This window comes from Micromonospora sp. AB353 (assembly GCF_049538395.1).
GTDB classification, from domain to species: domain Bacteria; phylum Actinomycetota; class Actinomycetes; order Mycobacteriales; family Micromonosporaceae; genus Micromonospora; species Micromonospora aurantiaca.
Genome location: NZ_JBMVFV010000022.1, coordinates 1 through 54267, shown reverse-complemented (window position 1 = coordinate 54267; position 54267 = coordinate 1). Strand labels below are relative to the sequence as shown.

The 54267-nt window shown below is 72.5% G+C and carries 60 protein-coding genes (1 of these 60 only partly in view); 31 read left to right on the top strand and 29 right to left on the bottom strand.

Annotated features, from left to right (window positions below; all coding sequences use genetic code 11):
* From ACPCK6_RS12655 to ACPCK6_RS12645, 3 genes are all read left to right on the top strand, one after another.
* Positions 1 to 443: the end of a PPK2 family polyphosphate kinase gene (locus ACPCK6_RS12655; RefSeq protein WP_423481191.1), read on the top strand. 508 nt of this gene lie to the left of the window's left edge; 443 of the gene's 951 nt are visible here — the last part of the coding sequence; its start codon lies beyond the left edge, outside the window; the stop codon is at positions 441 to 443.
* Positions 444 to 592: 149 nt separating this feature from the next.
* The gene (locus ACPCK6_RS12650) at positions 593 to 1219 is read left to right on the top strand and encodes a DUF47 domain-containing protein (protein WP_013288834.1); all 627 of its coding nucleotides are present in this window, start codon (positions 593 to 595) and stop codon (positions 1217 to 1219) included.
* Between the two features lie 4 nt (positions 1220 to 1223).
* Entirely contained in the window at positions 1224 to 2228 is a 1005-nt protein-coding gene (locus tag ACPCK6_RS12645) for an inorganic phosphate transporter (RefSeq protein WP_194801845.1), read from the top strand.
* 60 nt (positions 2229 to 2288) lie between these two features.
* Here ACPCK6_RS12645 and ACPCK6_RS12640 read toward each other — a convergent pair whose 3' ends face one another.
* The 3 genes from ACPCK6_RS12640 to ACPCK6_RS12630 form a co-directional block, all read right to left on the bottom strand.
* A complete protein-coding gene (locus tag ACPCK6_RS12640; RefSeq protein ID WP_396880970.1) occupies positions 2289 to 3257 on the bottom strand; it encodes a Gfo/Idh/MocA family protein in 969 nt (322 codons plus the stop codon).
* A 59-nt stretch (positions 3258 to 3316) separates the two neighbouring features.
* The gene (locus tag ACPCK6_RS12635) at positions 3317 to 3907 is read right to left on the bottom strand and encodes a DinB family protein (RefSeq protein WP_423481190.1); all 591 of its coding nucleotides are present in this window, start codon (positions 3905 to 3907) and stop codon (positions 3317 to 3319) included.
* Between the two features lie 324 nt (positions 3908 to 4231).
* Positions 4232 to 4993 (bottom strand): class I SAM-dependent methyltransferase, encoded by a 762-nt coding sequence (locus ACPCK6_RS12630; protein ID WP_423481189.1) that lies wholly within the window; start codon positions 4991 to 4993, stop codon positions 4232 to 4234.
* An 81-nt stretch (positions 4994 to 5074) separates the two neighbouring features.
* Here ACPCK6_RS12630 and ACPCK6_RS12625 point away from each other — a divergent pair, with 81 nt between their 5' ends.
* A complete protein-coding gene (locus ACPCK6_RS12625; RefSeq protein WP_423481188.1) occupies positions 5075 to 5902 on the top strand; it encodes an NUDIX hydrolase in 828 nt (275 codons plus the stop codon).
* Positions 5903 to 5973: 71 nt separating this feature from the next.
* Here the strand turns inward: ACPCK6_RS12625 and pstB are convergent, their stop codons facing one another.
* The 7 genes from pstB to ACPCK6_RS12590 all read right to left on the bottom strand — a co-directional run bounded on the left by pstB (position 5974) and on the right by ACPCK6_RS12590 (position 13080).
* Positions 5974 to 6750, bottom strand: coding sequence for a phosphate ABC transporter ATP-binding protein PstB (pstB, locus tag ACPCK6_RS12620; RefSeq protein WP_423481187.1), 777 nt, complete (start codon positions 6748 to 6750; stop codon positions 5974 to 5976).
* Between the two features lie 20 nt (positions 6751 to 6770).
* On the bottom strand, positions 6771 to 7859 hold the full coding sequence (gene pstA / locus ACPCK6_RS12615) for a phosphate ABC transporter permease PstA (protein ID WP_396880973.1): 1089 nt from the start codon (positions 7857 to 7859) through the stop codon (positions 6771 to 6773).
* Complete coding sequence (pstC, locus tag ACPCK6_RS12610; protein ID WP_396880974.1) at positions 7856 to 8941, bottom strand: phosphate ABC transporter permease subunit PstC; 1086 nt, start codon at positions 8939 to 8941, stop codon at positions 7856 to 7858. The genes pstA and pstC overlap by 4 nt, the downstream gene beginning before the upstream one ends.
* 41 nt (positions 8942 to 8982) lie before the next feature.
* On the bottom strand, positions 8983 to 10086 hold the full coding sequence (gene pstS / locus ACPCK6_RS12605) for a phosphate ABC transporter substrate-binding protein PstS (protein ID WP_396880975.1): 1104 nt from the start codon (positions 10084 to 10086) through the stop codon (positions 8983 to 8985).
* 233 nt (positions 10087 to 10319) lie between these two features.
* A complete protein-coding gene (gene mshD / locus ACPCK6_RS12600; RefSeq protein WP_423481186.1) occupies positions 10320 to 11288 on the bottom strand; it encodes a mycothiol synthase in 969 nt (322 codons plus the stop codon).
* 67 nt (positions 11289 to 11355) lie between these two features.
* On the bottom strand, positions 11356 to 12210 hold the full coding sequence (locus ACPCK6_RS12595; RefSeq protein WP_423481202.1) for a polysaccharide deacetylase family protein: 855 nt from the start codon (positions 12208 to 12210) through the stop codon (positions 11356 to 11358).
* Between the two features lie 150 nt (positions 12211 to 12360).
* The gene (locus ACPCK6_RS12590) at positions 12361 to 13080 is read right to left on the bottom strand and encodes a winged helix-turn-helix transcriptional regulator (RefSeq protein ID WP_176739763.1); all 720 of its coding nucleotides are present in this window, start codon (positions 13078 to 13080) and stop codon (positions 12361 to 12363) included.
* Between the two features lie 245 nt (positions 13081 to 13325).
* On the opposite strand from ACPCK6_RS12590, the gene ACPCK6_RS12585 reads away from it, so the two are divergent.
* The 7 genes from ACPCK6_RS12585 (at position 13326) to ACPCK6_RS12555 (ending at position 18894) form a co-directional block, all read left to right on the top strand.
* Complete coding sequence (locus ACPCK6_RS12585; protein ID WP_396880977.1) at positions 13326 to 14378, top strand: hypothetical protein; 1053 nt, start codon at positions 13326 to 13328, stop codon at positions 14376 to 14378.
* 79 nt (positions 14379 to 14457) lie between these two features.
* Positions 14458 to 15240: an LmeA family phospholipid-binding protein gene (locus ACPCK6_RS12580; RefSeq protein WP_030272146.1), complete on the top strand. Its 783-nt coding sequence runs from the start codon at positions 14458 to 14460 to the stop codon at positions 15238 to 15240.
* 95 nt (positions 15241 to 15335) lie between these two features.
* Complete coding sequence (locus tag ACPCK6_RS12575) at positions 15336 to 15413, top strand: Ms5788A family Cys-rich leader peptide (protein WP_310503780.1); 78 nt, start codon at positions 15336 to 15338, stop codon at positions 15411 to 15413.
* Positions 15414 to 15614: 201 nt separating this feature from the next.
* Positions 15615 to 16463, top strand: coding sequence for a sulfurtransferase (locus ACPCK6_RS12570; RefSeq protein WP_318335865.1), 849 nt, complete (start codon positions 15615 to 15617; stop codon positions 16461 to 16463).
* Positions 16463 to 16801 carry a DUF1416 domain-containing protein gene (locus tag ACPCK6_RS12565; RefSeq protein ID WP_252448349.1) on the top strand — a complete coding sequence of 113 codons (339 nt, stop codon included), beginning with the start codon at positions 16463 to 16465 and terminating at the stop codon, positions 16799 to 16801. The genes ACPCK6_RS12570 and ACPCK6_RS12565 overlap by 1 nt, the downstream gene beginning before the upstream one ends.
* Positions 16802 to 16931: 130 nt before the next feature.
* On the top strand, positions 16932 to 17987 hold the full coding sequence (locus tag ACPCK6_RS12560) for a hypothetical protein (RefSeq protein ID WP_423481185.1): 1056 nt from the start codon (positions 16932 to 16934) through the stop codon (positions 17985 to 17987).
* Between the two features lie 55 nt (positions 17988 to 18042).
* Entirely contained in the window at positions 18043 to 18894 is an 852-nt protein-coding gene (locus ACPCK6_RS12555; RefSeq protein ID WP_423481184.1) for a hypothetical protein, read from the top strand.
* Between the two features lie 2 nt (positions 18895 to 18896).
* Here ACPCK6_RS12555 and ACPCK6_RS12550 read toward each other — a convergent pair whose 3' ends face one another.
* The 3 genes from ACPCK6_RS12550 to ACPCK6_RS12540 all read right to left on the bottom strand — a co-directional run bounded on the left by ACPCK6_RS12550 (position 18897) and on the right by ACPCK6_RS12540 (position 21797).
* On the bottom strand, positions 18897 to 20975 hold the full coding sequence (locus ACPCK6_RS12550; RefSeq protein WP_396880980.1) for an amylo-alpha-1,6-glucosidase: 2079 nt from the start codon (positions 20973 to 20975) through the stop codon (positions 18897 to 18899).
* A complete protein-coding gene (locus ACPCK6_RS12545) occupies positions 20972 to 21361 on the bottom strand; it encodes an SCP2 sterol-binding domain-containing protein (RefSeq protein ID WP_423481183.1) in 390 nt (129 codons plus the stop codon). The genes ACPCK6_RS12550 and ACPCK6_RS12545 overlap by 4 nt, the downstream gene beginning before the upstream one ends.
* 73 nt (positions 21362 to 21434) lie before the next feature.
* Positions 21435 to 21797 carry a DsrE family protein gene (locus tag ACPCK6_RS12540; protein WP_423481182.1) on the bottom strand — a complete coding sequence of 121 codons (363 nt, stop codon included), beginning with the start codon at positions 21795 to 21797 and terminating at the stop codon, positions 21435 to 21437.
* A gap of 23 nt (positions 21798 to 21820) precedes the next feature.
* Here ACPCK6_RS12540 and mtfM point away from each other — a divergent pair, with 23 nt between their 5' ends.
* Both mtfM and ACPCK6_RS12530 read left to right on the top strand, forming a co-directional pair.
* A complete protein-coding gene (mtfM, locus tag ACPCK6_RS12535; protein WP_013288813.1) occupies positions 21821 to 21925 on the top strand; it encodes a small membrane protein MtfM in 105 nt (34 codons plus the stop codon).
* Positions 21891 to 22517, top strand: coding sequence for a heme-binding beta-barrel domain-containing protein (locus ACPCK6_RS12530; RefSeq protein WP_423481181.1), 627 nt, complete (start codon positions 21891 to 21893; stop codon positions 22515 to 22517). The genes mtfM and ACPCK6_RS12530 overlap by 35 nt, the downstream gene beginning before the upstream one ends.
* A gap of 85 nt (positions 22518 to 22602) precedes the next feature.
* Here ACPCK6_RS12530 and ACPCK6_RS12525 read toward each other — a convergent pair whose 3' ends face one another.
* Positions 22603 to 23466 carry an aminotransferase class IV gene (locus ACPCK6_RS12525; RefSeq protein WP_396880984.1) on the bottom strand — a complete coding sequence of 288 codons (864 nt, stop codon included), beginning with the start codon at positions 23464 to 23466 and terminating at the stop codon, positions 22603 to 22605.
* A 92-nt stretch (positions 23467 to 23558) separates the two neighbouring features.
* Here ACPCK6_RS12525 and ACPCK6_RS12520 point away from each other — a divergent pair, with 92 nt between their 5' ends.
* From ACPCK6_RS12520 to ACPCK6_RS12505, 4 genes are all read left to right on the top strand, one after another.
* Positions 23559 to 23966 (top strand): Fur family transcriptional regulator, encoded by a 408-nt coding sequence (locus ACPCK6_RS12520; protein ID WP_194801998.1) that lies wholly within the window; start codon positions 23559 to 23561, stop codon positions 23964 to 23966.
* Positions 23963 to 25072: a CAF17-like 4Fe-4S cluster assembly/insertion protein YgfZ gene (gene ygfZ, locus ACPCK6_RS12515; protein WP_423481180.1), complete on the top strand. Its 1110-nt coding sequence runs from the start codon at positions 23963 to 23965 to the stop codon at positions 25070 to 25072. The genes ACPCK6_RS12520 and ygfZ overlap by 4 nt, the downstream gene beginning before the upstream one ends.
* A gap of 112 nt (positions 25073 to 25184) precedes the next feature.
* Positions 25185 to 26027, top strand: coding sequence for a beta-keto acid cleavage family enzyme (locus tag ACPCK6_RS12510; protein ID WP_423481179.1), 843 nt, complete (start codon positions 25185 to 25187; stop codon positions 26025 to 26027).
* Positions 26028 to 26121: 94 nt separating this feature from the next.
* Positions 26122 to 27081 (top strand): asparaginase, encoded by a 960-nt coding sequence (locus ACPCK6_RS12505; protein WP_396880987.1) that lies wholly within the window; start codon positions 26122 to 26124, stop codon positions 27079 to 27081.
* Here ACPCK6_RS12505 and ACPCK6_RS12500 read toward each other — a convergent pair.
* A complete protein-coding gene (locus tag ACPCK6_RS12500; RefSeq protein ID WP_423481178.1) occupies positions 27028 to 27990 on the bottom strand; it encodes an alpha/beta fold hydrolase in 963 nt (320 codons plus the stop codon). The genes ACPCK6_RS12505 and ACPCK6_RS12500 overlap by 54 nt on opposite strands.
* Before the next feature lie 113 nt (positions 27991 to 28103).
* On the opposite strand from ACPCK6_RS12500, the gene ACPCK6_RS12495 reads away from it, so the two are divergent.
* The 5 genes from ACPCK6_RS12495 to ACPCK6_RS12475 all read left to right on the top strand — a co-directional run bounded on the left by ACPCK6_RS12495 (position 28104) and on the right by ACPCK6_RS12475 (position 31528).
* Positions 28104 to 28748 (top strand): helix-turn-helix domain-containing protein, encoded by a 645-nt coding sequence (locus ACPCK6_RS12495; protein ID WP_396880989.1) that lies wholly within the window; start codon positions 28104 to 28106, stop codon positions 28746 to 28748.
* A complete protein-coding gene (locus ACPCK6_RS12490) occupies positions 28745 to 29509 on the top strand; it encodes a hypothetical protein (RefSeq protein WP_423481177.1) in 765 nt (254 codons plus the stop codon). The genes ACPCK6_RS12495 and ACPCK6_RS12490 overlap by 4 nt, the downstream gene beginning before the upstream one ends.
* Positions 29510 to 29580: 71 nt before the next feature.
* Positions 29581 to 29895, top strand: coding sequence for a DUF2516 family protein (locus ACPCK6_RS12485; RefSeq protein WP_013288803.1), 315 nt, complete (start codon positions 29581 to 29583; stop codon positions 29893 to 29895).
* Complete coding sequence (locus ACPCK6_RS12480) at positions 29892 to 30779, top strand: alpha/beta fold hydrolase (RefSeq protein WP_423481176.1); 888 nt, start codon at positions 29892 to 29894, stop codon at positions 30777 to 30779. Before ACPCK6_RS12485 ends, ACPCK6_RS12480 begins: the two co-directional genes overlap by 4 nt.
* Positions 30780 to 30790: 11 nt before the next feature.
* Entirely contained in the window at positions 30791 to 31528 is a 738-nt protein-coding gene (locus ACPCK6_RS12475; RefSeq protein WP_423481175.1) for an alanyl-tRNA editing protein, read from the top strand.
* Between the two features lies 1 nt (position 31529).
* On the opposite strand, the gene ACPCK6_RS12470 is transcribed toward ACPCK6_RS12475, so the two are convergent.
* Positions 31530 to 32129, bottom strand: a complete 600-nt coding sequence (locus ACPCK6_RS12470; protein ID WP_423481174.1) for a CGNR zinc finger domain-containing protein — start codon at positions 32127 to 32129, stop codon at positions 31530 to 31532.
* A 43-nt stretch (positions 32130 to 32172) separates the two neighbouring features.
* Here ACPCK6_RS12470 and ACPCK6_RS12465 point away from each other — a divergent pair, with 43 nt between their 5' ends.
* Entirely contained in the window at positions 32173 to 32622 is a 450-nt protein-coding gene (locus ACPCK6_RS12465) for a VOC family protein (RefSeq protein ID WP_396880993.1), read from the top strand.
* Between the two features lie 4 nt (positions 32623 to 32626).
* On the opposite strand, the gene ACPCK6_RS12460 is transcribed toward ACPCK6_RS12465, so the two are convergent.
* Entirely contained in the window at positions 32627 to 33298 is a 672-nt protein-coding gene (locus ACPCK6_RS12460; protein ID WP_423481173.1) for a nucleotidyltransferase domain-containing protein, read from the bottom strand.
* A 76-nt stretch (positions 33299 to 33374) separates the two neighbouring features.
* Here ACPCK6_RS12460 and ACPCK6_RS12455 point away from each other — a divergent pair, with 76 nt between their 5' ends.
* Positions 33375 to 34289, top strand: a complete 915-nt coding sequence (locus tag ACPCK6_RS12455) for an SDR family oxidoreductase (protein WP_423481172.1) — start codon at positions 33375 to 33377, stop codon at positions 34287 to 34289.
* Here the strand turns inward: ACPCK6_RS12455 and ACPCK6_RS12450 are convergent.
* Positions 34280 to 35272, bottom strand: a complete 993-nt coding sequence (locus tag ACPCK6_RS12450; RefSeq protein ID WP_423481171.1) for a helix-turn-helix transcriptional regulator — start codon at positions 35270 to 35272, stop codon at positions 34280 to 34282. The genes ACPCK6_RS12455 and ACPCK6_RS12450 overlap by 10 nt on opposite strands.
* Positions 35273 to 35312: 40 nt before the next feature.
* Here ACPCK6_RS12450 and ACPCK6_RS12445 point away from each other — a divergent pair, with 40 nt between their 5' ends.
* Positions 35313 to 36104, top strand: a complete 792-nt coding sequence (locus ACPCK6_RS12445; RefSeq protein WP_396880997.1) for an EI24 domain-containing protein — start codon at positions 35313 to 35315, stop codon at positions 36102 to 36104.
* A gap of 1 nt (position 36105) precedes the next feature.
* Positions 36106 to 36624 carry an O-acetyl-ADP-ribose deacetylase gene (locus ACPCK6_RS12440; RefSeq protein WP_396880998.1) on the top strand — a complete coding sequence of 173 codons (519 nt, stop codon included), beginning with the start codon at positions 36106 to 36108 and terminating at the stop codon, positions 36622 to 36624.
* Here the strand turns inward: ACPCK6_RS12440 and ACPCK6_RS12435 are convergent.
* From ACPCK6_RS12435 to ACPCK6_RS12405, 7 genes are all read right to left on the bottom strand, one after another.
* Positions 36617 to 37522: a GNAT family N-acetyltransferase gene (locus tag ACPCK6_RS12435; protein ID WP_423481170.1), complete on the bottom strand. Its 906-nt coding sequence runs from the start codon at positions 37520 to 37522 to the stop codon at positions 36617 to 36619. The genes ACPCK6_RS12440 and ACPCK6_RS12435 overlap by 8 nt on opposite strands.
* A gap of 123 nt (positions 37523 to 37645) precedes the next feature.
* Positions 37646 to 38653: a LacI family DNA-binding transcriptional regulator gene (locus ACPCK6_RS12430; RefSeq protein WP_396881000.1), complete on the bottom strand. Its 1008-nt coding sequence runs from the start codon at positions 38651 to 38653 to the stop codon at positions 37646 to 37648.
* 19 nt (positions 38654 to 38672) lie between these two features.
* Positions 38673 to 40040, bottom strand: a complete 1368-nt coding sequence (locus tag ACPCK6_RS12425) for a GH1 family beta-glucosidase (RefSeq protein ID WP_423481169.1) — start codon at positions 40038 to 40040, stop codon at positions 38673 to 38675.
* Positions 40037 to 40870: a carbohydrate ABC transporter permease gene (locus ACPCK6_RS12420; RefSeq protein WP_030504579.1), complete on the bottom strand. Its 834-nt coding sequence runs from the start codon at positions 40868 to 40870 to the stop codon at positions 40037 to 40039. The genes ACPCK6_RS12425 and ACPCK6_RS12420 overlap by 4 nt, the downstream gene beginning before the upstream one ends.
* The gene (locus ACPCK6_RS12415; RefSeq protein WP_013288789.1) at positions 40867 to 41856 is read right to left on the bottom strand and encodes a carbohydrate ABC transporter permease; all 990 of its coding nucleotides are present in this window, start codon (positions 41854 to 41856) and stop codon (positions 40867 to 40869) included. Before ACPCK6_RS12415 ends, ACPCK6_RS12420 begins: the two co-directional genes overlap by 4 nt.
* A gap of 70 nt (positions 41857 to 41926) precedes the next feature.
* The gene (locus ACPCK6_RS12410; RefSeq protein WP_120572942.1) at positions 41927 to 43234 is read right to left on the bottom strand and encodes an ABC transporter substrate-binding protein; all 1308 of its coding nucleotides are present in this window, start codon (positions 43232 to 43234) and stop codon (positions 41927 to 41929) included.
* A gap of 179 nt (positions 43235 to 43413) precedes the next feature.
* Complete coding sequence (locus ACPCK6_RS12405; RefSeq protein ID WP_396881002.1) at positions 43414 to 44169, bottom strand: maleylpyruvate isomerase family mycothiol-dependent enzyme; 756 nt, start codon at positions 44167 to 44169, stop codon at positions 43414 to 43416.
* A gap of 70 nt (positions 44170 to 44239) precedes the next feature.
* Between ACPCK6_RS12405 and ACPCK6_RS12400 the strand changes: the two genes are divergently transcribed.
* Positions 44240 to 45331, top strand: coding sequence for a UDP-N-acetylmuramate dehydrogenase (locus ACPCK6_RS12400; protein WP_423481168.1), 1092 nt, complete (start codon positions 44240 to 44242; stop codon positions 45329 to 45331).
* 188 nt (positions 45332 to 45519) lie between these two features.
* Here the strand turns inward: ACPCK6_RS12400 and ACPCK6_RS12395 are convergent, their stop codons facing one another.
* The gene (locus ACPCK6_RS12395) at positions 45520 to 46302 is read right to left on the bottom strand and encodes a class I SAM-dependent methyltransferase (RefSeq protein ID WP_396881004.1); all 783 of its coding nucleotides are present in this window, start codon (positions 46300 to 46302) and stop codon (positions 45520 to 45522) included.
* Positions 46302 to 47066, bottom strand: a complete 765-nt coding sequence (locus ACPCK6_RS12390; RefSeq protein ID WP_396881005.1) for an SDR family NAD(P)-dependent oxidoreductase — start codon at positions 47064 to 47066, stop codon at positions 46302 to 46304. The genes ACPCK6_RS12395 and ACPCK6_RS12390 overlap by 1 nt, the downstream gene beginning before the upstream one ends.
* Before the next feature lie 171 nt (positions 47067 to 47237).
* On the opposite strand from ACPCK6_RS12390, the gene mshA reads away from it, so the two are divergent.
* From mshA to ACPCK6_RS12375, 3 genes are all read left to right on the top strand, one after another.
* Positions 47238 to 48599 (top strand): D-inositol-3-phosphate glycosyltransferase, encoded by a 1362-nt coding sequence (mshA, locus tag ACPCK6_RS12385; protein WP_396881006.1) that lies wholly within the window; start codon positions 47238 to 47240, stop codon positions 48597 to 48599.
* 51 nt (positions 48600 to 48650) lie between these two features.
* Positions 48651 to 49184, top strand: a complete 534-nt coding sequence (locus ACPCK6_RS12380) for a type III secretion system chaperone family protein (protein WP_396881007.1) — start codon at positions 48651 to 48653, stop codon at positions 49182 to 49184.
* A gap of 164 nt (positions 49185 to 49348) precedes the next feature.
* The gene (locus tag ACPCK6_RS12375; protein ID WP_423481201.1) at positions 49349 to 50248 is read left to right on the top strand and encodes a hypothetical protein; all 900 of its coding nucleotides are present in this window, start codon (positions 49349 to 49351) and stop codon (positions 50246 to 50248) included.
* A 383-nt stretch (positions 50249 to 50631) separates the two neighbouring features.
* Here the strand turns inward: ACPCK6_RS12375 and ACPCK6_RS12370 are convergent, their stop codons facing one another.
* Positions 50632 to 51882, bottom strand: coding sequence for an MFS transporter (locus tag ACPCK6_RS12370; RefSeq protein WP_423481167.1), 1251 nt, complete (start codon positions 51880 to 51882; stop codon positions 50632 to 50634).
* Positions 51883 to 51962: 80 nt separating this feature from the next.
* Complete coding sequence (locus ACPCK6_RS12365; RefSeq protein WP_423481166.1) at positions 51963 to 53288, bottom strand: MDR family MFS transporter; 1326 nt, start codon at positions 53286 to 53288, stop codon at positions 51963 to 51965.
* Between the two features lie 151 nt (positions 53289 to 53439).
* Between ACPCK6_RS12365 and ACPCK6_RS12360 the strand changes: the two genes are divergently transcribed.
* The gene (locus ACPCK6_RS12360; RefSeq protein WP_423481165.1) at positions 53440 to 54207 is read left to right on the top strand and encodes a phosphoglyceromutase; all 768 of its coding nucleotides are present in this window, start codon (positions 53440 to 53442) and stop codon (positions 54205 to 54207) included.
* Positions 54208 to 54267 lie beyond the last annotated feature (60 nt).

The following is a 54267-nucleotide window of genomic DNA, read 5'->3' as shown; positions in this document are numbered from 1 at the left end:
TGCTCATCGCCCGGGCCGAGGGGCTGGTCGACGAGGCGACCTGGCGGTCCCGGTACGCGATCATCAACGACTTCGAGCGGGAGCTGACCGAGCAGGCGGTCACAGTGGTGAAGGTCATGCTGCACATCTCGTACGCCGAGCAGGGGGAGCGGCTGATGGAGCGGCTCACCGACCCGACGAAGTTCTGGAAGTTCAACGCCAGCGACCTGGACACCCGGGCACGCTGGGGCGACTACCAGGACGCGTACGCCGAAGCTCTGGAGCGTTGCGGCACGGACGCGGCGCCCTGGTTCGTGGTGCCGGCGGACCGCAAGTGGTACCGCGACTGGGCGGTCGCCCACCTGCTGCGGGAGACGTTCGACGGGTTGGATCTGGGGTATCCGCCTGCCGATTTCGACGTCGAACGGGAGCGTGACCGGTTACGGAACCAACTCGGCGGGTGATCAGGTGAACGGAAGGTGAACGAGCGGTGAATCGGGCCTGACCAGGGGTGGGCCGATCGAAAGTGGGTTCGGCGCGGTCCCTAGCATGCGCAGAGCAGACGCCCGGGGGGCGACGGCCACCCTTCCACCGACACGACGAGGTCCGTGCTGTGAAGTTTTCCTTCCGTCCCACCGAGGGCGCCTTCTACGAGCTCTTCACCAGGGCCGCGCAGAACCTGGTGAAGGGGACCGAACTGCTCAACGAGCTGGGTCTGCCCGGTGCCGACGTGCAGTCGATCAGCGAGCGGCTGACCGACATCGAGCACGACAGCGACCAGATCACGCACGAGCTGTACAAGAAGATCAACTCCACGTTCATCACGCCGTTCGACCGGGAGGACATCTACCGGCTGGGCTCGCTGCTCGACGACGTGATGGACCACCTGGAGGCGGTCGGCAACCTGCTCTACCTGTACGGCCTGACCAAGCTCCCGTCGCTCCCGCGCGAGCTGCACGAGCTGGTCAACGTGCTCGACCTGCAGGCCAAGCTCACCGCCGAGGCGATGCCGCGGCTGAAGTCGATGAAGGATCTCGAGGACTACTGGATCGAGTGCAACCGGCTCGAGAACGACGGCGACCAGGCGTACCGGATGCTGCTGGTACGCCTCTTCTCCGGTGAGTACGACGCGCTCACGGTGCTGAAGATGAAGGAGGTGGCCGACGAGCTGGAGGCCGCCTGCGACGCCTTCGAGCACGTCGCCAACACCGTCGAGACCATCGCGGTCAAGGAGTCCTGATCCAGTGAGTCCCGAACTCATCGCCGTGCTGGCGGTGATCGCGGTCGCCATGGCGTTCGACTACACGAACGGCTTCCATGACGCGGCCAACGCCATCGCCACCAGCATCTCGACCCGGGCGCTGACCCCCCGGATCGCGCTCGCGCTGGCCGCCGTCGGCAACTTCGTCGGCGCGCACTTCGGCGCCGGGGTGGCCAAGACGGTCGGCGACGGCCTGGTGACGCTGCCGACCGGGGTGGAGAGCCTCGGCGTGGTCTTCGCCGGCGTGCTCGGCGCGATCATCTGGAACCTGATCACCTGGTACTTCGGCCTGCCGTCCTCGTCCTCGCACGCCCTCTTCGGCGGCCTGGTCGGCGCCACCCTGTTCGCCGCCGACGGCATCGTCCAGTGGGGCACCATCATCGAGAAGGTCCTCGTCCCGATGGTGCTCTCGCCGGTGGTCGGCCTGATCCTCGGCTTCCTGATGATGCTGGCGATCATGTGGCTGTTCCGGAAGGGCCAGCCCGGCAAGCTCAGCCGGGGCTTCCGGTGGGCGCAGACCGCGTCCGCCGCCGCCATGTCGGTCGGCCACGGCATGCAGGACGCCGCCAAGACCATGGGCATCATCGTGCTCGCGCTCTACACCGGCGGCTTCCAGGAGAGCAAGACGCACATCCCGGGCTGGGTGTTCTGGACCTCCGCGGCCATGCTGGCGGCCGGCACGTACGCGGGCGGCTGGCGGATCATCCGGACGCTCGGCCGGAAGATCATCGACCTCGGCCCGGCGGAGGGCTTCGCGGCCGAGACCGTGGCCAGCGCGGTGCTCTACTTCAACGCGCTGGTGCTGAAGGCGCCGATCTCCACCACGCACACGATCACCTCGGCGATCATGGGTGTGGGCGCGACGAAACGGCTCTCCGCGGTGCGCTGGAACGTGGCCGGCAACATCGTGATCGCCTGGATCATCACGTTCCCGGCCGCCGCCGCGATCGCCTGCCTCGCGTACCTGCTGGTCCGGCCCTTGTTCTGAGCCCCACTCCGCGCTTCGCGCGACGACGTCGAAGGGTTCCCCGCCGTGGCGGGGAACCCTTCACGCGTAGGAGACGCCGATCCGGGCCTTGATGTCGTCGATCAGGCCCATCACCTCGAGGGTGGCGGCGTGCGGCACCAGCGGGCTCTCGGTCAGCCCGGCCGCCAGGCAGCGCTGCACCTCGATCGCCTCGTACTGGTAGCCGCCGCCGGTCAGGTCCGCCGGGATCGTCTCCGCCTCGGCGCCGGCCCGGTGCAGCACCACGTGCGCGGGCCGGAAGAACAGCTCGGGCAGGTCGATCCGGCCGGTCGTACCGGTGATCGACGCGGAGATCGCTGTCGCCCCGACCATGCCGCAGCTGAGCGTCGCCACCGCGCCGGAGTCCCAGCCGAGCACCATGCCGGTGTTCTCGTCCACCGCCTCCGGGGTCAGCTTCGCCCACGCCTGCACGTGCTGCGGCACGCCGAGCACCAGGTGGGCCAGGCTCAGCGGGTACACGCCGAGGTCGAGCAGCGCGCCGCCGCCGAGCGTGCGGGCCCGCATCCGGTGCTCCGGCGGGAACGGCCCGGCCACCCCGAAGTCCGCCCGCACGTGCGTCACCTCACCGATCGCGCCGTCCCGGATCAGCTCCAGCACGCGCAGGATCAGCGGGTTCGTCCGCATCCACATGGCCTCCATGAGGAACAGGCCCCGGGCGCGCGCCGTCTCCACCAGGTCGGTGGTGGTCGGCAGGTCCAGCGTGCACGGCTTCTCCACGAGCACGGCCTTGCCGCCGGCCAGGCAGGCGAGCGCCGCCTCGTGGTGCGCGGCGTGCGGGGTGGCCACGTAGATCGCGTCCAGGTCCGGGTCCGCGGCCAGTTCCGCCCACGAGGCGTACGCCCGCGGCACGTCGTGCCGGCGCGCGAACAGTTCGGCGCTCTCCCGGGTACGCGAGCCGACCGCGACCAGTTCGGCGTCCGGCACCAGCCGCAGATCCTCGGCGAAGCGGGCGGCGATGTTTCCGGTTGCCAGGATTCCCCAACGCGTCATGCCCGGCACGCTATCCCTTCCCGCTCCGGGGCCGGCAGGGTGATCCACCCGTCGGGACGTCAGGCGATGCCGTGGGTGTCGGCGGCCCGGGCGGCCCGCTCGATCATCGCCCGACGCACCGTCAGTGTCGGCTGGTCGGGTTCCAGGTGCGCGTACCCGGCCCATGCCCCGGTCGAGCCGTCGAGCTGCTCGCGCAGGATGTCGGCGTGCCCCGCGTGCCGATTGGTCTCGGCCACCACGTGGACCAGGATGTTGAACAACTTGACGTCCGGGCGGGGCCACCACGGCACGTGGCCGGGAGCGTCGACGGCGAGGGCGTCGATCGTCGCGTCCGCGTGCTCGGCCGCCCGCCGGTAGCGGCCGATCACCTCCTCGCGGGTCTCGTGCTCGGTCGCCCACATGTCGGTGCCGTCCGGATCCGGGGCGTCCCACCGGGGCAGCGGCTCCGGGAACGGCCTGCCGAACACCTCGCCGAAGTACCGGGCCTCCCCGAAGGACAGGTGCTTGACCAGGCCGAGCAGGTTGGTGCCGGACGCGGTCAGGGGACGGCGCACGTCGTACTCGGACAGCCCGTCGAGCTTCCACAGCATCGCCTCGCGGATCTGGCGCAGGTCGTTGTGCAGATACTGCTTCGCGAAGTCGTCGATCATGGGTCACCACCCTGCCAGGCGCGGCTGGTCGCCGCAGCCCTGTGCCCGGGCGCCGACGGCCCGTCCGCCTGACTTCGAGGCTCCGGTGCAACACGGAGGGTGAATATTGCGGAGCGTAGCGGCCGCTGTCGCCCACGTGTCAGAGTCGAGCGCCCGGAAGGGGCCTTATTGGACATATGCCCATCCTGTGCTCGGCATCGGTCGATGCCCTCTCGGCCCCTTTGCTCTGCAGCCTTTTGCGCACCGCTCGCGGAGGGTGACCGTTGCGGATTCGGCTGCAGAGCAAAAGGCGGCGGAGGGATCCTCTCCGGCCGGGGAAGAAAATCACCCAGTGTGATCGGGCTGCCCGCTCGTGGAGCGCGGGTCCGCGTGCGACGGCGGGCACTGTCGCCGACCGGACGAGTCCCCCACGCCACGGTGCCCGGCCCGGGACGCTCCGGGCTGCGGCTTGGCTGCCAACCGCTGGCTCGCCCGGGCCGGACGGCCGTTCATCGTCTCCACTGCGACGTCGCGGCTGGCGACAACGTCGAAATCGCCGAGCAGCTGGTCCAGCCAGTCAGTGGTGTGGTGTCGGCACACCGCCCCGTCGTCGGTCTCGAAGATCCCGTAGGTGCCGTACTTGGCCGCGAACCGTTCATACCGGGAACGGTTGCGGTCATCCTCCTGCAGGCACAGGTCACTGACATAGAGAAGCCCGCCCGGCCGTAGCACCCGACCTAGCTCCGTCACCAGTTCCCGCTGCCCGGCGTCGCCGGGTATGCACGTCAACACCGCGAACAGCAGCACCAGGTCGACACTGTCATCCGGGTGATCGAGGTGCGGAGGACTGGTGAGAACCGTGAACCGCGCGCCGGGTTGCTCCTGAATGGCGCGATTGACGAGACGGGGTGCGACATCCACCCCCTCGACGTTCTCGAAGCCCCACCGCACGAGCAGCCCTGCCAGCCGACCGTAACCGCACCCGTAGTCGAGCACGCGTGCCCGCCGATCGACGCCGTCCAGCCACTGACGTGCGACCGGGTGGCCGAAAGTCTTCGCGCTACCCGTGGAATTCCAATAGCCCGCCTGGTTGTCGAGATCCGTCACAGGAGGAGCATTGCCGCAACCGGGCGAGGACGCCATCAGGTGGCGGGGCAGCTTCGCGCGGTACCGCACTAGGCTCGGCGCATGACGATCGACGGCTTCGCCGCACCCCCCGCCCTGGTGGAGCACGCCCGCCGGTTCCGGGCCGAGGGCGCCGTGCCCGCCGTACCCCGGGTCGCCGCCACCGTGCTGTTGCTCCGCCCGGCCGGCGACGGCTTCGAGGTCTACATGATCCGCCGGGTGGCGGCGATGACGTTCGGCGGCATGTACGCCTTCCCCGGCGGCGGCGTGGACCGCTCCGACTCGGAGGCGCACCTCGGGTGGGCCGGCCCGGAACCGGCGGTGTGGGGGGAGCGGCTCCGGCTCGACCCGTCCGACGCGCAGGCGGTGGTGTGCGCCGCCGCCCGCGAGGTCTTCGAGGAGGCGGGCGTGCTGCTCGCCGGGCCGGACCCGGACACCGTGGTCGGCGACGTGAGCGGCGACGACTGGGAGGCGGCCCGGCAGGATCTGGAGGGCCGGCGGGTCGGCTTCGCGGACCTGCTGGCCGGGCGGGGCCTGACGCTCCGGTCCGACCTGCTGCTGCCGTGGAGCCGGTGGATCACCCCGGAGTTCGAACCGCGCCGCTTCGACACGTACTTCTTCGTCGCCCTGCTGCCCGAGGGGCAGCGGACCCGGGACGTCTCCGGCGAGGCCGACCACACGCTGTGGCTGCGCCCGGCGGACGCGCTGGCCCGGGCGGAGGCCGGCGAGCTGACCATGCTGCCGCCGACCATGGTCACGCTCGCCGAGGTCGCCGCCGCGGGCGACCTCGCCGCCGTGGCCCGCGCCGCGGCAGAGCGCGAGCCGGGTACGCCGATCCTGCCCCACATCGACGGCCTGGACGGCGACGAGCCCCTCTTTCGCCTGAGCTGACCTCGGCCGGTGGTGTTAAGAGGGGCCCCTTCCTCTACCGGAGGCGTTAATAGGGTGCCCCTCCTTACACCTCAGCCGAAGCGGCCGGTGATGTAGTCCTCGGTCTTCTTCTGGGTCGGGTTGCTGAAGATCTTCTGGGTGTTGTCGTACTCGATCAGGCGGCCCGCGTCGCCGGTCTTCTCGATCGAGAAGAAGGCGGTCCGGTCCGACACCCGCGCGGCCTGCTGCATGTTGTGCGTGACGATGATGATGGTGAACTTGTCCTTGAGCTGGAACATCAGATCCTCGATCGCCAGCGTGGAGATCGGGTCCAGCGCCGAGCAGGGCTCGTCCATCAGCACCACCTGCGGCTCGACAGCGATGGTGCGGGCGATGCAGAGCCGCTGCTGCTGACCGCCGGACAGGCCCGCGCCCGGCTTGGCGAGGCGGTCCTTCACCTCGTCCCACAGGTTCGCCGAGCGGAGCGCCCGCTCGGCGGCCTCCTCCAGGATCGACTTGCGCCGTACGCCGTTGAGCCGCAGGCCGGCCACCACGTTCTCGAAGATACTCATGGTGGGGAACGGGTTCGGCCGCTGGAAGACCATGCCGATCATCCGGCGGACCGCGGTGACGTCCACGTCGCGGTCGTAGATGTCCTGGTCGTCGATGGTGAGGCTGCCCTCGACCCGGGCGCCGGGCAGCACCTCGTGCATCCGGTTGATCGACCGCAGGAAGGTGGACTTGCCGCAGCCGGACGGCCCGATCAGGGCGGTGACGGTCTTCGGCTCGACGGTCAGGTTGATGTTCTCGATCGCCTTGAACCCGCCGTAGTAGGCGGTCACGTTCGTGGCTTCGATGCGCTTGGCCATGGTGGCGGTACCTCCGGGGTTCATCGGCCGAGCCGGTTGCGGCGGGACAGCAGCTTCGCCGCCACGGTGAGGACGAGGACGAGAGCGACAAGCGTCAGCGCCGCGGTCCACGCCCGTGCCGGCGAGTACTTCGACGCCTCACCGGCCTGCTGGTAGACGAAGAGAGCCAGCGACGACTGGTTGTTCTCGAACGGGTTGAAGTTGATCGCCGCGCCGCCGCCGGCGACGAGCAGCACCGGCGCGGTCTCACCGGCGGCCCGCGCGATGGCGAGCATGATGCCGGTGACGATGCCGGGCAGCGCGGTCGGCAGCACGACCCGCAGGATGGTCTTCCACTTCGGTACGCCCAGGGCGTACGCGCCCTCGCGCAGCGGCGCCGGCACCAGCCGGAGCATCTCCTCGGTGGAGCGGACCACAGTGGGCAGCATCAGCACGCTCAGCGCCAGCGCGGCGGCGAAGCCGGAGAAGCCCGGGCGGCCGTCGTTGAACCACGGCGAGACGATCAGCACCCAGAAGGCCAGCACGAACAGGCCGGTGACGATCGACGGGATGCCGGTCATCACGTCCACGAAGAAGCGGATGGTGAAGGCGAACCGGCCCCGGCCGTACTCGACGATGTAGATCGCGCAGAGCACGCCGAGCGGCACCGTGATCAGTGTGGCGATGCCGACCTGCTGCAACGTGCCGACGATCGCGTGGTACGCGCCGCCGTTGGCGTCCCGCGACCCGATGTTGTTCATCGAGGTGCCGAAGAAGTTCGCGTCCAGCCGCTCGGAGCCCTTGCTCACCAGCGTCCAGACCACCGAGGCCAGCGGCAGCACCGCCAGCACGAACGCGGAGTGGATCAGCGCGCTCCAGGTGCGGTTGCGGGCCGACCGGCGGCCCTCCACCGCGTTCGCCGCGACGAACAGACCGGCCAGGTAGAGCAGCGCGCCGACCACCACGACCAGGACCGGGCCGCCGATGCCGGCGCCGTACACCACTGCCGCCGCGAGCAGCAGGGCCGCGACGGCGATGGCCGGAGCGGCGTACGCGGGAAGCCGCCTCGCCCGCAACGTGGCCGGCTGGGCCGGCGGGCGCGGGCGGCGGGGGGTGAGGGTAGTGGTCATGCGGCCGACTCCGTGAACTCGCGCCGCCGGTGGATGATCGCCCGGGCGGTGATGTTGACGATCAGCGTGATCGCGAACAGCACCAGGCCGGAGGCGATGAGTGCGCCCCGGCCGGTGTCGTTCGCCTCGGCGAACCGGTTGGCGATGTTCGCGGCGATCGAGTTGCCGCCGCTGGCCAGGATGTTGAACGAGATGGCGTACGTGGAGCCGAGCGTGAGCGCCAGCGCGATGGTCTCGCCGAGCGCCCGGCCCAGGCCGAGCATCACCGCGGCGATGACGCCGGGCCGCCCGTACGGGAGGACCGCGGTGCGGATCATCTCCCAGCGGGTGGCGCCGAGCGCGAGCGCCGCCTCCTCGTTCGCGGTCGGGGTCTGCCGGAACACCTCGCGGGACAGCGAGGTGACGATCGGCAGCACCATGATGGCGAGCACCACCGAGCCGAGCAGGATCGAGTTGCCGTACGGGCCGTCGCCGAAGATCGGGATCCAGCCGAAGTACCTGTTCAGCCAGGCGGACAGGTCGGCGACCGGCTGGGCGAAGTAGTCCCGGCCCCAGAGGCCGAACACGACGCTCGGCACGGCGGCCAGCAGGTCGATCAGGAAGCCCAGGGCGTTGCCGAGCCGCCGGGGCGCGTAGTGCGACAGGTACAGGGCGATGCCCAGCGCGACCGGCACCGCCATGAGCAGCGCCAGCAGCGAGCTCAGGACCGTACCGAAGGCGAGCGCGCCGATGCCGAACTGCGGCGGGTTGTCGTTCGGGAACCAGCCCTCGAACGTCCAGAACGACTCGGTGTTCGCCCGCAGCGCCGGGACGGCCTTGGCGACCAGGAAGATCGCGATGGCCGCGATGACCACCAGGACCGTGGTGCCGGCGGCCAGGGTCAGGCCGCGGAACGCCCGTTCCGCGCCGAAGGCGCGGGCCCGGGGGAGGGCACCGCCGCCGCCGAGGCCACCGTCGGGGCGGCCCGGGTTACCGGGGCGCTCGGCCACACGCGCCGAGGCACCGGCGGGTCGCTCGTGACTCGTGGTCACGGGGTTCCCGCCGGTGCCGGCGTGGGCCGAGCGGTGAGGGGTGTCACCCATCTGCTCGCTCGCTTCGTGTTGAGGAGGTGTCGGTCAGAGCGTCAGGAGAGGCTCTTGACCGCGGCCTCGACCTTGGTGCGGACGGTCTCGGGCAGCGGCGCGTAGCCGAGCTCGACGAGCTCCTTCTGCCCCTCGGCGCTGGCGGCGTGGCCGAGCAGGCCCTTGACCAGCGGCAGCTTGTCGGCGGCGAGGCCCTTGCTGCAGACGATCTCGTAGGTCGCCAGGACGATCGGGTACGCCCCGGCCTCCTTGGTGTTGTAGTCGATCGACATCTTCAGGTCGTTGCCCTGACCCTCGAACTTGGCGCCGGCGATGGTCTTGCCGGCCGAGTCGCCGGTCAGCTCGACGAACTCGCCGTTGCCGTTCTTGATCTTCGCCATCTTCAGGTCGGAGTTCTCGGCGTACGACCACTCGACGTAGCTGATGGTGCCGTCGGTGCTCTTGACCTTGCTGGCCACACCGTCGGACTTGGCCGCGCCGACGCCGCCCGGGGCCTTCCAGGCCTTGGAGTTACCGAGCGTCCAGTCCGCCTCGGCGGTCTTGGAGAGGTACTTGGTGAAGTTGTCGGTGGTGCCCGACTCGTCGGAGCGGTGCACCGCCTGGATCGCGGTCGACGGCAGCTTGGCGTCCGGGTTGTCGGCCTTGATCGCCGCGTCGTCCCACTTGGTCACCTTGCCGGCGAAGATCTTCGCCAGCGTGGCCGGGCTGAACTGGAGGTTGTCCGCGCCGCCCACGTTGTAGACGACGGCGACCGGGCCGATGACCATCGGCAGGTTGAGCGCCTGGCCGCCGGTGCACTTGGCGTCGGCCTGCGGCTGCTCCTCCGGCTTGAGGGGGGAGTCCGAGCCGGCGAAGTCGGCGGTGCCGGCGATGAAGGCCTGGATGCCGGCGCCCGAGCCGCTGGGCTCGTAGTTGATCGTGGTGCCGGCGCACTTCTGCTGGTACACCTTGATCCACTCGGCCATGGCGTTCTTCTGGGCGGAGGAGCCCTGCGCGTTCAGCGTGCCCGTCGCGCAGTCCACCGCGGCGGCGGAACCGGCGGTGGAGGCGCCGGCCGGCTCGTTGTTGTCCGAGCCGCAGGCGCTGAGACCGATAACCGCGGTAAGAGCGAGACAGGCGATGGCGCCGTGCCGCTGGAGCTTCACTTGAGGGGTTTCCCTTCACGTCTTTGGTCAGGTCGCCCGGAGTGCCGGGGGCCGGCGCTGACCGGCTGACACGAAAGGTAGGAGGGCCAGGTGGACGGTTCGCCGGACGCAAGTGAACGCGCGGTGAACACGTTCGGCCGACGAGGTGGCCGTACGCTGAGGAAGGGTTGTCCATTTCGTGAACTAGCAGCCTGCTATCGCCTTTGTGGCGAATTTCCAGGGCCGGCGAACGCTCAGCCGAGCTGGTAGTTGACGTGTGCGGACCAGTGCGCGAAGCCCAGCCGCTCGTAGAGCGCCACAGCGGCGGTGTTGCTCTCGTCCACGTAGAGCATCACCCGGTCCAGCCCGCGCTCGTCGCGGAGGTGGGTCAGGCCGGCGGCGGTGAGCACCCGGCCCAGCCCGCCCCGGTGCGCGGACGGGTCGACGCCGAGCACGTACACCTCGCCGATGCGGGCCGAACCCTGCCGCTCGTGCACCTTGGTCCAGTGGAAGCCGAGCAGCCGCCCGGTGGCGGAGTCGACGGCGAGCAGGAACCCGGCCCTGTCGAACCACGGCTCGGCGATGCGGACGCGCAGGTCGTCGAGCGTCCACCTGCCCTGCTCGGGGTGCTGGGCGAAGGCGGCGTTGTTCACCGCCAGCCAGGCCTCGTCGTCCTCGCCGGGGCGGAACGCGCGCAGCGTCACGCCCTCCGGTACGACCGGCGCCGGCATCTCGGCGGTGAGCGGGCGGCGCATCTGCCAGAGCACCCGCGCCCGGGAGAAGCCCAGGTCGACGGCCAGCGCGGCGGCCGACGGGTGGTCGCCGTGCGCCCAGGCGCGCAGCGGCCCGGGAGCGGCGGCCACCACGGCACGGGCCAGTGCCCGGCCGGAGCCGCGCCGCCGGTACGCGGGGTGCACGACCATCTCCACGCCGACTCCGTCGGCCGGGGCGGTGGTGTCGAGGTGCGCGTACCCGGCGAGGGTGCCCTCGGTGGTGCGGGCGGTGAGGTGCACGGCGGGCGCCTCGGGGTCGCGCAGCCGCAGCAGCACGTGCTCGTCGAGCGGGTCGGCGCCGTCGGCGTCACCGGCGGCGCGGGCCAGCGCGAGCACCTCGGCGACCTCGTCCGGCGTCAGCCGGTCCGGCCGGTCGATCCCATCCGGCGTCAGCCGGTCCGGCCGGTCGATCCGGTCGGCGGGACCACGCGTCGGCTCGGTGCTGCTCATCTGAGTCACGGTAGCGCTCGGCGGGCCGCGGTTCGCGTCCGACGACGACGGTGGTCGGTGGCGCTCGTCACGGGCTGCCGACGGGCAGCGGCTCCAGTTCGAACCGGGCCAGCAGTTCGGGCAGGAGTTGCTGCAACGCGCTGACCGTGCCGGACCGGTCCCCGCCCGCGTCGTGCATGAGCACTATCGCGCCGGGCCCCATCTGCGAGCGGACCATCGCCTCGATGGTGGTGGCGCCCGGTGCCTTCCAGTCCGACGGGTCCACGCTCCAGTGCAGCGGGGTGAGGTTCAGGTCGGCGCAGGCCGACATGACGGACGGCGTCCAGGCCCCGCCGGGCTGGCGGTAGTACGTGATCCGCGCGTCCGGCGCGGCGGCCAGGATCGCGTCGTTCGTGCGCAGCAGGTCGGCGCGGATCGTCGCCGGGGATCGCTTGCCCAGGTTGACGTCGTGGTTCCAGGAGTGGTTGCACAGCGTGTGGCCCTCGGCCACGATCGAGCGCACCAGATCCGGGTGGGCCTCGACGTTCTCGCCGACGACGCAGAACGTCGCCCGTACGCCGTACTGGGCCAGCAGCGCGAGCACCTGCGGGGTCCAGCGCGGATCGGGGCCGTCGTCGAAGGTCAGCGCGACCCGGGACGAGCCGGTGGCGACCTGGGCGCCGTACGGGCCGTCGCCGTCGGGCGGGACGGGAGCGGCGTCCGGCGCGGCGTCGGGGCTCGGCCGGGGGCTGGTCGTGCCGCCGGGGAAGTCGGTGCTGGGTGGTTGCTCGCCGTAGCGCGGCCCGGTGAGCGTGGTGGCGACTCCGGCGGCCGACGGGTGCGGGTCCGGCACCAGGCTGCGGCCCAGCACGAAGGCCGAACCGAGCAGGCCGGCCAGCACGACTGTCACGAGCCCGGCGGCGCGCAGCGTCGAGGCCCGCATCAGCGGCACCGGCCGTTCGTCGCCCCCGTGTTCACCGCGCGCACCGTCGCCCCCTTAGCCCGACAATTCCGGCAGCCAGGATATGACTGACTGATCGGGCAAAAAGGGCATACGCGAAAAGTGCCCTCTAGCGGGGTGGAGCGGAGGCGGTCAGACAGGCAGCGGGGCGGGCTCCGGCTCCGGCAGCGAGCGCGACGGCGGTACGACGAACTTGTAGCCCACCTGGCGGACGGTGCCGATCATCGACTCGTACTCCGAGCCGAGCTTGGCGCGCAGCCGCCGCACGTGCACGTCCACCGTCCGGGTGCCGCCGAAGTAGTCGTAGCCCCAGACCTCACGCAGCAACTGGTCCCGGGTGAACACCCGCCCCGGGTGCTGGGCCAGGAACTTCAACAGCTCGAACTCCTTGTACGTGAGGTCGAGCGGCCGGCCCTTCAGCTTGGCGGCGTACGTGTCCGGGTCGATGTTCAGCTCGCCGGCCCGGATCGAGCCGCCGGCGCCGGCGGTGGCGTTGCTGAGCCGGCCCACAGCGAGCCGCAGTCGCGCCTCGACCTCGGCCGGCCCGGCGCCGGCCAGGATCACGTCGTCGACGCCCCAGTCCGCGTTCAGCGCGATCAGGCCCGCCTCGGTGACGACCGCGACGAGCGGTACGCCGAGCCCGGTGGCGTGCAGCATCCGGCAGGTGGCCCGCGCCTCGCTCAGCTCGGAGCGGGCGTCCACCAGGACGGCGTCCGGCGTCGGGCCGGAGACCAGCGTGCGGACGTCACGGGGTGCGGTGCGGACCGAGTGGGGCAGCAGGTCGAGTGCCGGCAACACCGCCGACGGCTCACCGGCCCGTGCGGTCACGAGCAGCAGGAGCTCCACGATCACCTCCGTCCCGGCGGCCTTCCGGCCGCGCGCGACCAGCGACACGCCCGGCTACGGGCGGCACTGTGAACTTGCGTGGGTCCCGGCGTCGTCGACGGGCGGGTAACGGCCTGAGCGTAACCGATGGACCGGGCGTCACCTTCGCGCGATTTACCGTTTGCCCTTTCTGCCCTCGATCGCGGCGCAGGTTTTAACGTCGCCGAAACCGGGACCTCCGCCGAGCCGCCCGGGTCTGGCACGATCGGGGCGTGTTTCCCTCCACCTCGCGCGACACCGGCCGTGACCCGTGGACCGACGAGCCGCCCACCGGCGCGTCCGCCCCCGCCCGTGGCTACCCGCCCGCCCCGCGCACCGGCCCCGCGGACGACGAGGAGGGCGACCGGCCGGAACGCAAGGGCCCGCGCCGGCTGCGCAAGGGCGGGCCCGGCCGGCGTCCCGACGACGAGTCCGACGAGGAGCCCGAGGAGGAGGTGCCGCCGGTCCCGGTCCGCCGCCCGCTGGCGCTCACCGTGGCCGGCTTCGCCGCGCTGCTCGGCGTCGGCCTCGTGCTCGGCGCGCAGACCTCGGGCCCGGGGCACCGGCTGCCGTTCGCCGCGATCATCTTCGGCGTCCAGTTGCTGTTCGTGCTGGCCTGGACGATGGCCATGCGGCCGCCCGCGCTGCTCGTCGTCGCGCTCGTCAGCGCCGCGACGGCGGTGATCGCCGACGTCGCCGCCGTGCGGTCGGACATCGCCGGCCTGGCCCCGCTCGGCTACGCCGCGCTCGCCGGGCTCCTGCTCGCCGTACTGGGCCAGCTCGTGCGGCGGGTGGACCGGGTCCGGGTGACCGACTCGCTCGGCGGCACCCTGCTCATCGTGGTCGGCGTGGTCTCCTTCGCCACGCTCGTCGTGCTCAGCCGGATCCCCAAGGGCACCCAGGCGATCACGGTCTGCCTCACCGCCGCCGGGGTGGCGTTGCTCGTCGCCCGGCTCACCGACGCGGTCGCGCCGTGGCCCCGGCTCGCCCCGCAGGTGCCACGCGGCGCGGCCGGCGTGGTCGTCGGCGCCATGCTCGGCACGCTCACCAGCGCCGTGCTCGGCAGTTACCTGGTCGGATTCACCCCGACCAGCGCCGCCCTGGTCGGGGTGGTCAGCGCGGCCACCGCCGTCCTGGCCGACCTCGCCGTGGGGTACGCCGAGGCGGGCCGGCTGATGGCCGGTGAACCGCCGACGATGTGGGTGGCCCGGCACATGCAGGGGCCGCTGGGCGGGTTCGCGCTGGCCGCGCCCGCCGCGTACGCCATGTGCGTGCTGTTCCTGTGACGCGGTTGGGGAGGATTCGCCTCGGGTAAGTACGGTTGCGCCGCGAGGCGCGGTGACGGCGGCGAGGACGGGAGGCGGCGTGGCAGAGGCGTATCCGGCGGAGGGTCGACCCCGGCGACGGGGCCGGAAGGTGCTGATCGGCTTCCTCGTCCTGCTGCTGGTGCTGGCCGGGCTGCTCGTGGTCGCCGACCGGGTCGCCGCCGGCGTGGCCGAGCGCGCCATCGCCGACCAGGTCCGGCAGGAGATCGCCAAGCAGGACGCGCAGTCCGCCGCGCCGCAGGTCGAGGTGGGTGGCTTCCCGTTCCTCACCCAGGTGCTCGACGGCCGGTACGAGCGCATCTCGATCCAGCTCACCGACGTACGCGGTGACGTGCAGGGCGACGCGGTCGAGGTGCCGAAGCTGGACGTGGACGCCCGCAACGTGACCGCCTCGCTGGACACGCTGCGCTCCGGCCGGGGCGACGTGGTGGCCGAGAGCGTGGACGGGCGGGGCACCGTCACCTACGAGAGCCTGGCCAAGCTGCTGGACCGTCCCGGGCTGACGCTGGGCGAGCGCAACGGCAAGCTCGCCGTCACCGCCCCGGTGGACGTCCTCGGCATCAAGCTCACCGTCAACGGCACCGCCGACGTCACGGTGGCCGGCAACAAGGTGGCGCTGCGCTTCAACGACCTCACCGCGGACGGCCTGCCGAACGTGCCGCTGGCGCGTGCCGCGCTGACCCGGTACGCGCAGGGCATCTCGATCGACGTGCCGCTGCCGGAGCTGCCGTTCCAGCTCAACCTGCGCAAGGTGGAGCCGAAGCCGGAGGGCCTGGTGGTCACTGCGGACGCGGCGAACGTGCCCATCAACTCCGCGGGCTGAGAGCCGCACGCGGCCGGTCCGGGGAGCGGTCCGGCCGTCCCGGATGCTGGTCGGCCTGGTGGCACCTGTCGCCTCGGCTGGTAATCTCCCTGCCCATGGGGACCCACCTCACCAAACGGCGCGCGGTCGACCTGTGCCGCGTGGCCACCTGCCTGTGTCGCCCCGTCATCTGACGGCGGGGCTGTCTCCGGCCGCCTGAACGGCGGCCACCAGGGTCCACGAACCTTCCCGGTTCCCCTCCAACGCCCGGCAGCGGCGCCGTCGCACGTACCCGTGATCCGTTCCTAGCTCAGGGTCCGCGTGTGGTGCGACAACCATCGACATCGATCTCCACGCGCAGGCTCACCAAACCATCCTCACCAGGGAGTGATCTGATGAGTCGCGACACCGCACTCGTCTCGGCCGAGTGGGCCGAGAAGAACCTCGGCGCCCCGGGCGTCGTCTTCGTCGAGGTCGACGAGGACACCTCGGCCTACGACACCGGGCACATCGCCGGCGCCGTCAAGCTCGACTGGCGCACCGACCTGCAGGACCAGGTCCGCCGGGACTTCGTCAACAAGAGCCAGTTCGAGGCACTGCTGTCCGACCGGGGCATCGCCAACGACGACACCGTGATCCTGTACGGCGGCAACAACAACTGGTTCGCCGCGTACGCGTACTGGTACTTCAAGCTCTACGGCCACGGCGACGTCAAGCTGCTCGACGGCGGCCGCAAGAAGTGGGAGCTGGACGCCCGTCCGCTCGTCACCGACGTGGTGGAGCGGCCGAAGACGCAGTACGTCGCGCAGGAGCCGGACACCTCGATCCGCGCGTTCCGCGACGAGGTGGTCGACGCGATCGGCACCAAGAACCTGGTCGACGTGCGCAGCCCCGACGAGTACGCGGGCCGCCTGCTCGCCCCCGCCCACCTGCCGCAGGAGCAGGCGCAGCGGGCCGGCCACATCCCGACCGCGATCAGCGTCCCCTGGTCCAAGGCGGCGAACGAGGACGGCACGTTCAAGTCCGACGACGAGCTGCGCAAGATCTACGCCGACGCCGGGCTGGACGACGGCAAGGAGACGATCGCGTACTGCCGGATCGGCGAGCGCTCCTCGCACAGCTGGTTCGTGCTCCAGGAGCTGCTCGGGCACCGCAACGTGAAGAACTACGACGGTTCCTGGACCGAGTACGGCTCGCTCGTCGGCGTGCCGGTGGCGCTCGGCGACGAGCCGGGGGAGGCCTGATGACCGCCGCCTCCGCCGCCTCGACGGCTGCCGCCGGCTGCGCCGCACCGGACCAGTCCGCCCCCCTCCCGGCGAGCCTGGACCTGGAGAAGGAGACCGTCATCACCGGCCGTGTGCTGGCCGAGTCCGGTGAGGTCGTGCCGGGCGCGTACGTGCGGCTGCTCGACTCCACAGGTGAGTTCACCGCCGAGGTGGTGACGTCGCCGGCCGGGCAGTTCCGGTTCTTCGCCGCGCCGGGTTCGTGGACGCTGCGGGCGCTGTCCCGCCACGGCAACGGTGACACCGCCGTGTCTGCGGCCCGCGGGATCAACGAGGTGACCGTCTCGGTCGCCGCCTGACCCACGCTCTGATCGTGGCCCGCCACCCCACCCGGGTGGCGGGCCACGAGCCGTTCCGGCGACTGTGCGCCTCGACAGTGGCTGGCAGGCTGGAGGGCGGCGCGCCCCGGACGCGCCGGAGGGGGATCAGGTGCCCGACGACGATGCCGCTGCCCACGCCCGCCGCTATCTGATCGATTTCATCGACGGCAACCGGGGCGAGGAGATCGCCCGCGAACTCCAGCGCGCCGACGGGTCCGGCCGGTCGCGCCCGTTCGACGTCTCGGTGGCCAGCCTCGACACCGACCTGTCGTTCCTGACCAAGCGGGCCACGCTCGTCACGGCCAAGCTGGTCCTCTCCCAGCCGGGCGGCGAGCGCTGCTATCTGGCCCACCGGGAGATCTGCAAGAGGTGCGGCAAGGATCCGGATCACTGCGAGCCGCGCTGCCGGTACGAGGACATCCGGATCGACGAGCTCTACGCCGAATGCGACGACCTGGACCGCCTCGGCGCGTACCTGCGGGACTGCGCGCCGCTGCTGGAGCTGGGTCAGCTCGTCTACTTCCCGCAGACCTTCCGCCGCAGCCACCTGGAGTCGCGCGCGCCGGACGCCCAGTCCACCTCCTCGCCGTTCGACACGATGGGCCGGATCGAGCTGGGCGACAACCCGGACCGCACGCTCGACCTGATCGTCAAAGGGCACCGGGTCGTCGACGTGCCGAGCGGGGATCCGGTGAAGGCGCGACTGGTGACCCCGCTGCTCCAGCTCGACCTGCCGATGATCGAGGGCACCTCGCTGCGGGACTACTGCGCCATCCTGAGCCAGGAGGGCGACGCGCTCGCCGCGACCCAGGCGTACCTGCGGGGCCGGATGCTGGAGGTCGACACCGATCCGGATCGGGCGCTGGTGCAGCTCGCGAAGCTCGACGCGGAGATCCAGGAGGGGGTGCGGGCGGCCCGGGCCGAGGTCGCCCGGGTGTCCCGGCGCTCGGCCGTACAGGCCGCCGGCGCGGCGGTGGCGACTGTCGCGGCGACCCTGGTGGCGGTCGAGGGCACCCATCTGGCGCCGGTGCTCGGCATGCTGGGCGCGGGCGGCTTCTTCTCCGCCGTGCTCGCCGCCGACCAGTACGCCGACCGTCGCGGTGAGCTGCGGCAGCGTCCCTTCTACCTGCTGTGGCTGCTGTCCCGCCGGTCGGTGCCGGTCTGAGCGGGGGTGCCGAGGCGCGGCCGGGCGCCTCGCGGACACGTGACACCATTGCCGGGTGACTGCCGTCGAGACGGGTTACGCCCCGCCCACCCCGCCCGGCCGGCCCGGCCCCGGCGGCCGACGCCGACTGCGCTGGCTGGCGGTCGCCACCGTGGCGTGGGCCGTGCTGCTCGCCGGTCTGACCTGGTGGTCGGTGCGCACCGACGCGCCGACTGTCAAGGAGCAGCGCTCGCTGGACGAGGCCGGCCCGGTGGTGGACCGGGCGATCGGTGAGCTGACCGCCGCGGCCGGCACCGTGGGCGTACCGGCGCTCCTGCCGGACCGGCTGGAGCGCGGCTGCCGGATCACACCGATGGACGACGGCGCGACGCTGGAGCGCGGCGTCGAGGTGGCGATCGGCGGCGGTGACGTCCGCGAGGCGCTGCGCGGCATCGCCGACCGGCTGCCGCCGGGCTGGCGGGCCGGCGTGTCGACGCTCGACGGCGAGCCGCTGCTGCGCGCCGACGCGGGCGAGTTCGTGACGGTCGAGGGCCGGTCCGGTGGCCCGGGCCGGGTGCTGCTCACCGCCGACACCGGCTGCCGCCCGGCGGGCTCCGGCTACCGGGCCCCGTCCGCCGACGCCGCCGCCGAGTCGGCCGTGCTGGCGTCGGCGCTGGGCCGCTGGGGTGGCGCGACCGGGCCGGTCCAGGTGCTGGCCGCGCCCTGCCCGGGTGGCGGGACCGTCCGCACGGCCCGGTCTGAGGCCGCGGTGCCGGCCGACCGGTCGCTGGCCACCGCGTTCGGCGCCGGGGCCGCGCCGGTGGTGGACTCTGCCGACGCGTACGCACGCCCGGGCGACCCGGCGGTGCTGGCGCTGCGGGCCGGCGAGCGGGTCCGGGTCGCCGTCACCGCGTCCTGCCCGGCCTGACGTCAGCCGCCGGGCAGGGTCAGCGCCGGTGGCGACGGCTGTTCGGAGTGCGGCTCCCGGCTGCGGCCCAGCGCGTCCACCCGGCCCCAGCGGCCCGGGATGTCGAGCAGTTCCACCCGGCCCATCCCGGGCGGTACGGCCGGGTCGATGATCAGGTGCTCGCCCTGCGGTTCCAGTCCCAGGATCACCCGCAGCAGCAGCAGCGGCGTGCCGGCGGACCACGCCTGCGGGCTGCACGCGGTGGGGTACTCCACCGGGTAGTCGGTGAGGGCGCGCTCGTAACCGGCGAACACCTCGGGCAGCCGCCCGTCGAAGTAGTGCGACGCGCTGAGCAGGGCGTCGCAGATCCGGCCGGCCTCGTGGCGGAAGCCGTACCGCCACAGGCCCCAGGCGATGATCGAGTTGTCGAACGGCCACACCGTGCCGACGTGGTAGCCGACCGGGTTGTACCGGCCCTGGTCGTCGGCGAGCGTGCGGACGCCCCACCCGGAGAACAGGCGCGGGCCGAGCAGGTGGGCGGCGACCGCCGGGGCCCGTTCCTCGTCGACGATGCCGCTCCACAGCAGGTGGCCGATGTTGGAGGTGAGCGCGTCCACCTGCCGGCCCAGCGGGTCGAGCGCCAGCGCGTAGTACTCGCGGTCCGGGATCCAGAAGTCGCGGTTGAACCGTTCCTTCAGCGCCGCCGCCTCGTGTTCCAGCCGGTCGGCGTACGTCGGGTCGTTCCAGTAGGTGCGGGCCAGGCGGGCGCCGCGCAGCTTCGCGTCGTACGCGTACCCCTGGAGTTCGCACGTGGCCCGGGGGAACTCGGGCATCCGCCCGTCGGCGTAGGAGATGGCGTCCGGCGAGTCCTTCCAGCACTGGTTCGGCAGGCCGGTCTCCGGGTTGCGGGACATGTACCAGACGTAGCCGGTGCCGAGCAGGTCGCCGTACGTGTCCAGCCAGGTCAGCGCCGCCCGCGTCTCGTGCTCCAGCTTGCGCACCAGGTCGGCGTCACCGGTCCACCGCTCGTACTCGTCGAGCAGGATCACGAACAGCGCCGTGGTGTCGGCGGCGCCGTAGTACGGCGAGTGCGGCTGCTCCTCGAACCCGGCGCTCTCGCCGTAGCGCAGCTCGTGCAGGATCTTGCCGGGTTCCTCGTCCCGGAAGTCGTCGACCCGGCTGCCCTGAAGGCCGGCGAGCATGACGATCGTGGGCTTGACCAGCTCGGGCAGGAACGGCAGCACCTGCAGCGAGGTGAAGATGCTGTCCCGGCCGAACAGCGTCATGAACCAGGGCAGTCCGGCGGCGAGCAGCCGGACGCCGAGCGTGATCGACTCGTACCGGAGAGCGGCCAGGTCGTTGAGGCTGCGCCGATAAGCCCCGGCCAGCGGCTCGCAGTCGCAGCCCAGCTTCGGCGCGCGGCTGATCAGGGCGCTCTGTTCCGCCTCGATCTCGGCCGCCGTGCGCTGGCCGCCCAGCGGCAGGATGGCCCGGACGTCCTCGCCCCGTGCCCCGTAGATGACCGTGTCGACGTGCAACCGGGTGGTCCACTCGCCGTGCGGGCCGACCCGCACCCGGAACGTCATCCCGCTCTCGCCGACCTCGGCCGGCGCGCTGCTGGTCACCATCGTCTCGCGGTGGAACGCCTGCCTGCGGTAGGTCAGACGCAGCGCGTTCGTCTCCACGCTGGGCGTGGTGTGTCCGTCCTTGCCCCGCTGATTCTTGATCTCCAGCAGGTCGGCGAAGTCGGAGCCGATGTCCAGCCGGAGGTGGAACTCCTTCTCCTGCTCGGAGTGGTTGAGCACTGTCAGTTCCTCGTCCAGGCCGCCGCCGATCGCGCGGCTGCGGATCACCGAGACCTTCGCGTCCAGGTAGTGCGTCGGCTCGCCGGGGACCAGGAAGAACCGCGTCTTGTACGACAGCGAGTCGTCGATGGAGAGCGCGTGCAGAGGTTCCCCGTCGAGGGTGAGGATCCAGGTGGACAGGAACCGGGTGTCGAAGGAGAACAACCCGGTGGGGAAGTCGTACGACGGCTGGATGTTGCCGCGGTCGTCGCTGACCAGGAACGTGTTGCCGTCGAGGATGCTGACCCGGTCCTTCACATCAGCCGCCGGACGTGGTCGCGGGCGGCGTCCCGCGGATCCCGTACGTCGGGCCGGGCCGGCAGGAACCGGCGGAACGCCAGGAACAGTACGACGTGCCCGCTGAACGTGGCCTCGTTGCGCAGCACCGCGGCCATGCCGGCCTCCCGGCCGGTGACCAGCTTCTCGAACAGGTCGGTGGAGAGGGTGAGCACGGCGTCGGCCTGCCCCTGCTCCTCCCGGCTCACCTGGGCCGATCCGGGTGCCAGTCGCACGTACCAGTGCTCGGTACGGTTGGCGTCGGTCAGGTCGATCTGGAGCGTGCCGCCGATCGGGCTGTTCAGCACCGACGCGGCACGCGCCGGTAGCGACGCGAAGAACTGTTGGATCGCCTCACTCACGTTCACATGGTAGGCGTAATCCGGACATGTCGGGTCAGGATCGGCTCACCGGTCAGAGTGGACGACCCGGGCGGGCCGCTCAGTAGACGAGCGCCTGCGCGCCCTCCGCCATCGCCTCCTCGACGAACACCGCGGCGCCCGCGATGCGTACGCCGGGGATGACGTCGCCCGGTCCGATGTCCCGCCGGGCCGCGCACTGGGTGCAGGCGGTCACCCGGCCCGTGGCCAGGACCACGTGCAGTAGTTCACCGAGCGGCGCGGAGTGCGGCAGCGCGAACGTCTCCGCCCGTCCGGGCAGTGCGAACCAGGTGGATTCGCCGGTGAGCCAGAGGGACACGTCCACCCCGGCCGCGGCTGCGGTGGAGGCGACTGTGAACGCCTGGGCGCAGCGTTCCGATGAGTCCGCGCCGGCGGTGGCCTTGACGACGAGAGTGCGCGCCATGACGCCAGCATAGGATGGTCCGGATGGTTACCGAGATCGGGTTCGTCAGCCTGCTGGTCGCCGGCCTGGGCGCGCTCGCCGGTGGCCTGGTCTATGTCGCAGTGCGAATCGCTAGAGGTAAGTGGTGAATCTGTGAGTGAGAATCCGCTTCAGCCGCCGTGGTTGAACGCGCCGCCGGTCGAGGAGTACCCGTACGAGGAGAGCCACGACCTGCGCGTCGGCCCGAAGCTGCACCCGAGCCTGGACGGCCTGCTGCCGTACATCGGGGTGTGGCGCGGCCGGGGCCGGGGTGGGTTCCCGACGATCGAGGACTTCGACTACGCGCAGGAGATCCGGATCAGCCACGACGGCCGGCCGTTCCTGTTCTACGAGTCGCGGGCGTGGATCCTGGACGAGCAGAGCCGCCCGGTCCGTCCCGCCGGTCGTGAGGTGGGCTGGTGGCGTCCGGTGCTCGACGGTGAGCGGGTGACCGACGAGCTGGAGGCGTTGATGACCACGCCGACCGGCGTGATGGAGCTGCACATCGGCAAGCGCAAGGGCACCCAGATCGAGTTCGCCACCGACGCGGTCGTGCGTACCGCCACGGCGAAGGAGGTCACCGCCGGGGCCCGGCTGTTCGGCATCGTCGAGGGCGCCCTGCTCTACGCGCAGGAGATGGCCGCCGTGGGCCAGCCCCTGAGCCCGCACCTCTCCGCCCGCCTCACCCGCGTAGCCGGCTGACCCCCTGCCCCTGCCCCCTCCCTCCGCATGATCGCGTCGATCATGAGGTTGGCGGCGACAAATCGGACAACGAACGCCGCCAACTTCATGATCGACCGAGTGGGGGCCGGGGGAAGTTCAGGAGGGCTTGCAGGTGCGGGGTCAGGGGGGAACCCGGGCGAGGGGTTCCGTCCAGGGACGTGACCTCCACCGGGCCGCGCAGCGAGCTGGTCAGCCAGATGGCCTCGGCCTCGTGCAGGCCGGCCACCGTGGGCAGGTGCTCGGCTGGGGTCAGGCCCAGCTCGGCCGCCCGGCTCAGCAGGTGGTGGGCGGTCACGCCGGGCAGCACGCCGGTCTCCGCCGCCGGGACCGTGCACAGTTCGCCGCCGCTGCGCCACACCACGTTCGCGGTGGGGCCCTCCAGCACGTAGCCGTCGGTCGAGACCCAGAGCACGTCGTCCACGCCGGTCCGCTGCGCCCAGCGCCGGGCGGCGGTGCTGAGCGCGTACGAGGTGGACTTCACACCGCTCGGCAGCCACCCCAGCTCCGGGCGGGACCGGGCGGCCACCCCGAGCGGCAGCGTGGCCACCGTCACCCCGTCCCGCCGGGCCGCCCGGGCGGAATCCGGCACCTCGCCCAGCGTGGCGTACACCGTGGGCGGCCCGCCGCCCTCCGGTCCCCGCGTGCAGACCAGCCGCAACGCGCCCTCGGTCTGCGCGGGCCAGCCGACGCGCACGCTGTCCAGCAGCTCGACGAGCGCGGCGTCAGGGGGCAGCGGCAGGTCGATCGCCGCCGCGCCGGACCGCAGCCGGGCCAGGTGCGGCTCCAGCAGCCAGGGGCGGCCGTCGCGCAGGTGCAGCGTCTCGAACAGGCCGTCGCCGTGCAGGACACCCCGGTCGTCGCCGCGCAGCACCGGCTCACCCGCCGGTACGAGCCCCCGGCCGAGCACCGCCACCCGTGTCGTACCCATTGGCGCAGCGTAGTGGCGTACCCCCGGCGGCGGACCGGCCCGCGCGGCGGCCGAACTATGATCGAAGGGTGTCCGAATCCTCCCTCGCGGAAATGCTCCGCTCGCGCGGGCTGCGGCTGACGGCGCAGCGGCAGCTGGTGCTCCAGGCCGTCCTGGATCTGGGGCACGCCACCCCGGAGCAGGTGCACACCGCGGTCCGCGAGGTGGCGGCCGGCGTCAACATCACCACCATCTACCGCACGCTCGAGCTACTGGAACGGCTCGGCCTGGTCACGCACACGCACCTGTCGCACGGCTCGCCGACCTACCACGCGGCCGGTGAGCACCAGCACGTGCACCTGGTGTGCCGGGAGTGCGGGGCGATCGACGAGATCGCCCCCGAGATGCTCCGCCCGCTCGCCGACCAGCTGGCCGAGCAGCGCGGATTCCAGGTCGACATCGGGCACGTCGCGCTCTTCGGGGTCTGCGGCCGCTGCGCACAGGACGGGGAACGCACATGATCGACATCGCGGGCGCGGTGACCACCGACGCCATCGACGACCAGACCCGGGACCAGCCCGAGCCGGCCCACCGGGCGGCCGGGGTCGGCCCGGTGGCCGCCCACTACGGCGACCCGATGCGCGAGCAGCGGCTCCTGGCCACCGGCGTGGGCCTGGTCGACCGCTCACACCGGGGCGTGGTCGCGGTCCCCGGCGAGGAACGGATCAGCTGGCTGCACACGCTCACCAGCCAGCACCTGGCCGCGCTTGCCCCGTGGCAGGGCACCGAGTTGCTGGTGCTCTCCCCGCACGGGCACGTCGAGCAGCACGCGATGGTCGCCGACGACGGCGAGACCACCTGGCTCGACACCGAGCCGGGCATGACCGAGGGCCTGCTGTCGTACCTGGAGAAGATGCGGTTCTTCAGCAGGGTCGACCCGCGCGACGCCACCGCCGACCACGCACTGCTGTCGCTGGTCGGGCCGGAGGCGCAGGGCGCGCTCGACACCCTCGGCGTGACCGGGCTGGCCGCGCCCGACGTCGCAGCGGTGCCGGGTCCGAAGTTCCGTTCCGGCGAGCTGCCCGCGCGGCCCTCCGTGGTGTACGACGTCAAGCCGCTCCCCGTCGGCGGCTGGGCCCGGCGGGTGGCCCTCGGCGTCGACCTGCTCGTGCCCCGGGCCGCCATGGACGCGGTGGTGGCCGAGCTGCGCGGTGCCGGGGTGCCGGCGGCCGGGCTGTGGGCGTACGAGGCGATCCGGGTGGCCGCCAAGCGGGCCCGGGCCGGGGTGGACACCGACCACCGGACGATCCCGGCCGAGGTGGACCTGATCGCCCCTGCGGTGCACCTGGACAAGGGCTGCTACCGGGGGCAGGAGACGGTCGCCCGGGTGCACAACCTCGGCAAGCCGCCCCGCCGGCTCGTCCTGCTGCACCTCGACGGTGTGGCGAGCGACCAGCCGCCGGTGGCCGGTACGCCGGTGACGCTCGACGGCCGGACGGTCGGCTTCGTGGGCACCGCCGTGCAGCACTACGAGCTGGGTCAGGTGGCGCTCGCCGTGCTGAAGCGCAACACGCCCGACGACGCGCGTCTGCTGGTGGGCGAGAGCGCCGCCGCCATCGACGTGTAAGGAAGGGCCCCCTCTTAACGCCTCCGGTAGAGGAAGGGCCCCTTCTTAACGCCGCTCGCACCGGAAATCCTCCGGTCGACCCGGCGTCGGGCACCGGTCTAGGATCCGGGGCATGACGACAGGGACGTTGATCACGGTTGCCCCCACCGGCGCGGAGTCGGCGAAGGCGGAGGTGCCGGCGCTGCCGGTGACGCTCGACGAGCTGCTGCTGACCGCCAAGGAGTGCGAGGCGCTCGGCGCCGCCGTGATCCACATCCACATCCGCGACGACGACGCGCGGCCCACCCTCGACCAGGGGCGGCTGCGCGACACGGTGGCGGCGCTGCGGGAGAGCACCGACCTGATCGTGCAGCTCTCCTCCGGCGGCGCGGTGACCGACCCGGAGTCGGCCCGGCTGGCGGTGCTCGACGCCGCGCCCGACATGGCCTCCTGCACCATGGGTACGGTCAACTTCGGCGACGACGTGTTCCTCAACCGGTGGGAGTTCATCGTCGACCTGCACACCCGGATGCAGGAGCGGGGCGTCGTCCCCGAGTACGAGATCTTCGACCTGGGTCACCTCACCGCGTTGCAGCGGCTGCTCGGCAAGTACGGCCTGCCACACGGCGGGCACGTGCACGTCGACTTCGTGATGGGCGTGCCGGGTGGCATGCCCGGCACCACGGCGACCCTTGTGGCGGCCCAGCAGATGCTGCGTGACCTGCCCGAGGGCACCACGTTCTCGGCCACCGGCATCGGGCGCAGCACCATCCCGGTGATGCTGGCCTCGCTGTCGACCGGTGGTCACCTGCGGGTCGGCATGGAGGACACGGTCACGTACGCCAAGGGCCGTCCGGTGGAGTCCAACATGCAGCTCGTCGCGCGGGCGGTGGGCTTCGCCCAGCTCGCCCAGCGGCCTCCGCTGACCACCGCCGAGGCCCGTACGTTGCTCGGCGTCCCGGCTACCGTCCGGTAAGCGGCGTAACCGGTCCCGACCCCGTACCGCCCCGGTCGACGTCGCAGGTCACCCCGCCGCCGACCGGGTCCGTCCCCTCGGTACGGTCCATACCGTGGGAAAAACGTACGAGGGCGGCGTGCCGCTCGCCGAGGTGGTCCGGTCCGGCTTCGTGGAGGGCGTCCACCGGGGTTCCGTGGTGGTGCTCGACGCCGCCGGTGAGCCGGTCGCCGGGGCCGGTGACGTCACCTCGCCGATCTTCCCCCGCTCGTCGAGCAAGCCGATGCAGGCGATCGGCATGCTCCGGGCCGGCCTGCCACTCACCGACCCGGCCGACATCGCGCTCGTCGCGGCCAGCCACGCCGGCGAGGAGTTCCACGTCGAGCGGGTGACAGCGCTGCTGCGCGACGCCGGCCTGACCGAGGAGGCGTTGCACTGCCCGCCGGACCTGCCGTTCGGCGAGGCCGCCCGGGAGGCGGTGCTGCGGGCCGGCGGCGGCCCCGCCCGGGTGCTGATGAACTGCTCCGGCAAGCACGCCGGCATGGTGCGCACCTGCCTGGCGGCGGGCTGGCCGCTGGACGGCTACTGGCGGCCCGAGCACCCGCTCCAGCAGTGCCTGACCGCCACGATCGAGGAGTTCACCGGCGAGCGGGCGGCGGCGGTCGGGGTGGACGGCTGCGGCGCACCGGTGCTCGCCGTCTCGCTGACCGGGCTGGCGCGGGCGTTCCTGCGGCTGGTCAGCGCCGAGCCGGGCACCGTGGAGCGGACGGTGGCGGACGCGATGCGGGCGTACCCGGAGCTTGTCGGCGGCACCCAGGCGGAGGACACGCGGCTGATGCGCGGCGTACCCGGTCTGCTCGCCAAGATCGGCGCGGAGGGTGTGGTCGCGGCGGCGATCCCGGAGGTCGGCGCCGTGGCCCTGAAGATCGACGACGGCGCCGCGAGGGCCCGCACACCCGTCCTGGTGTCCGCCCTGGCACGCCTGGACGTGCGCGCCCCCATCCTCACCGAGTACGCCGAGTCACCCCTGCTGGGCGGCGGCCTCCCGGTAGGAGCCATCCGCCCCCTCTGGTAACCCGCCCCGCCCGCCACCCCCGGCGATCTTGCACTCACCGCCCGGGAGAAACGCGCATTCCAGGCGTGCCGGCGGCCGCAAGTACAAGATCAACAGGGCGAAGGGGGAGGTCAGGGGAGGAAGGGCAGGAGGGCGGCGTTCGTCTCGGTGGGGCGCTCCAAGGGGAGCAGGTGGGCCGCGCCGGGGACGTCCGGCATGCGTACGCCCTGGGGGGGCCTCGTCGGCGATGCGGTCGGCCAGGCGGCGGATGTCGGCCAGGTCGTCGGCGCCGGTGCCGACGAGCACCGGTACGCGCAGCTCGCCGAGCCGGTCGATGGCCGGCGGGTCCAGCTCGCCCACCTCGATCGCGCTCAGCGCCTGCTCGGCGGCGAGCGCCCGGCGGTCCATCTCCTCGGCGAACCGGATCAGCTCCGGGTCGACGTCCTCGGGGCGGCGGGTCGGGCCGACCACCCAGAACCGCACCTCACCGGCGGCGGTGGCGGCGAAGTCCTCCGGGTCCACGTCGCCGACCAGTTCCTCCCAGAGCTGCTCGGTCTCCTCGGACCACTCGTTGCCGGAGACCGGGGCGCCGAAGAGTGCCAGCGCCGAGACCCGCGCCGGATGGGCGAGCGCGGTGTCCACCGCGACCCGGCCACCGAACGAGCAGCCGACGAGCGCGGCCCGCTCGATCCCCAGCGCGTCGAGCAGCCCGACCACGTCGTCGTGGTGGGCGAACGGCGCGGGCGGCAGCTCCGACTCGCCGTAGCCACGCAGGTCCAGCGCGATCACCCGGTGCCGCTGCGCGAGCACCGGGATCTGCCCGCGCCACATCCGCCGGTCGGCGATGCCGGCGTGCAGTAGCACCACGGCGGTGCCGGTGCCGCTCTCGTCGTACGCGAGCTGGGCACCGTTGATATCGATCTTGGTCACGGGGGAGAACGGTACGGACCGGACATGGCCTCCGCAACCCGCCTGTGGTGACCCTGCTAACTCTGGCTAGCGTTTTGCTTGCAGGAGTTAGCGGACCGAGCTAGCGTTGAGTCATGGCCACCAGCAAGGACCTTCCCGATGTCGGCGGGTTCATTCGCGACCTGCGGCGCAACGCGAAGATCTCACTGCGCCAGCTCGCCGAGCAGGCGGGCGTCAGCAATCCCTACCTGAGCCAGATCGAGCGCGGGCTGCGTAAGCCGAGTGCCGAGGTGCTCCAGCAGCTCGCCAGCGCGCTTCGTGTCTCCACCCCGGCGATGTACCTGCGTGCCGGGCTGCTGGACGACAAGGAGGGCCAGGGCGTGCTCGCGGCGATCGCCGTCGACCCCGAGCTGACCATGGCCCAGAAGCAGTCGCTCACCCAGATCTACGAGACGTTCCGGCGCGAGAACGCCCGCCTGGCCGAGGCGACCGAGGCGGCCACGACGGCGGAGACGGCCGGCGCGACCGAGCCGGCCACCGCGCCGGAGGCCCCGGCGACGGTGGCGGCGGCCGCGACCGGTCCGGTCACGCCGGAGGGCACGCCGACCGAGGCGGTCCTCGAATCGGTGGCCGTCACCGAAGCGGGTGCCGCGCCCGCCCCGACCACCGCGCCCGCCCCGACCACCGCGCCCGCCCCGACCACCGCCGCCCCGCAGGACACGACCGCCCGCCGGGCGGCCCGGAAGGCCGCCGGTGCGGCCGAAGAGGAGCAGTCATGACCACCCAGCCGAAGACCAACCGCATCCCCGCACCCCTCTACGCCGCCGCCGGCGCCGGTGAGCTGGCCCTGGAGCAGCTGCGCAAGCTGCCCACCGTGGTCAGCGGCCTCGGCACCCGGGTCGTGACCGACCTCGGCGGCAAGGCCGTCGTCACCGGCTTCGAGCTGCGCCAGAAGGCCACCGAGACGCTGAAGACCGCCAACCAGACCGCCACCGGGCTGCGCGAGCGCGCCGTCGCCACCGACCTCGACCAGCTGCGTGAGGCCGCCAACCTGGAGAAGCTGCGCGAGGCGGCGAACCTGGAGAAGCTGCGCGAGGCCGCCAACCTGGACAAGCTCCGCGAGGCCGCCACCCGCAACGCCGCCGTCGTGGTGGCCGGGGCGCACGCCGCGCAGGAGCGCGCGCTGGCCGCGTACGCCGAGCTGGTCGCCCGTGGTGAGCGCGTCGTCGGCGCCGGCGTGCTGGAGGCCGCCGACACGGTGAACGCCGACATCGAGGCCACCGAGGCCACCGGCGTCGACGTGGCCCCGAAGACCGACGCGGCCCCGACGGCCGCCGCCGCGACGACCGAGGTGCCCAGCCCGGCCGAGGTGGCCGAGGCGGTGGCCGCCAAGCCCGCCGCGGTGAAGCGCACCCGCGCCACCAAGGCGACCGCGACCAAGGCCGTCGCCAAGACGACCGCCACCAAGGCGACCAAGCCCGCCACCCCGTCGGCGAAGCTGCCGAAGGCCACGAAGCGGACCCGCCCGGCCGCCGAGTGACCTGATGCTCCACCGGACCCCGGACAACGTCTTGTCGGACGTTTCCGGGGTCTCGGCATAAGCTTGCCCCCATGGCCATCGCCGCGCCGATCTTCGCGTTCGCAGTCCAAGACGTGATCCAGCTGATCCTGCTCGTCTTCGCCCTGGTCGTACAGGGAGTGGCGCTGGTGCACGCGGTCACCCAGCGCGGCGACGGTTTCGCCGCGCTCGGCACGCTGCCCAAGGGCGGCTGGGTCGCCATCCTGGCGGTCTGCCTGCTGCTGACCCTGCTCGGCTTCGGCCCGATCAGCCTGTTCGGACTGATCGGCATCGCCGCCGGTCTGATCTACCTGCTCGACGTGCGGCCCGGCCTGCGGGACCTGCACGACGGCCGAGGATCCTGGTGAGAGGTTTCCGCTGGCCTCCGCCGCCGGACGGCGGTCCCCGCACCTGGGGGCCCGGCCCCGGCGCGCCCCGGACCGGGCGTCCCGCGCTGCCCGAGCCGGAGACGGAGCTGGTCGCCACCCCGCACGGGGTGAGCCTGGAACGGCTGGTCACCGGCACCGGTGACCCGGTCACCGTGTTCGCGCACGGGCTGGGCAGCGGCATCGCCACCACCCGCCCGTTCGGCAGCGGCGTCGCCGGACGGCGCATCTTCTTCCAGTTCCGCGGGCACGGCCGCTCCGACTCCCCGCCCGGGCCGTGGAGCTACCTGGACCTCGCCCGTGACCTGCGTGCCGTCGCCGATCTGAGTGGTGCGACCCGGGCGTTCGGCGCCAGTCTCGGCGCGGGCGCGCTCTGCCGGTTGCTCGCGGAGAGCCCGGAACGCTTCGAGCGACTCGTCTTCTTCCTGCCCGCCGTGCTGGACACACCTCGCGGTGAGGTGGCCCGCGCCCGGCTCACCGGCCTGCTCGACGCGGTGGCCGAGGGCGACGCCTCGGCACTGGCCGACGCGGTGTCGCTGGAACTGCCGCCGTCGGTGCGCAACACCCCGGCCGGCTGGGCGTACCTGCGGCAACGGCTCGACCAGTTGCTGCGCGACGGGCTCGCACCGGGGCTGGCCGACCTGCCCGCCCAGGCCCCGCTCGACGACGCCGGGTCGCTCGCCGCGGTCACCGCGCCGGCCCTGGTCATCGCCGCCGCCGAGGACGACCTGCACCCGGTCGCCGTCGCCGAACGGCTCGCCGCCGCGCTGCCGAACGCCACACTGCACGTGTACGACCGGCCCGGCGTGCTCTGGACCGAGCGCGCCGACCTGCGGGAGCGCGTCTCGGAGTTCCTGAACGGGTAACGTCGCCGTCCATGGGCGTCACACACCACGGCCGTACGCACCGGCTCGACCTCGCCGATCCGACCCTGCGCGAGTGGACCTGCCGGGTGCTGGAGGCCGATCCCGAGCAGGGCATCGTGCTGGACCGGTCCGCGTTCTACCCCGGTGGCGGCGGGCAGCCGCCGGATCACGGGGTGCTGCTCTGGCAGGGCGTACAGACCCGGATCGTCGGCACCCGCAAGGGCGACGACCTGTGGCTGATCCCGGCCGAGGGCGATCCGGTACCGCCGGTCGGCACCGAGGTGGCCGGCGCGGTGGAGGACGGCCGCCGGACCATGCTGATGCGTACCCACTCCGGCCTGCACGTGCTCTGCGGCGTGGTGTTCCGCGACTTCGGCGCGCTCGTCACGGGCGGCAACATGGAGCCGGGCGAGGCGCGGATGGACTTCAACCTCCCCGAGGTGCCGCCGGACTTCAAGGCCCGCATCGAGGAGCTGGTGAACGCCGAGGTGGCCGCCGACCGGTCGGTGGCGGTGCGGGTGCTGCCGCGCGCCGAGGCGCTCGCCCTGCCGGACATCATCCGTACCCAGTCGAACCTGATCCCGCCGGAGGAGCAGGAGGTGCGGATCGTCGACATCGTCGGGCTGGACGTGCAGGCAGACGGCGGCACGCACGTCGCCTCCACCGCCCAGATCGGCAAGGTCCAGGTGGTCAAGGTGGAGAGCAAGGGGCGGGCCAACCGCCGGGTACGCGTACGCCTGGCGGACTGAGTCAGCCGGGCGCGCGCCGGGACCGCAGCGCGCGCGCCTTCTGCCGGTTGCCGCAGCGTTCCATCGCGCACCAGCGGCGCTGCCCCGGCCGTGAGGTGTCCACGAAGACCAGTCGGCAGTCGTGCGCGCCGCACTCCCGGATCCGGTCCGCGTACGGGCCGGTGAGCAGGTCGACCGCGTCCCGGGCGAACGTCGCGACCACCTGCGCGCCGGTCAGCGGCGTACGCCAGGACCGGCCGCCGTCGGGGCCGGCCTGCGGGCTCAGCGGCAGCCCGGCCGCGGCGTCGTTCACCACCGCCAGGTCCGCGGCGGGTGGGGTCTCGTCGCGGGTACGCGCCTGCGCCACCCGCCAGAGCGCGTCGCGCAGCCGGCGGGCGGCGGCCAGGTCGTCCGTGCCGACGGTGACGGTGGCGGGGTCCAGGCGCAGCCGGGACACGGCCAGCCAGCCCGCGAGGTCGTCCGGCCGGTGCAGCACCTCGTAGCGGGCGAACGCGCCCGGGCCGCCGGTGGTCAGCAGTTCCAGGCAGAGCGCGCCCGGGTCGAAGCGGTATCTCGTGCCTTCGGGACTGATCAGGGTGAGTCCGCTTGCGCCGTTCGTCACGTAACCACTATAACTGGTTACACCAGCTGACCACGGAGGACACATGGCGCGGGACTGGAAACTCGTCATCGACTGTGCCGACCCGATCGGGCTGGCCCGCTTCTGGGCCGAGGCGCTCGGCTACCAGGTCGAGGACAACAGCGTGCTGATCGAGCGGCTGGCCGCCGCCGGTGCGGTGCCGCCGGAGGCGTACGTCGAGGTGGACGGCCGCAAGGCGTGGCGCGAGCTGGCGGCGGTACGCCACCCGGACGACCCGGTCGACCCGGCCAGCGGCACCGGGCTGGGCCGGCGGTTCCTGTTCCAGGCCGTCCCCGAGCCCAAGCGGGGAAAGAACCGCCTCCACGTCGACCTGCACGTCGGCCCGGAGGGGCGGGCGGCCGAGGTGAAGCGGCTGACCGCGCTCGGCGCGACGGTGCTGGCCGAGGTCGCCGACCGGGGCGGCGAGCACACCACGATGGCAGACCCGGAGGGTAACGAGTTCGACGTGCAGTGACCGCTCAGCGCGGCAGGTACGCCGCCCGGACGGCGAGCAGCCACCGTTCCACTGTCTCCTCGTCCGGGCGCTCCGGCAGCGGCGAGCGGGTCCGGTCGAACTCCGCCTCGGCGGCCGACACCAGGGCCTGCGCCTCGTCCAGCGCGCCACCGGCGACCCGTTCGCCGAACGCGCGGAACCACTCCGGGTCGACGAGGCGGATCTCCAGTACGCCTGTCGCGTACAGCGCCCGGCCCTGGTGCAGCAGCCGGGCCAGGTGCCGGGCGTGCTTCGCCGAGCGTCGCCGCCCGCCGCTGTCCGCCGGAGCGGTGGCGAGCTTGCGGAACTGCTGCGAGGCGTACCCGAGGTAGGCGTCGCGGACCCGGGGCGCGCTGAGGAACGCCGAGCGGATCGCGATCAGCTCCTCGCCGAACCCGGTACGTGTCTCGTAGCAGTCCTCGGGCAGCCACATCAGCTCGGTGGCGGTCGGGTTGCCGCTCAGCGCCAGCAGCGCGTACTTGCGGGCCTCGTGCAGCGTGACGTCCGGGTCGGTGGTGACCACCGACTCGCGCGGCGGGCGCAGGCCGTGGAACGCGACTGTGGGCGCGGCGAACACGCCGATCCGGTCGGTGTCCGAGCCGGGACCGGCCAGCCCGTACGCGACCGAACCGACGATCCCGGACAGCAGCAGGTGCATACCGGTGATGATCGCCTATTCGGTTCGTTCGGGAAACCGGACTTCCGCTGTCAGGTATCGCTGACACGGTGATCCCATGAACTCACCACTGACCGGAACTGTCGCGCTCGTCGCGGGCGCGACCCGGGGCGCCGGCCGGCAGATCGCCGTGCAGCTCGGCGCCGCCGGGGCCACCGTCTACGCCACCGGCCGCACCACCCGCGAGCGCCGCTCCGAGATGGACCGGCCGGAGACGATCGAGGAGACCGCCGAGCTGGTCACCGCCGCCGGAGGCACCGGCATCGCCGTCGCCGTCGACCACCTCGACCCCGAGCAGGTACGCCGCCTGGTCGAGCGGATCGACGCCGAACAGGGCCGCCTCGACGTGCTGGTGAACGATGTCTGGGGCGCGGACCCGCTGATCACCTGGGAGAAGCCGGTCTGGGAGCAGCCGCTCGACGCCGGTTTCCGCACGCTGCGGCTGGCTGTCGACACGCACATCATCACCAGCCACTTCGCGCTGCCGCTGCTGATCCGCAACCCGGGCGGGCTGGTCGTCGAGGTCGGCGACGGCACCAAGGAGCACAACGACAGGGAGTACCGCCTGTCGGTGTTCTACGACCTGGCGAAGGTGTCGGTGAACCGGCTCGGCTTCAGCCAGGCGCACGAGCTGGCCCCGCACGGCTGCACCGCCGTCGCGCTCACGCCGGGCTGGCTGCGTTCCGAGGCGATGCTCGAACACTACGGCGTCACCGAGGCCAACTGGCGCGAGGGCGCGACTACCGAACCGCACTTCGTCATGTCGGAGACGCCGGCGTTCGTCGGGCGCGCGGTCGCCGCCCTGGCCGCCGACCCGGACCGGGCCCGCTGGAACGGGCAGTCGCTGGACAGCGGCGGCCTGGCCCAGGTGTACGGATTCACCGACGTCGACGGCAGCCGCCCGCACTGGGCCCGCTATTACGAGGAGGTGGTCAAGCCGGGCAAGCCGGCCGACCCGGACGGCTACCGCTGATCGTCGGACGGCGGATCGGTGTAGAGCGCCGCCGCGCGGCGGGCCGCCTCGGCGAAGCGTGCCCGCAGCCGCGGCGGCGCCAGCACCTCCACCTCCGGGCCCAGCGCCAGCAACTGGCCGTACGCGACGTCGACCGACTCGACGGGCAGCCGCAGCACCAGCCGGCCCTGCTCGTCCGGCGGCCCGGCCGCGTCCACCGCCTCGGTGTAGACGAACGGCGCGTCCACCAGGCGCCGCAGCGCCCGCAACCCGGCCGGGCCCAGCCGCACCGTCACCCGCTCCCGCAGCAGCTCCCGCAGGAACGCGCCCGCCTGCTCCCGCCAGTACGCCCCGAGGTCGAAGTCCTCGTCCCGCTCGAAGTCGTCGGTGCCCACCTCGACCGCCACCACCCGGTCCACCCGGTACGTCCGCCAGCCGTCGCCGACCCGGCCGACCAGGTACCAGACCCCGTTCTTCAGCACCAGCCCGTACGGCGCCAGCGTGCGGGTCACCTCCCGGTCCCCGCGCCGGTAGCGCAGCTCCACCATCAGGTCCCGCCAGACCGCCCGGGCCAGCTCGGCGAGGGCCGGCGGCGGCGCGGTCTCCCGGAACCAGCCCGGCACGTCGAGGTGGAACCGCTGCCCGGTGCGGGCCGGCGCGTCCCGCAGGCTCGGCGGCAGCGCGGCCAGCACCTTCAGCTCGGCGGCGGCCACGGAGTCGGCCAGTCCCATGTCACCGGCGGGTCCGGGCAACCCGGCCAGGAACAGCGCCTCGGCCTCGTCCCGGCTCAACCCGGTCAGCCGGGTCCGGTAGCCGCCCAGCAGCCGGTAGCCGCCGGCCCGGCCCCGGTCCGCGTACACCGGGACACCGGCGGCGGAGAGCGCCAGCACGTCCCGGTAGACGGTCCGCTCGGACACCTCCAGCTCGCGTGCCAGCTCGGCGGCGGTCATCGTCTCCCGCGACTGGAGCAGCAGCACAAGCGAGATCAGCCGGGACGCACGCACCCGCCCATTGTGGTGCACCTGCCCACTAGGCTGTGCCGTCGTGAACGCCTCCCGTACGATCGCGCCGGTCACCGGCGCGGCCTCCCGCTTCCTCGGCGGCGCCGGGCTGCTGCTGCGCGGCTTCGGCATGTACGTCCGCAGCCCGAAGCTGATGCTGCTCGGCGTGATCCCGGCGCTGATCACCGGCGCGCTCTACGTGGCCCTGTTCGCCACGCTGCTCTACTTCGTGGACGACCTGGCGGGCTGGCTCACCCCGTTCGCCGACGACTGGTCGTCGCCCTGGCGCGGGCTGCTGCGGGTCGCCGCCGGGCTGGCGGTGGTCGGGGTCGCCGGGCTGGTCGGGGTGCTCACGTTCACCGCCGTCACGCTCGTCATCGGTGACCCGTTCTACGAGGCGATCTCGGAACGGGTCGAGGACCGGCTCGGCGGCACCCCCGGCGCGGTGGACGTGCCGTTCTGGTCCTCGCTGCGACGCAGCCTCGCCGACTCGCTGCGCCTGGTGGCGCTGTCCGCGCTGATCGGCGTACCTCTGTTCGCCGCCGGTTTCATCCCGGTGGTGGGACAGACGGTGGTCCCGGTGGTCGGTGCCCTGGTGGGTGGCTGGTTCCTGGCGCTGGAGCTGGTCGGCGCGCCGTTCTACCGGCGGGGGATGCGGCTGCCGGACCGGCGGGCGCGGCTGCGGGCCGACCGCCCGACAGCGCTCGGTTTCGGGGTGGCGGTCTTCCTGTGCTTCCTGATCCCGCTCGGCGCGGTGCTGGTCATGCCGGCCGCCGTCGCCGGGGCCGCGCTGCTGGCCCGCCGCTCGCTGGGCCAGCCGATCGAGGAGAGCTGAGATGGACACCGTCCTGATCGAGGGGGACATCACCGCGCAGCAGGTCGACGCGATCGTCAACGCCGCCAACTCGTCGCTGCTCGGCGGCGGGGGAGTGGACGGCGCGATCCACCGGCGCGGCGGCCCGGCGATCCTGGAGGAGTGCCGGGCGCTGCGCGCCTCCCGCTACGGGCGCGGGCTGCCCACCGGCCAGGCCGTCGCCACCACCGCCGGCAACCTGCCCGCCCGCTGGGTGGTGCACACGGTCGGGCCGGTCTTCTCGCCGGGCGAGGACCGGTCGGCGCTGCTGCGCGACTGCTACGCCAACAGCCTGCGCGTCGCCGACGGGCTGGGCGCCACCCGGATCGCGTTCCCGCTGATCTCCGCCGGGATCTACGGCTGGCCGGTCGACGACGCGGTGGCGCAGGCGCTCACCGTGCTGCACGCGGCCACCCCGGAACACGTCACCGAAGCCCGGCTGGTGCTGTTCGGCGCCGACACGTACGCGACAGCGGTGCGGGTGGCCGCCGGGCTCAGCTGAGCGTGCGCCGGCACGACCACTGGCTGTCCACCGGCCGGTAGCCGAGCCGCTCGTTCACCGCCAGCATCGGCACGTTCGCCTCGTCGTTCGAGGTGTACGCGGTGCGTACCCCGCGAGCGGCGGCGGTGTGCAGCGCGGCCTGCTTGGCCAGCCGGGCCAGTCCGCGTCCCCGGTACGCGGGCAGCGTGCCGGTGAAGTCCGACCACATCCGGTCGCCGTCCCGCTTGACCAGGCTCAGCGCGACCAGGTCGCCGTCCACCTCGGCGAGCGTGCTCGCCTCCCGGTCCAGCCCGGGGTTGTCCCAGCACTCGTGCCGCCACAGGTCGAAGTCGAGCGCATCAGTCGGCACGTCGCCCGGTTCGTCCCGGGAGGCCTCGGCGTCGACCCGGTGCACCTGACGCGGGTCGAGCCCGGCGGCGGACACCAGCCGTACGCCCGGCGGCGGCTGCGGCATCGGCGGGGCGGTGCTCAGGTCCAGTGCCGAGTAGCGCAGCTCCCGGCTCGGCGTGAAGCCCTGCCGCTGCGCGAACGGCAGCGACTCGGTACGCGCATGGGTCAGTACCCGCGTGGTGCCGAGCGTCCGCAGGTGGTTGAGCGCGGTGTCGAACAGCGAGGTGCCGGTGCCCCGGCGGCGGTGCTCCGGATGGACGTGCAGCGTGGCGATCTCGCCCACGCCGGGCGTCGAGGTCTGCGTGTTGCGGTACGCCGACGCCCAGCCCACCACCTGCCCGTCCGCCTCGGCGACCCAGGCCGCCCAGTCCTCGCCCGGCGGTGGTTCGGCGATCATGCGGCGGGTCGACTCGACGCCGCGCACCAGATAGGGGAAGACGAGCGCGCGCAACGCCACCACGGCGGGCGCGTCGTCGGGGCGGGCAGGGCGGATCTCGGCTGCACTCATCCGGCGGACCCTAGCCCCGCCGCTCTCCGCGCCGCGACCGGTTAACGCGCGGCGGGCTGTCACCCGGCGGGCTGTTAATAGGGGCCCCCTCCTCTACATGAGGCGTTAAGAGGGGGCCCTTCCTTACGCGGACTCGCGCAGCACCAGCTCGGTGGGCAGCACCAGCGCCTGCTCGACCTGCTCGCCCGCGGCGATGCGCAGCAGTTGCCGGGTCATCGACCGGCCCAGCTCCACTATCGGCTGCCGCACCGTGGTCAGCGGCGGCTCGGTGTACGCGGCCGTCTCGATGTCGTCGAACCCGATCACCGCCACGTCCTCGGGCACCCGCCGCCCGGCCTCCCGCAGCGACCGCAGGGCGGCGTGCGCCATCAGGTCGGAGGCGGCGAACACGGCGTCCAGTTCCGGGTCGGCGGCGAGCAGTTCGCGCATCGCGGCGGTGCCGGACTCGCGGGTGAAGTCGCCGTACGCGACCAGTTCCGGCAGCCCGGCCTCGGTGATCGCGCTGCGGTAGCCGATCAGCCGCTCGATTCCGGCGACCATGTCCTGCGGCCCGGCGATGGTGGCGATCCGCCGACGTCCGCTCGCGATCAGGTGCCGCACCGCCGCGCTGACGCCGCCCTCGTGGTCGACGTCCACGTACGGCACGTCGGCGCCGTCGAGCGGCCGCCCGCTGCACACCACCGGGATGCCGAGCCGGGCCAGCCGGCCGGGCAGCGGGTCCTCGCCGTGCAGCGAGGCGAACAGCACCCCGTCGACGTGCCGCCCGGTGGTGTACCGCTCGACCCGTTCGTGCCCGGCCGGCGAACCGGCGAGCATCAGCACGAGCTGCTTGTCCGCCGCCTCCAGCTCCTGTGCCGCGCCCCGGATGATGCCCGGGAACACCTGGTCGTCGGAGAACACCCGGGTGGCCGCCTCGGGCATCACCAGCGCGACCGAGTCGGTCCGCTGGGTGACCAGGCTGCGGGCGGCGAGGTTCGGGACGTACCCGAGTTCCTCGACCGCCCGGCGTACCGCCTGCCGGATCGGCTCGGCGACAGTGGTCGAGCCGTTCACCACCCGGGAGACGGTGGCCCGGGACACGCCGGCCAGCCGGGCCACCGCCTCCAGGGTCGGTCGCTGTGCCGTCGTCATCCCCGTAACCACCACCTCGTCACAGCCCGTTCCGGGCGATCACCTCCTGGTACCAGCGGGCGCTGTGCTTTGGTGTGCGCCGCTGGGTCAGGTAGTCGACGTGGACGATCCCGAACCGCTTCCGGTAACCCTCGGCCCATTCGAAGTTGTCCAGCACCGACCATACGAGATAACCGCGCAGGTCCACGCCGCGGGCGATGGCTTCGTGTGCCGCGCGCAGGTGCCCGTCGAGGTAGGCGACCCGGTCGGCGTCGGCCACCCTGCCCTGCTCGTCGAGGCCGGTGTCGGGGAACGCCCCGCCGTTCTCGGTGATCATCAGAGGTAGTCCGGGATGGTCGGCAGCCACGCGTTCCAGCAGCCGGGTCAGCCCGGCCGGCTCGATCGACCAGCCCATGTCGGTCAGCGGCCCGGCCGGCGGCAGGAACTCGACGGTCCCGGCGGTCCCCGGGTACGCGTCGCCGCCCGCGCCGCCCGCACGCCCGGCCACGTAGGTGGGTGCGTAGTAGTTCAGGCCCAGCAGGTCCAGCGGCGCGGCGATCAGCTTCTCGTCCCCGTCCCTGATGAAGTCCGGCGTGACGATCCGGCTGACGTGGGCCAGCACGTCCGCCGGGTAGCCGCCGCCGGTGAGCGGGTCCAGGAAGATCCGGTTGTGCAGGCCGTCGACCAGCCGGACCGCCTCGGCGTCGGCGGCGCTGCCCGCGTCCGCCGGCTGCACGTCGGCCAGGTTGAGCGTGATCCCGAGCGTCTCCGCGCCGGCCGCGCGCAGCGCCCGTGCGGCCAGGCCGTGGCCGAGCAGCAGATGGTGTACGGCCCGGAACGCGTCACCGGCGTCGCGGCGTCCCGGCGCGTGCACCCCGGAGCCGTACCCGAGGTAGGCCGAGCACCACGGCTCGTTGAGCGTGGTCCAGGTGCGGACCCGGTCGCCGAGGCGGCCGTGCACGGCGAGCGCGTACTCGGCGAAGTGCTCGGCGGTCTCCCGGACCGTCCAGCCGCCCCGGTCCTCCAGCGCCTGCGGCAGGTCCCAGTGGTAGAGCGTGACGATCGGGTCGAGGCCGGCGTCCAGCAGCGCGTCGGTCAGCCGGTCGTAGAAGTCCAGCCCGCGCGGCTCGGCCGGGCCGGTGCCGTCGGGCCGCACCCGGGGCCAGGACACCGAGAACCGGTACGCCCGCAGCCCCAGCTCGGCCATCAGCGCGACGTCCTCGGCGTACCGGTGGTAGTGGTCGCAGGCCACGTCGCCGGTGTGGCCGGCGAACACCGCGCCCGGCGTACGGCTGAAGGTGTCCCAGATCGACGGGCCGCGACCGTCGTCGCGGGCGGCGCCCTCGATCTGGTACGCGGCGGTGGCCCCGCCCCAGACGAAGCCCTCCGGGAATCGGACGTTGCTCATGCCTTGACCGCACCTTCCATGATCCCGCCGATGATCTGGCGGCCGAAGACGATGAACACCAGCAGCAGCGGCAGCGTGGCGATGGCCGTGCCGGTGAACACCTGCGACATGTCCTGGTAGTACCCGTCGGAGAGGGCCCGCAGCGACAGCTGGACCGTCGGGTTCTCCGGGTCGTTCAGCACCGCGTACGGCCAGAGGAAGTCGTTCCAGGTGGTCATGAACGTGAGCAGGCCGAGGACGGCGGCGGCCGGGCGCAGCGCGGGCAGCACCACGTTCCAGTAGATCCGCGCGGTGTTGCAGCCGTCCATCCGGGCCGCCTCGATCAGCTCGGTGCTCACGGCCTGGCCGGCGTACTGGCGCATCATGAACACGCCGAAGCCGGTGACAAGCGCCGGCACGATCACGGCGGGCAGCCTGTCGTTCCAGTTCAGCTTCGTCATGAGCAGGTAGAGCGGGATCACGCCGAGCTGGGTGGGGACCATCATGGTGGCGACGATGACCAGCAGCAGCGCGTTGCGCCCGCGGAAGCGCAGCTTGGCGAACGCGAACCCGGCCAGCGTGGAGAAGAACACCACCGAGATCGTGACTGTGGTGGCCACGATCGCCGAGTTGATCAGGCCGGTCAGGAAGTACGCGTCGGTGTTGTCGAACAGCCGGGCGATGTTGGCGCCGAGGTTGCCGCCCGGGGTGAGCGGCGGCGGCACCTGGCCCATCGTGTCGCTGGTCCGGCTGGCCACCACGAACATCCAGTAGATCGGGAAGATCGACAGGACGGCGGAGAGCGTCAGCGCCAGGTAGGTGAGCCGGCTGGCCGACCAGAGGCGGGTCATCGGGAGACCTCCTTGCGGGAGCCGCCGCCGAGCCGGCGCAGGAGCAGGACGTTTATCGCCGCGACCACAGCGATCAGGGCGAAGAGCAGCCAGGCGACGGCGGAGCCGTAGCCGAAGTTGTAGTGCGGCGCGAAGGCGTTCTCGAACATGTACATGGTCACCGTCTGCGACTCCCGCAGCGGCCCGCCGCGGATCGCGTTGGTGCCGGAGTTGAACATCCGCGGCTCGGTGAAGAGCTGGAGGCCGCCGATGGTGGAGATGATGACCGCGAAGATGATCGTCGGCTTGAGCAGCGGCACCGTGATGGACCAGAACTGGCGGGCCCGGCCGGCGCCGTCGATCGCCGCCGACTCGTACAGGTCGCGGGGGATGGCCTGCATGGCGGCCAGGAAGATGAGCGCGTTGTAGCCGGTCCAGCGCCAGTCGACCATGGTGGAGATGGCGACCCACGCGGCGAACCGGTTCGCCTTCCAGTCGATGGCGTTGATCCCGACGTGGTCGAGCAGCCAGTTGATCATCCCGAACTCGCGGCCGAACAGCACCGCGAACACGATCGCCACGGCGGCGGTCGAGGTGACGTTCGGGATCAGCACCGCCATCCGCCAGGTGGTCCGGGCGCGCAACTGCCGGTTGAGCAGGTTGGCCAGCCAGAGCGCGGCGAGCAACTGGGGCACCGTGGAGATCACGAAGATGCCCAGCGTGTTGACCACCGAGTGCCAGAAGTCCGAGTCGGCGAGCAGCTGCGTGTAGTTGTCGAAGCCGATGAACGGGTGCTCGGCGCCGAGCAGGTCCCAGTCGTGCAGCGAGACCCAGAACGTGTACGCCAGCGGGTACGCCCCGAAGACGCCGAACAGCAGGAAGAACGGGGCGATGAACAGGTACGGCGAGTACTTGGTGTCGATCCGGCTGAGCCGGTTGCCCAGGCCGGGACGGGTGGGGCGGGGTGCCGGTGCGACCGGCGGGCGGGCGTCGAGCTGGACGGCCATGACCCGGGACTCCTTTCCGCCGTGCGGGCGGCCCCCGTGGCCGGGTGGCCGCCCGCACGCGCTGCTCGGGTTACTTGGCGGCGGCCTTCTCGGCGTTGGCGACCGCGTCGGTCCAGCCCTGCTCCGGTGAGCGCTTGCCCAGCTCGACGCTGCGGACGGCGTTCTCGACCTCGGTGCGTACGGCCTGGTTCTTCGGTCCCATGTAGACCGGCTTCAGGCTCTTGGCGCCCTCGGCGAAGATCTTCCCGACCGGCGCCTCGGAGAAGTAGGCGTTCTTCGAGTCGATGATCGCCGGGTCCTCCAGCGCCTGCGGCGAAGAGGGCAGGGGACCCTTCGCCTTGAACGCGCCGATCTGACCCTTGGCGCTGGTCAGGAACTTGGCCAGCTCGATCGCCTCGGCCTGGTGCTTGCTCTGCTTCGGCACGGCGAGGAACGAGCCGCCCCAGTTGCCGCCGTTGCCGGGGATCTGGGCGATGTCCCACTTGCCCTTGGCGGCGGCGCCCGCGTTGCCCTCGATCACGCCGGTCATCCAGGCCGGGCAGGCGATGGTGGCGAACTTCGACTGCTTGAACGCCGACACCCACTCCTCGGACCAGGAGCCGTACTTGCCGGACAGCCCCGAGTCGATGATGTCCATCGTGGTGTCGTACGCCTGCTTCACCGCCGGGTTGCTGCCCACGACCAGGTTGTTGCCGGTGTCGTAGTAGCTGTAGCCGCTGCTGTTGCCGGCGGTCTGGAGCAGGATCGTGTTGAACGTGTTGGTCGCGGCGTCCAGGAACGACGCGCCGGTCTTCTTCGCGGTGAACTGCTCGCCGACCTTGATGTAGTCCTGCCAGGTGGGCCAGAGCTTGGACACGGCCTCCCGGTCGGTGGGCAGACCGGCCTTGGCGAACAGGTCGGTGCGGTAGCACATCGCCATGCCGCCGACGTCAGTGCCGAGGCCGATGAGCTGCTTGCCGTCGGCGGTGAGGCCCTGGTTCCACTTCCAGTCGAGGAAGTTGCCCTTCAGGTCGGCCGCGCCGTGGTCGAGCAGGTTGACGAAGTTCTGCGGGTTGGCCTTGTACTCGACGAGCAGGCCCTCCTCGATGGCGACCACGTCACCGGCGCCCTTGCCCGCGGCGAGCCACTGGGTGAGCTTCGGGGAGTACTCGTCGAGGTTGCCGCCGGTGCCGCGCTCGACGATCTTCACGCCGGGGTGGCTGGCCATGTACTCCTGGTAGAGATCGGCGTAACCGAACTGGCCGAAGACGTCGACGGTGAGCGTTATCGGCCCGTCGGCGGCGGCATCGTCGCCGCCGCCGCAGGCGGTGGTGCCGAGCAGCGCGGTGGCGGCGACCACTGCAACCGCCGCCAGGCGGCGGCGCGTGAAGGTGAGCATGCTGTCCTGACCTCTCGGGGTCGTCGAAACGGGTGGTGGAAGGCGGTTCCGGAACTAAGAGAGCGCTCTCACGACAGCGTGGTGGAGGGTCCCGGACCTTGTCAAGAGAGCGCTCTCAGAGCTGTTCGAAAAGAAACGGAGAGGGACGGCCGCCGCCCCTCTCCGTCCGGTGCCCGTCGTCAGCCGACCCGCAGGCCCCCCAGCAGGGCCGGGTCGCCCGCCACGTCCAGCGCGTCGAAGCTGATCCGGCCCATCAGCGCCAGCAACAGGTCGCTCGCCGTACCCGACACCTGCGCCCGCGCGCGGTGGTCGTCGTGGTCGAGGATCGTCGCGGTGTCCAGCAGCGCGACCCCCTCACCCCGCAACCGCAGGTACCACTCCTGCGCCGCGTCGGTCGCGTTCAACTGCACCACGCCGCGCCACTGCCCGGGCTGCACCCGCCGTCCCGCCGGCAGCCAGGTGTCCAGTACCTCGCTCACCCCGTCGGCCGCGAGCTTCGCCTCGATCGGATCACCCGCACCGATCGCGAGCTGGGCGTCCCAGCGGTGCACGGCCGTCTCGTGCGCCATCCGGCGCGGCCAGAAGGCCGCCTTCTTCGGCTGGGGCGCGAAGTTCCAGGCCGGCGCCTCCGGATCCGTCGCCTCCAGCAGCGCGGTGATCCGCTCGTACTCCTGCGCGTACCACTGCGCCGCGGTCAGACCCGCCGGCGGCTCCGGGTCGTGCCGCTCCGGGCGCGTGGTGCCGCCCGTGGACAACACGGTGCCCGCCCAGACGTACACGCGGGTCAGGTGATGAGCGAGGTCGGTGACAGTCCAGCCGGGACAGGACAGCACGGGTGTCTCGGGCGGCGCCTCGGCCACCGCCGCGGCGAAGGCGGGGCCCTCCGTACGCAGCGCGCCGATCCAGAAGTCCTTCGTGTGGTGCAGTCTGCTCATCGCCATCCTCCCGGGGGTGACCGGGCCACCAGTGGGTGCTCCGGCTACCCCTCAGCCTAGGGTGAAAGGCGTGTCAGACGTCTACGCCGAACCGGCTACTGCCGGTGAACCGACCGATCCGGCCACCCTGGCGCGCTACACCACGCTCCGGCTCGGCGGACCCGCCGGGCGGCTGGAGACCGCCGAGGACGCCACCCAGATCGTGCTGAAGGTGCAGGAAGCGGAAGCCCGCGAGCAGGCCGTCCTGGTGCTGGCCGGCGGCAGCAACGTCGTGATCGGCGATCAGGGCTTCCCCGGCACCGTCGTGCTCGTCCGCTCCCGGGGGTTCCGGGCCGTGGCCGAGGACGGCGACACCGTCACGGTACGTGTCGAAGCCGGCGAGCCGTGGGACGACCTCGTCGCCGCCACCGTCGAGCACGGCTGGTCCGGGCTGGAGTGCCTCTCCGGCATCCCCGGCTCGGCCGGCGCGACCCCGATCCAGAACGTCGGCGCGTACGGCCAGGAGGTGGCCGAGACGATCGTCGCCGTCGAGGCGTACGACCGGACGGAACGCCGGGTGGTCCGCATCCCGGCCGCCGACTGCGGGTTCGTCTACCGCGGCAGCATCTTCAAGTACAGCGACCGCTGGGTGGTGCTCACCGTCGACTTCCGGCTCACCCGGTCCCCGCTGTCCGGCCCGGTCCGCTACGCCGAACTGGCCCGGGCGCTCGGCGTCGAGGTGGGCGACCGGGTGCCGCTCGCCGACGCCCGCGCCACAGTGCGCAAGCTGCGTGCCGGCAAGGGCATGGTGCTCGACCCGGCCGACCCGGACACCTGGTCGGTGGGCTCGTTCTTCACCAACCCGGTGCTGCCGGGCGAGGTGTTCGAGCAGATGCGGGAACGCGCCGCCGACGTGGGGGAGCCGCCGCACTGGCCGGGTGCCGACGGCGCGGTGAAGGTCAGCGCGGCGTGGCTGATCGACAAGGCCGGGTTCGGCAAGGGGTACGCGGGCCCGGAGGGCGTCGCCATCTCCAGCAAGCACACGCTGGCGCTCACGAACCGTTCCGGCACCGCCAGTACGGCCGCGCTGGTGGCGCTGGCGCGCGAGATCCGCGACGGCGTCCAGTCCCGTTTCGGCGTAACCCTCCACCCCGAGCCCGTCCTCATCAACTGCACCATCTGACCCCCCTCGCCCCGGCGATCAACGCGCCGATGGTCCGGGGAGGGCTCCGCGGGAGGGTGGTTCTGCCGATCTTGGAGTTGTGGCACCTCGTGAAATGCGCTTACCGGGCATTCGAGGCGCCACAAGTCCAAGATCGGCGGGGCGGGGCGGGGCGGCGGGCGCGGGCGGGCGGCGGGGTGGCGGGTGGGTCAGCGGGGAGCTACGGCGGGCCAGGGGAGTGTCAGGTAGCCGTGGCGCCACGTGCGGGGGGTGTCCTGGATCGGCCAGCCTGACTCCTTCACCGCCTCGACCGTCCGCAACCAGCGCTGCCGGGGGCCGAACGGGGCGTAGCCGGCGGCCGAGCGCCACGCCTGCTCCAGCGCCTCGATCAGGTCGTGGACGCGTTCACCCGGCACGTTGCGGTGGATCAGCGCCTTCGGCAGCCGCTCGGCGAGCGTGGCAGGGCTCTCCAGCGTGGTCAGCTTCGCCGACAGGGTGAGCGTGCGCGGTCCGGTGGCGTCGAGCAGCACCCAGGAGCCGAGCCGTCCCAGCTCGTCGCAGGTGCCCTCGACCAGCAGCCCGTCCGGCGCGAGCCGCCCGGTGACGGTGTGCCAGGCGTCGGCCACCTCGCTCTCGTCGTACTGGCGGAGCACGTTGAACGCCCGTACCAGCGCGGGACGCAGTCCGGCCAGCTCGAAGCCGCCCCTGGCGAACGTCAGCCCGGGCGGGTCGGCGGCGGGCAGGGCGTCGGCGACGCGTACCGGATCGATCTCCAGGCCGACCACCCGCACGTCGGCGCGGACGCCGGCGGCCAGCCGCGCGCGCAGCTCGACCGGGGTGACCGGGGTGGCGCCGTAGCCCAGGTCCACCACGAGCGGGTCGGCGGCGGCGCGCAGCGCGTCGCCGCAGGTCTCGACGATCCAGTTGTCCACCCGCCGGAGCCGGTTGGGGTTGGTGGTGCCCCGGGTGGCCACGCCGAGCGGACGCTCCATTAGGACGTCCGGTGCACCTTGTGCTGCGCGGCCTGGGCCAGCGGCCGGACCACGAGCTGGTCGATGTTGACGTGCTGCGGGCGGGTCGCGCACCAGGCCACGCAGTCGGCGACGTCGTCGGCCACCAGCGGTTCGGCGACTCCGGCGTAGACCGCCTCGGCCCGGTCGGTGTCACCGCCGAAGCGGACCAGGCCGAACTCCTCGGTCTTCACCATGCCGGGGTCGATCTCGATCACCCGGACCGGGCGGCCGCACAGCTCCAGCCGGAGCGTGCCGGCGATCGCGGTCTGCGCGTGCTTGGCGGCCGTGTAGCCGCCGCCGCCCTCGTAGACCACGTGCCCGGCGGTGGAGCTGACGATCACGACCGTGCCGGCGCCGGAGCGCTCCAGCGCCGGGAGCAGCGCCTTGGTGACGCGCAGCGTGCCGAGCACGTTGACGTCGTACATCCATTGCCAGTCGCCCACGTCGGCGGTCTCGACCGGGTCCAGGCCGCGGGCGCCGCCGGCGTTGTTCACCAGCAGCGTGACCGGCCCGGGGGCGGCCTCGGCGGCGGCGGCCAGGCCGGCCACCGACTCGTCCGAGGTCACGTCGCAGGCCACCGCTGTCGCCGCGCCGCCGGCCGCCTCGATCTGGGCGACCAGCGCGGCCAGCCGGTCGGTACGCCGGGCGGCGGCCAGCACGTGGAATCCCTCGGCGGCGAGCCGGCGGGCGGTGGCCGCGCCGATCCCGCTGGACGCCCCGGTGACGATGGCGACTGAAGTCATCCGGACATTGTCTCCCGCCGCCGGGCCGTGCGGCGGGATGAGGTCCGTCACGCCCGGGACCCGGCGGAAAGCATTTCCGTACCCCGATGGGGAAGATGACATCCGGCACACGGGTTGACCGAGAAGCGCCGGTCGTGCGGGACGGCATCAACCGTGACAGAGGGAGCGGACGTGGCGGATTTGCACACCGGTGTCGGTCGTCAGCGAGGTGCCCTTCCGTGGCCGCGGCCCCGCCGTATCGCCACCCTGTCGGTGCACACGTCGCCGCTGCACCAGCCCGGCACCGGTGACGCGGGCGGCATGAACGTCTACATCCTTGAGGTGGCCCGGCGGCTGGCCGAGGCCGACGTCGAGGTGGAGATCTTCACCCGGGCCACCGCCGGTGACCTGCCCCCGGTGGTCGAGGTGGCGCCCGGGGTGTCCGTCCGGCACGTCACCGCCGGGCCGCTCGAGGGGCTGACCAAGGAGGAACTCCCCGGTCAGCTCTGCGCCTTCACCGCCGGGGTGCTGCGGGCCGAGGCGGCCCGTCCGCCGGGCCACTACGACCTGATCCACTCGCACTACTGGCTCTCCGGCCAGGTCGGCTGGCTGGCCAAGGAGCGCTGGGGCGTACCGCTGGTGCACACCGCGCACACCCTGGCCAAGGTCAAGAACGCCCGCCTGGCCGCCGGGGACCGTCCCGAGCCGAAGGCCCGGGTGATCGGCGAGGAGCAGGTGGTCACCGAGGCGGACCGGCTGGTCGCCAACACCCGGGTGGAGGCCCGCGACCTGCTCGACCGGTACGCGGCCGAGCCGGACCGGGTGGCGATCGTGGAACCCGGCGTCGACCTGGACCGGTTCCGTCCCGCGGTGGGTGACCGGGACGCCGCGACCCGGGCCGCGCGCCGCCGGCTCGGCCTGCCGACCGACGGTTACGTGGTCGCGTTCGTCGGCCGGATCCAGCCGCTGAAGGCGCCGGACGTGCTGGTGCGCGCCGCCGCCGCGCTGCGCGAGCGGGATCCGGCGCTGGCCGACGAGTTGACCGTGGTGATCTGCGGCGGGCCCAGCGGCAGCGGCCTGGACCGGCCCACCGCCCTGATCGAGCTGGCGCACGCGCTCGGCATCGCCGACCGGGTGCGTTTCCTCCCGCCGCAGACCGGCGCGGACCTGCCCGCCCTCTACCGCGCCGCCGACCTGGTCGCGGTGCCGTCGCACAACGAGTCGTTCGGCCTGGTCGCGCTGGAGGCCCAGGCGTGCGGCACGCCGGTGCTGGCCGCCGCCGTGGGCGGCCTGGTGACGGCGGTACGCGACGGCGTCAGCGGCATGCTCATCGACGGGCACGACCCGGTCGACTGGGCCCGCGCGCTGGCCCGCCTGCTGCCCGATCCGGTACGCCGTGCCGCGCTGGGCCGCGGCGCCGAGCGGCACGCCCGGGACTTCTCCTGGCACCGCACCGCCTCCGGCCTGCTCGCTGTCTACGGGGAGGCGATCACCGAGCACCGGGCCCGGCTGGCGCGGCGGCTCGGCGAACCGGCCGCGCTGTGCTCCTGGTGATCGCCAGCGGCCACCGGGCGGCCCCGGTACGCCGGTCGTAGAGTGGGTGCGATGAGCCGCAGGAGTGAGGTCGCCGCGCTGATCGAGTCCGTCTGCGCGGAGCGCGAGCTGGAGTGGGAGTCCACCGGCGAGGCGTCGTACGCGGTGACGCTGCCCGGCACGCACAAGCTGAAGACGATCTGCAACCTGATCGTGGGTGAGCACGCGCTGCGGGTCGAGGCGTTCGTGATGCGCCAGCCGGACGAGCGCCGCGAGGAGCTGTGGGCGTGGCTGCTCCAGCGCAACGCCCGCATGTACGGCGTCTCGTTCTCCATCGACGCGGTCGGCGACGTCTACCTGACCGGGCGGGTCAACCTGGCCGGGATCGACGCCGACGAGCTGGACCGGCTGCTCGGTTCCGTGCTGACGTACGCGGACGAGTCGTTCGACAGCATGCTGGAGATCGGGTTCGGCACCGCCATCCGCCGGGAGTGGGAGTGGCGGGTCAAGCGCGGCGAGTCGACAGCGAACCTGGCCGCGTTCGCGCACCTCTTCGAGCCTTCCGCCGCTGCCGGATCGTCCGCCGGAGGTTCGGAGTCCTCCTGACGGGTATGCCGCCCCGCGCGGTGCGGAGCACTGGGACCCACCGCGGGCCGAGGACGGACTGTCGAGGAGCGTGTCCCATGGCTCAGCGCAACAGCTCAGGTCGCGGCACGACTGCGACCCGGACCAAGCGGCAAACCGGCAATCAGACGCCGAACACCCCGAGGGTGTCGGAGTCGGCGATCTCCCGGATGAAGGTGGACGACCTCCGCAGCCAGCTCAAGCGGCGCGGGGTCTCCGGGATCTCCGCGCTGCGGAAGCCGGAACTGGTGAAGACCCTGGCGCGAACGATGCGCGGGGAGGGCGGTGCCGCCCGGCGGAGCACCGGCCCGGCCGGTCGGCCGTCGGCGACCCGCAAGAGCACCGCCGCGAAGAAGACGACTGCGGCGAAGCGGACCACGTCGGCCCGCCGGAGCGCCACGTCGCCGGCGAAGGCCGCGCCGGCCGCACGCGCCACCGGCGCCCGGGCCAAGGCGACGGGTACGCGCAAGGCGGCGCCCGCCCGCGCCAAGGCGACCTCGGCTCGGGCCAAGGCGACGTCGGCTCGGGCGAAGGCCGCGCCCGCTCGGGCGAAGGCAGCCCCGTCGCGGGCGAAGGCGACTCCGTCGAGGGCCAAGGCCGCTCCTTCGCGCGCCAAGGCGGCCCCGGTGCGGGCCAAGGCGGCACCGGCCCGGAAGGCGCCGGGCGCGCAGGCCGCGCCGACCCGTGGGCCGGCGTCCAGCCGGTCGATCGGATCGTCGCAGCTCATCACGTCGCTCGCGGACCGGCCGGAGCGTCCGGGCCGGAGCCTGGTCACCCGGAACCACGAGGTGATCCAGCGCTGGGCGCGGGCGCGGGGCGCGAAGCCCGCCACCATCGCGGGTACCGAGCGCGAGGGCCGGGCCGGGGTGCTGACGTTCAACATCCCCGGGTACCGGGAGAGCAGCCGGATCCGCGAGATCACCTGGGACGACTGGTTCCGCACGTTCGACCTGCGGCGGCTGAACCTGATCTACCAGGAGCAGATGCGGGACGGCCGGCAGAGCAACTTCTTCCGGACCGAGAACCCGAATCGCGAGGACGGCTGAGGTTTACGGGAATGGCCGGCGGGAACGCCGTGTTTGCCATTCCAGGGACGACGACACGGACAGCCGGGTTTCCGACCCGGGTGCTGTGACGGGCAAGACAGCGTTCTGGGTTGAATCCGGAATCCGGGCGAACTAACTTTATTGCACCGCGTCACGCTTGTTTTCGTTCGGGGGAGCGGTGGATCGATCAGATCCGCGCAGGCGAGACGCGAAGATCGGGTGGAGCACACCGTTGGGGGACGGTGCCGCCCGTGGAACCGGCGGCGCGAGCGGGCGACGCTTACGGGGGTGAGTGTCGCCCGCCGCCGCCGGGCGTACGGTACGAGCGCCCATCTCGACGGGGGTCGGGGTGGGCGCTCTGCCGTTGTCATCTTCCGAGCCCGTCAGCGGGCGGACGTCACCGGTTCCGCCGCCGCGGCCCGCAGCGCGGCCACCCGCCGCTCCCGGCGCGGCCCGGCCAGCAGGTGCCCGGCGGCGGCCAGCAGGCCGAGCGCGCCCACCACCAGCCAGTGCCGCTCGCCGAGGTGTTCCAGGCTGAGCCCGCCGAACGCCGGCGCCACGAACGACGCCGCCGGGAACGTCAGGTAGAACACCGACTGGTAGCGGGCGCGCAGCTCGGGCGGTGCGAGGTCCGCGTTGATCTGGGCGTTCGGCGGCGCGGCGAGCATCTGCCCGACCGTCCAGACCACCGCCGCGCCGAGGTAGAGCGGCAGCCCGTCGGCCACCGTCAGCGCGCCGAACCCGAGCGCCATCAGGCCGGTGGAGACGGCCAGCACGCTCGACTTTCGGTACGGCTCGATGAGCCGGGGCACGAACAACTGCCCGACCACGATGAGCGCCCCGCCGAGCGCCACCACCAGTCCGTACGCCGACGGGCGCAGACCGTCCTCGCGCATCGCCAGCGGCATGATCGTGGAGGTCTGCATGGTCAGCACGGCCAGCAGGAACGTCAGCCCGACGAACACCAGGAACGTGCGGTCGGTGAGCGCGGTGTGCAGCCCGGGACGGCGTCCCACCACCGCCCGTGGCGTGAGCGCCGGCCGCCGGGTGAGCGTCTCCGGCACCTTCAGCGCGATCACCACCGCCGCCGCCAGCGTGGCTCCGGCGTCGACCAGGAACAGCGCCGTGAAGCTCGCCTCGGCGAGGATCCCGGCCAGCAGCGACGCCACCGCCATGCCCAGGTTGAACGCCCAGAACTGCAGGTTGAACGCGCGGGAGCGGCGCGCCTCGGGCACCACGTCCACGATGGCGGCCACGAACGCCGGGCTGGGCATCGAGTGCGCCACCCCGACCAGCGTGGCGAGTACGGCGATCGCCGCCAGGTGCGTGCTGAACGCCAGCGCCGTCATCAGGGCGGCGGCGGCCAGGTGGGCGGCGAGCAGCGTGGCCCGCCGTCCCCACCGGTCGGCCAGCACACCGCCGAGCAGCGTGCCGGCCGCACCACCGATCCCGTACGCGCCGACCACCAACCCGGCCAGCGACGGCGGTGCGCCCCGCGCGGCGGTCAGGTAGAGCGACAGGAACAGCAGCGCGAACGCGCCGGCCCGGTTGATCAGCAGGCCGGACCAGAGGTACCAGAACGTGGCCGGCAGTCCGCCGGCCGTGTCGTCCCACCAGCGCCGCAGGCCGTGCACCAGTCCTCCAGGAAGGTTTCCTTACCGATTCCGTCCCGTACCGTATCCGCAGCCCTCGGGGCGGCTGCGTCGGGGCGTACTCAGGAACCGGCCCGGACCGGCGTGGCGGGTGCGGTCGCCGCGGCCTCGCCCGCCTCGGGCGCCGGGGCGGCGGTGGCGGTGACCGGCGTGACGGGCGTGCCCACGGCGCGCAGCGCGACCGCGCGGCGCTCCCGGGCCGGGCCGGAGATCAGGTGGGCGACCGCCGCCACGACGCCGATGCCCGCGCAGCCGAGCCAGAGCGTGCTGTTGCCGGCGTGCTCGCGGACCAGGCCGCCGAGGATCGGCGCGGCGGCGCCGGCGAGCTGCCAGGACAGCGAGAAGACGCCCTGGTAGCGGCCGCGCAGCGCGGCCGGGGACAGCTCCGCGATCAGGGTGGCGTTCGACGGCGAGTTGAGCATCTCGCCGACGGTCCAGATCAGCACGGTCAGGCCGTAGAGCCAGACCGTGTCGGCGAACGCGGTGAGCCCGAACCCGGCGCCCATCACCAGCGCCGCGAGCGCCAGCACGTGCGAGCGGCTGCGGCCCTTGATGACCCGGGGTACGAACAGCTGGCCGACCACGATGAGCACGCCGTTCAGCGCGATCACCGAGCCGTACGTGGCGGGGCTGAGCCCGGAGTCGCCCATCGCGATCGGCAGCATCGAGATGTGCTGGAGGAACACCAGCGCGGCGAGCAGGTTGAGCGCGACGAAGCCGAGGAACACCCGGTCGGCGAGGATGGTGCGCAGCGCCCCGGCCGGCGCGGGCATCCCCTTGACTCCGAGCGCGGTGACCGGGCCGCGGGTCTCGCCGACCTTGGCGAAGATGATGAGCGCAGTCACGAGTGTGGTGGTGGCGTTCACCAGGAACAACAGCAGGTAGCTGCCCTGGGCGGCGAAGCCGGCGAGTACGGCGGCGCAGGCGAAGCCGAGGTTGATCGCCCAGTAGTTCAGCGAGAAGGCGCGCAGCCGGTCCTTGTCCGGCACCACGTCGACCATCATCGCGCCGAAGGCCGGACGGGCCGCCTCGGCGAACGCGCCGAGCAGCAGCGCGCCCACGGCGACCGCCCAGAGCGGCCGGGCGAGGCCCAGCGCGATCATCATGCCCGCCGCGCCGACGTGCGCGACGAGCAGCGTGGGCCGCCGTCCCCAGCGGTCGGTCAGGGTGCCGCCGATGGTGGTGCCGACCGCGCCGCCGGCGCCCCAGAGGCCGATCACCAGTCCGGCCTGGGAGGCGGAGAAGCCGCGTTCCTGGGTCAGGTAGATGGCCAGGAAGATCAGGACGAACGAGCCGAGCCGGTTGATCAGCGTGCCGGCCCAGAGGTACCAGAACGTCCGTGGCAGGCCACCCGCCGTGTCCTGGAACCAGCCCCGTACCGTCCGCATCCCGACGCCCCCCGAATGGTAATGACCGATCTCTTTAAGACGCCTTACAACCTAGTGCCGGGCCGGAGTCTGGGTCATCAGGTTTTCCACGTGGTGGTCGTCACCACAGGTCGCCGCGTGTCCGCCCGCGCCGTACGGCAGGATGATCGGCATGACTGCGAGCGAGGGGCCCACCGTCGGGACGCTGGTCCTGCTGCGGCACGGCGAGAGCGACTGGAACGCCAAGAACCTCTTCACCGGCTGGGTCGACGTCGACCTGACCACCAAGGGAGAGGCCGAGGCGCGGCGCGGCGGCGAACTGCTGCGCGAGCACGACCTGCTGCCGGACGTGGTGCACACGAGCCTGATGCGCCGAGCCATCCGCACCGCCGAACTGGCGCTGAACGCCGCCGACCGGCACTGGATCGCGGTGCGCCGGTCGTGGCGGCTCAACGAACGCCACTACGGCGCCCTACAGGGCAAGGACAAGAAGCAGACCCTCGACGAGTACGGCGAGGAGCAGTTCATGCTCTGGCGCCGCTCGTACGACACACCGCCGCCGCCGATCGACGACGCCGACGAGTGGTCGCAGGTCGGCGACCCCCGGTACGCGCTCCTGCCGACCGAGCTGATGCCGCGCACCGAGTGCCTCAAGGACGTCGTCGAACGGATGCTGCCCTACTGGTACGACTCGATCGTGCCGGACATCCTGGCCGGCCGGACGGTGCTGGTGGCGGCGCACGGCAACTCGCTGCGCGCCCTGGTCAAGCACCTCGACCAGATCTCCGACGACGCGATCGCCAAGCTGAACATCCCCACCGGCATCCCGCTGCGCTACGACCTGGACGCCGACCTGCGTCCGCAGGTGCTCGGCGGGACGTACCTGGACCCGGACGCGGCGAAGGCTGCTGCCGCCGCCGTCGCCAACCAGGGCCGCTGAGCCTGGGTGTAAGGAAGGGCCCCTTTTTAACGCCTGCGGTAGAGGAAGGGCCCCTTATTA

What these genes read in the sequence shown, in the direction of transcription:
- ACPCK6_RS12640 (WP_396880970.1), bottom strand. Translation starts at nt 3,257, where the DNA reads ATGACGCGTTGGGGAATCCTGGCAACCGGAAACATCGCCGCCCGCTTC.
- ACPCK6_RS12635 (WP_423481190.1), bottom strand. Translation starts at nt 3,907, where the DNA reads ATGATCGACGACTTCGCGAAGCAGTATCTGCACAACGACCTGCGCCAG.
- ACPCK6_RS12625 (WP_423481188.1), top strand. Translation starts at nt 5,075, where the DNA reads ATGACGATCGACGGCTTCGCCGCACCCCCCGCCCTGGTGGAGCACGCC.
- pstB (WP_423481187.1), bottom strand. Translation starts at nt 6,750, where the DNA reads ATGGCCAAGCGCATCGAAGCCACGAACGTGACCGCCTACTACGGCGGG.
- pstA (WP_396880973.1), bottom strand. Translation starts at nt 7,859, where the DNA reads ATGACCACTACCCTCACCCCCCGCCGCCCGCGCCCGCCGGCCCAGCCG.
- pstC (WP_396880974.1), bottom strand. Translation starts at nt 8,941, where the DNA reads ATGGGTGACACCCCTCACCGCTCGGCCCACGCCGGCACCGGCGGGAAC.
- mshD (WP_423481186.1), bottom strand. Translation starts at nt 11,288, where the DNA reads ATGAGCAGCACCGAGCCGACGCGTGGTCCCGCCGACCGGATCGACCGG.
- ACPCK6_RS12595 (WP_423481202.1), bottom strand. Translation starts at nt 12,210, where the DNA reads ATGCGGGCCTCGACGCTGCGCGCCGCCGGGCTCGTGACAGTCGTGCTG.
- ACPCK6_RS12575 (WP_310503780.1), top strand. Translation starts at nt 15,336, where the DNA reads ATGGGGACCCACCTCACCAAACGGCGCGCGGTCGACCTGTGCCGCGTG.
- ACPCK6_RS12570 (WP_318335865.1), top strand. Translation starts at nt 15,615, where the DNA reads ATGAGTCGCGACACCGCACTCGTCTCGGCCGAGTGGGCCGAGAAGAAC.
- ACPCK6_RS12565 (WP_252448349.1), top strand. Translation starts at nt 16,463, where the DNA reads ATGACCGCCGCCTCCGCCGCCTCGACGGCTGCCGCCGGCTGCGCCGCA.
- ACPCK6_RS12540 (WP_423481182.1), bottom strand. Translation starts at nt 21,797, where the DNA reads ATGGCGCGCACTCTCGTCGTCAAGGCCACCGCCGGCGCGGACTCATCG.
- mtfM (WP_013288813.1), top strand. Translation starts at nt 21,821, where the DNA reads ATGGTTACCGAGATCGGGTTCGTCAGCCTGCTGGTCGCCGGCCTGGGC.
- ACPCK6_RS12530 (WP_423481181.1), top strand. Translation starts at nt 21,891, where the DNA reads ATGTCGCAGTGCGAATCGCTAGAGGTAAGTGGTGAATCTGTGAGTGAG.
- ACPCK6_RS12525 (WP_396880984.1), bottom strand. Translation starts at nt 23,466, where the DNA reads ATGGGTACGACACGGGTGGCGGTGCTCGGCCGGGGGCTCGTACCGGCG.
- ACPCK6_RS12520 (WP_194801998.1), top strand. Translation starts at nt 23,559, where the DNA reads ATGCTCCGCTCGCGCGGGCTGCGGCTGACGGCGCAGCGGCAGCTGGTG.
- ygfZ (WP_423481180.1), top strand. Translation starts at nt 23,963, where the DNA reads ATGATCGACATCGCGGGCGCGGTGACCACCGACGCCATCGACGACCAG.
- ACPCK6_RS12510 (WP_423481179.1), top strand. Translation starts at nt 25,185, where the DNA reads ATGACGACAGGGACGTTGATCACGGTTGCCCCCACCGGCGCGGAGTCG.
- ACPCK6_RS12495 (WP_396880989.1), top strand. Translation starts at nt 28,104, where the DNA reads ATGGCCACCAGCAAGGACCTTCCCGATGTCGGCGGGTTCATTCGCGAC.
- ACPCK6_RS12490 (WP_423481177.1), top strand. Translation starts at nt 28,745, where the DNA reads ATGACCACCCAGCCGAAGACCAACCGCATCCCCGCACCCCTCTACGCC.
- ACPCK6_RS12485 (WP_013288803.1), top strand. Translation starts at nt 29,581, where the DNA reads ATGGCCATCGCCGCGCCGATCTTCGCGTTCGCAGTCCAAGACGTGATC.
- ACPCK6_RS12475 (WP_423481175.1), top strand. Translation starts at nt 30,791, where the DNA reads ATGGGCGTCACACACCACGGCCGTACGCACCGGCTCGACCTCGCCGAT.
- ACPCK6_RS12465 (WP_396880993.1), top strand. Translation starts at nt 32,173, where the DNA reads ATGGCGCGGGACTGGAAACTCGTCATCGACTGTGCCGACCCGATCGGG.
- ACPCK6_RS12460 (WP_423481173.1), bottom strand. Translation starts at nt 33,298, where the DNA reads ATGCACCTGCTGCTGTCCGGGATCGTCGGTTCGGTCGCGTACGGGCTG.
- ACPCK6_RS12455 (WP_423481172.1), top strand. Translation starts at nt 33,375, where the DNA reads ATGAACTCACCACTGACCGGAACTGTCGCGCTCGTCGCGGGCGCGACC.
- ACPCK6_RS12440 (WP_396880998.1), top strand. Translation starts at nt 36,106, where the DNA reads ATGGACACCGTCCTGATCGAGGGGGACATCACCGCGCAGCAGGTCGAC.
- ACPCK6_RS12435 (WP_423481170.1), bottom strand. Translation starts at nt 37,522, where the DNA reads ATGAGTGCAGCCGAGATCCGCCCTGCCCGCCCCGACGACGCGCCCGCC.
- ACPCK6_RS12430 (WP_396881000.1), bottom strand. Translation starts at nt 38,653, where the DNA reads ATGACGACGGCACAGCGACCGACCCTGGAGGCGGTGGCCCGGCTGGCC.
- ACPCK6_RS12425 (WP_423481169.1), bottom strand. Translation starts at nt 40,040, where the DNA reads ATGAGCAACGTCCGATTCCCGGAGGGCTTCGTCTGGGGCGGGGCCACC.
- ACPCK6_RS12420 (WP_030504579.1), bottom strand. Translation starts at nt 40,870, where the DNA reads ATGACCCGCCTCTGGTCGGCCAGCCGGCTCACCTACCTGGCGCTGACG.
- ACPCK6_RS12415 (WP_013288789.1), bottom strand. Translation starts at nt 41,856, where the DNA reads ATGGCCGTCCAGCTCGACGCCCGCCCGCCGGTCGCACCGGCACCCCGC.
- ACPCK6_RS12410 (WP_120572942.1), bottom strand. Translation starts at nt 43,234, where the DNA reads ATGCTCACCTTCACGCGCCGCCGCCTGGCGGCGGTTGCAGTGGTCGCC.
- ACPCK6_RS12405 (WP_396881002.1), bottom strand. Translation starts at nt 44,169, where the DNA reads ATGAGCAGACTGCACCACACGAAGGACTTCTGGATCGGCGCGCTGCGT.
- ACPCK6_RS12395 (WP_396881004.1), bottom strand. Translation starts at nt 46,302, where the DNA reads ATGGAGCGTCCGCTCGGCGTGGCCACCCGGGGCACCACCAACCCCAAC.
- ACPCK6_RS12390 (WP_396881005.1), bottom strand. Translation starts at nt 47,066, where the DNA reads ATGACTTCAGTCGCCATCGTCACCGGGGCGTCCAGCGGGATCGGCGCG.
- ACPCK6_RS12380 (WP_396881007.1), top strand. Translation starts at nt 48,651, where the DNA reads ATGAGCCGCAGGAGTGAGGTCGCCGCGCTGATCGAGTCCGTCTGCGCG.
- ACPCK6_RS12365 (WP_423481166.1), bottom strand. Translation starts at nt 53,288, where the DNA reads ATGCGGACGGTACGGGGCTGGTTCCAGGACACGGCGGGTGGCCTGCCA.
- ACPCK6_RS12360 (WP_423481165.1), top strand. Translation starts at nt 53,440, where the DNA reads ATGACTGCGAGCGAGGGGCCCACCGTCGGGACGCTGGTCCTGCTGCGG.